A 57,547-nucleotide genomic window follows, 5' to 3' on the forward strand; every position below is an offset into this window, starting at 1 on the left:
CCCGCCACCTCCCGCTCCGACACCCCGGCCAGGCCCACCGTGGTGACGATGTCCACCACGTCGTCGCGCCCCTCCACCCGTCGCAACCGGATGACCTCGGTGAGGCGGGCCGCCCGGACGGCGGTGAGCGCGTCGATCACGGCCCGCGGGTCCGCCGACGGCCGGACCACCAGCCCCGTCCCGGGCCCCGGGTCGGCCTCGGCGTCGAGATAGACCTCGGCGAGCTCGGCGGCGTCGAGGACGCGGCACGGCACCCCGTGGTGGACCAGTGCGCGCCGCAACCGCTCCGTGGCCACCGCGACCACCTGCTCCAGCGAGCCGCCCGCCCCCGCGGCCGACGGGGCAGAACCCGCCCCCGTCGCCAGCCGGGACAGGTCGAACCGCACCAGGAGGTGCACGCGCCGGTGCGACATCAGAGCCAGCGGCCCGACCAGGGAGTCGTAGACCTCGCCGTCGTCGCCGTCCGCCGCACGGCGACCGTCGACCACCACGTCGATCCCCTCCAGGACCACCCCACCCTGGTCGAGTTGTCGCGCCACGACGGCCAGGGGCAGGCGGACGCCGCGGTGGTCGGCCGGGTCGTCGCGCCCCACCTCGGTGGCCACGAGCGCGCCAGCCGAGATCTCGACGGCCGTGGTGACGACCCGGTTACCCTCGACGCACCCAACGGTCGATCGGTCGGGGGCGACGAGGTCCACCACGTCCACGGACCGCCGCCGCGGGGCCCGCTCGCGCGCCACCAGTGGCCGCCCAGCGCGCCGCGCGGTGATCACGGCGGCCACCAGCGCGGCCACGAGGAACTGCACCCATGGTTGCCAGGACGGCGGACACACCACGGTGAGCACGAGTGTCGTGAGGAGGACGGCCGACAGTCCCGCGAAGGTCGGAACCGCCGTCATATCCCCGCCCCTCCGCGACGCCCGCGACACCCCGGCCGCGCCCGGTCGGCGGCCTCGGAAGACCGGCCACGGGGGCCGGATCGTGGCGTACCCTACCCCCGGTGCCCCCGGTCGCGGTGGTGTCACATCAGGGGAGGGAGCCGGGGCCGTGCCGCTCAAGCCGACGACAAGGGCGCAGGTGGACGGGCATCGTTTCCTCACCCGCCGGGCCCGACACGCCGTGGTCGCCCGCGATGTCCGGATGCTGCACGACCCCCTCAAACGCCAGACCACCGGGCTGACGGTGGGTGTGGTCGGCGCCGTGATCGGGGTCGCCGGGGCCGCCGTTCTGGCGCTGCTCGACCCCGCCCCGGACGTCGACGCCACGACGATCATGGTGGGGCGGGACTCCGGGCAGATGTACGTCCGCGCCGGCGAGACCGTCCACCCCGTCCACAACCTCGCGTCGGCGCGGCTCGTTCTGGGTGAGCCCGCGGAGCCCCGTACCGTGCGCGACGCCGACGTCGCCAGAACGCAGCGGGGCGGACTGCTCGGCATCCCCGGGGCACCGTCCGCGTTGCCCACCCACCGCGACGCCGGTGCGGCGGCCGCCGTGTCGTGGACGGTGTGTGACGAGGTGGCCGACGCCGAGCGCGGTCGCCCGCGCGTCACGGCCACGAGCATCGTCGCCCGCGAGGATGCCGGGCCGGGCCGGGACACGGGCGCCGACGAGGTCGTGTTGGCCGTGCAGGACGGGACGGGGTGGCTGTTGCGCGACGGCACCCGCGCGCGGATCGATCTGGAGGACGGGGACCTGCTGTCGATCCTCGGCCTGGCCGGGGTCGACCCGCGCCCGGTCACTGCGGCGCTGGTGGATCCGCTGCCCGAGGTCGACCCGGTGCGTCGCCCGGTGATCGACATGGCAGGTGAGCCGGTGGACTATGGCCTGGACGGACTCCGGATCGGGCAGGTGTTCACCGTCGACACGGCCACCGGCACGCGCACCCACGTGGCACTGGCGGACGGGGTACAGGAGGTGGGGCCCGTGCTGGCGGACGTCATCCGGTCGACGTCGACGGTCGGGTCGGTCGTCCGGGTGCCGCCGGACCGGATGGGTGTGCCGAGGTCGGTCGCGCTGGACACCGAGGCGTTCCCGGGCCGGCGCCCGACGGTGTTGGACACCGCCGGCTCACCGGTGCTGTGCGTCCGCGACGGGGGTAGCAGGGACTCCGCCACGCGTCGCGTCACGCTCGTGGCGGGGGCGACCGCCCCGGGCCCGGGCGACGTGCGGGAGGTGGCCGGGGCCGACGGGGGCGGGCCCGCGGTGGACGCGGTGGGAATCCCGGGTGGAGGGCTACTGGTGGCGGCGACGGGCCGCGGCACGACCACACGCAGTGCCGTGACGACCATCGTCTCCGACACCGGCGTGAGGTTCGACGTCCCCGACGCCCCGACCGCCGCCATGCTGGGACTGGGCGGGACGCCGGTGCCGGTGGACGGGGGTGTCCTCGACCGGCTCCCGGCCGGGCCGCGCCTGGACCGCGGGTCGGCGCTGGTCGCCCGCGACGGTGCCGACGCTGAGATCATGGGACAGGCCACCGCGACCGGGTGACCCGCGGTGGTCAGGCCCGGGTGTCCCGGTCGCCGCGGGGCCGGAGGAGCACGACGACGACGAGGGCGATCGTTCCCAGAGCGAGAGAGCCCGCCGCCACGGCCGCGCCGACGCCGGCACCCGGTGGGCCCGGCTCGGCCGGGGGTGCGGCGATCGCGGTGGTCGCGGGCGCGGGGCGTCCGATCCTGCGGACCCCCGTCACCGCCGCCACGGGGTCCACCACTCCGTGCCCCACCGCGAAGTCGTGCCCGCCGGCGGCGGGGATCGCGGTGTTCTCGATCCGCGCGATCACCTGGCGTGCCGTGAGCCCGGGGTGGGCCTGCCGGACCAACGCGGCGGTGCCGGCGACGAACGGCGCGGCGAAGCTGGTCCCGGTGACGGGCGTGCGCGACCCGTCCCCGGCCACCACGACGTCGGACACCCCGGCCCCGTCCGCACCGACGGACCGCAGGCCCACTGCCGGCGCGGCGACGTCCACCCACGGGCCGCGCAGGGAGAAGTCGGCGGGGGCGCCGTCGGCGTCGACGCCGGCGACGGTGAGGACGTGCTCGTCGTACCAGGCGGGGGAGGCGACGGTGAGCACGTCGTCCCAGCCGTCGTCGCCCGGAACCGAGGGGTCGGCGGCACCGGGGTTCTGGTCCCCGCACGCGTCACCGACGTTGCCGGCGGCGGCGACCAGCACCACGTCGTGGTCCACGGCGGCATAGCGGATCGCGCCGCCGAGGGTCGCGTCGGCGAGCACCGTGCCGGCCGGTACGCACGCCACCTCGGAGATGTTGATGACGTCCGCCCCCGCGTCGACGGCGGCCCGGATCGCGCGTGCCAGGGAGGACAACGTGCCGACCCCGGCACCGACGGTCGGGCCGTCCGGTCCGCGGCTCCGGTCACGGGCCTGGGGGCGCAGAACGCTGCTGGACTGGCGGATGGAGACGATCTCGACCCCGGGCGCGACCCCGGAGTGTCCGGTCTCGTCCTCGGTGGCGGCGAGCACTCCCGCCACCAGGGTGCCGTGTGCGTCGCAGTCCTCGGTGCCGTCGCGACCGGGGACCACGTCACCGGCGCCCCGTACCCGGGGCAGGCGTGGACCGGGGTTGACGCCGGTGTCGATCACGGCCACGACCTGCCCCTCGCCGCGGCCGTGGATCCAGGCCCCGCCCAGCTCGGCCGCCGTGGCGGACGGGGGCGACACCCCGGGATCGAGGACGGCCGCGGTGGTCCGGCAGGGGCCGTCCAGGCGCAGGGGGCCGGCGTCGAGCCCGGTGGCCGCCGGGACCGGCCCATCGATCGCCGGGCGCTCCAGTGCGGCCGCGACGGGCCCCCCGGCGAGCTGCCCGGAGAGGACGGCGGTCAGCATCACGGCGGCGGTCCCGGGCGCGGCGCGCGACCCGCGCCCGGGCCCGCTCGTGTCGGACGTGCGTCGGATCCTCATCGCTGCCGGACGAGCGAGTAGACCTCCATCGCGCCCACCGCGAGGGGGACGACCACGCAGATCCCGATCGCCTCGACCACGCCCACGGCCCGCAGAGCGGCGGGGGAGAGATCGACGTGGGGCACCACCGAGGCGGCCACCACGGCGGCCGCCGCCACCGCGACGGCCGCCGGCACCACCACGCCCACCGGGGACGCGACGGTGATCCCGGCGCCCACCAGCACCCCTGCGGTGAGGACGAGCGCGGAGGCCAGCAGCACGGCGGTGTGTACGCGGTCCGCGTAGCCGAGGCCGCGCAGCACCAGGACGACGATGAGGACCAACGCGAGCGGTGCCGCCCAACGGGTCGCGCCGGCGTCCCCGGTCAGGGACGTGAGCGACCCGATGGTGCAGACCGCCCCCGCCGCCGCCAGCAGACCGGTGAGCCACGAGCGCGAGGTGTGGAACCGGTGCCGCAGCACGTCCGGGGTCGGCAGGGGCCCACCGGCCCGGCCGCGGACGTCGTGGTCGATCTCCTCGAGGTCCCCGGCCTCCACGTCCTCGCCCGGGGCGGGCACGGGCGGGATGGGGATACGGGCGGCCCAGACCGCGACCCGCGGCGCGGCGGTGAGCAGGACGAGCGCGAGGAGGACGGCCCCGGCTCCGGCCGCCGAGGCCGGGACGCGGGTCGTGGCCACCACCGTCGAGCCGACCGCCCCGGCCGCCAGCGAGAGGGCCGCGGCCAGGTAGCCGGCGGCCGTGGCGTACGTGCGCGGACCCGGGCGGAACACGGTCCACCGGAGGACGCCCGCGAGGACCGCTCCGGCGGTCAGTCCGCCCACGAGGTGGCCGGCCCCGCCGGGCGGGCCCCCGACGGTGGCGCCGGCCAGCACGGTGAACCCGACCGCGCACGCGCCCGCGACGGCGTGGGCCGCGCCGGGCGCCGGGGTGCGGCGCAGAGCCACCACGGCCGCCAGGCCGAGCAGGGCGGCCAGGAGCGCGACCAGGGGGACCGCGGGCCCGCCTCCGGTCGTCCACTGGCGCACCAACGCCACCGTGGCCGCAGCCGCCGCCACCGCCGCCGTCGCGGTCGCGGTGGTGACCGCGTCGCGCCGGTCCCAGGTGGGGGAGCGAGCCACGTCCGGCTCGGTGAGACCCTGCAGGACGTCGTCGAAGAGCGGCGCCGGCGTGGGGACGGGGCGGTGGTCGAGGACGAGGATCTCCCCGTCGTGCACCCGCTGCTGCGCGAGCGTCTCCGAGACCGCGAGGGGCCCGCCGGCGAGTCGGGAGAGCTGCCAGGACCCGCCGGTGTCGCCGCCCATCCGGGCGTCGACATCGACGCCGGAGGCCGGACCGGCGATCGCGCGGATGTGCTCCCGGATCAGGTCCACGACCTCCGGGATCACCGCGACCAACTCGAGGTGGGCGGGCAGACTCAGGTCCACCCGGGTGGAACGGCACACGATCGACACCCGACGCTGGTCCAGGGGTTCGACGCCCGCCGCGACCTCCCGGATCCCACTGCGTTGCGACACTCCAGATCCTCCCGATCCCGCCCGGATGGTGCCCCCGTCAGGACGTGTACTGCCCTAACATCGCCATCCGATACGCCGATATTGTCGGGTCGGACGGGCGCTCGTGGGGACGCCATCTCCCGGCGGCGGGGTCACACCCGGCGGGAGCGAAGGGATCGATCACTGGTGACGTGCACGGGTGACGTTCATGGGTGATGTCGTGTTCGCCCGCGCGGAGAAGCTCGACGCTCCGCCGATGCCCGGCGGGGAGCTGTCGCTCCAGGCGCCGCCCGCGCTGCCCCGGCCCACGCCCCGGCCCCTCGTCCAGATCATCCTGCCGATCGTGCTGGTGGTGGCCGTGGGAGGCATGGTCGTGGTGATGATGCGCACCGGCATGATGCGCAATCCCATGTTCATGCTCTTCCCGGTGATGATGGCGGTCTCCGCCGTAGGCATGCTCGCGGGGACGCTGGGCGGCGGAAACAAGACCTCCGAGACCGACGAACTGCGCAAGGACTACCTTCGCTACCTCGGCCAGACCCGCGACACTGTGCGGGCGACCGCGTCCGCCCAGCGCGCCGCCGCCCTGTGGCGTCACCCGGATCCGGTGGAGCTACCCGCGTTGGTGGGCACGCCCCGGATGTGGGAACGCGACGAGTCGGATCCCGAGGACCTCACCATCCGGGTGGGCCCGGGCCGTCAGGCACTGGCGACCCGGCTGGACGCACCCGACACCGGACCGGTCGACGACCTGGAGCCGGTCTCGGTGGTGAGCATGCGCCGCTTCGTCCGCGTGCACTCGGTGGTCGACGACCTGCCCGTGGCGCTGGAGCTGCGCGCGTTCGCCGCGCTGTCGCTCGACGGTGAGGTGGAGGTGGTGCGTTCCGCGGTACGCGCGATGATCGCCGGACTCGTCGTGGCCCACGGGCCCGACAGGGTCCGGGTCGCGGTGGCCGCGAGCGAGGGCGACGCCCGTCAGGCCTGGGAGTGGCTCAAATGGCTCCCGCACCACGAACACCCCGACTACACCGACGGCGGTGGTCGGGTCCGGCTCACCGAGTTCTCGCTCGCCGGGGTGGAGTCGATGCTGGAAACGGACATCTCCGACCGTTCGGCGTTCTCGCCGAGTGCCCCGGTCGTGTCGGGACGGGCGCACCTCGTCGTCGTCGTCGACGGTGTGGGCGTCACCGGCGCCGAACGTCTCCTGGCGGAGCACGGCCTGGACGGGGTCACGGTGCTGGAGGTCTCCGGCAGCCGCGCGGGGCAACTGCGCGACCTCGCGCTGCGTCGCGGCCTGTGCATCCGGGTCGACGACGACCGCGTGGCCCGCGTGCGCACCGAGGCCGGGGACGAGGACATCGCCCGGGTCGACGCGATGAGCCCGCCGGAGGCCGAGCGGTTGGCCATGGCCCTGTCCCGGTACCGACCCGCCGACACGGTGACCCACGCCGACGGCTCCACCACGACCCGCCGCGCGCCCGGGCTTCCGGACCTGCTGGGCATCGGCGTGGCCACCCAGGTCGATCCCGCGGTGGCGTGGCGGCGGCGCGGCGAGCGCGACCGGCTGCGCGTGCCGGTGGGGGTCAGCCCGGACGGTGCCCCCGTCGAGTTGGACCTCAAGGAGGCCGCGCACGGCGGCATGGGACCGCACGGTCTGTGCATCGGCGCGACGGGTTCGGGGAAGTCCGAGTTCCTGCGCACCCTCGTGCTGGGCCTGGTCGCCACCCACGACCCGGACTCGCTCAACCTCGTCCTGGTGGACTTCAAGGGCGGTGCCACGTTCCTCGGGCTGGAGTCGCTGGCGCACGTCGCCGCCGTCATCACCAACCTCCAGGCCGAGATCACCATGGTCGACCGGATGCGCGACGCGCTCGAGGGCGAGCTCACCCGCCGCCAGGAGGTGCTGCGTGCCGCGGGCAACTACGGAGGCGTCGGCCAGTACGAGGCCGCCCGTGCCAAGGGCGCCCCGCTCGAACCGCTCCCGGCGCTGGTGATCGTGGTCGACGAGTTCTCGGAACTCCTGTCGTCCAAGCCCGAGTTCGCGGAGCTGTTCCTCACCATCGGTCGTCTGGGCCGCAGCCTGCACATCCACCTGCTTCTCGCGTCGCAGCGGCTCGAGGAGGGGCGGCTGCGCGGGCTGGACAGTCACCTGTCCTACCGGATCGCGCTCAAGACGTTCTCCGCCACCGAGTCGCGGACGGTTCTCGGGGTCACCGATGCCTACCACCTGCCCGCCACCCCGGGCGCCGGGTACCTCAAAGTGGACGCCGGCGACCCCGTGCGCTTCGACGCCGCCTACGTCTCCGGGCCGTACCGGAAGGACCGTCGACTCGACGGGTCGTCGGTGGCCGCACCGGTCGCCCGCGCGGCGGTCCGCCCGTTCACGTCCTGGTACATGCCCGTGCCGGCGCCTACTCCGGTGGCGTCCGGGGTCGACGACGACGCGCGCCCGTCCTCCGGCGCCGCGGACGAGGGGCCCGCCGACGGATCCGCGAGCCTGCTCGAGGTCCTGGTGGGGCGACTCGCCGGGCACGGCAGGCCCGCGCATGAGGTGTGGCTGGCGCCGCTCGGGGAGGGGGCGCCGCTCGACGCCGCGGTGGGTACCGAACCGACGGACGAGCGCGCCGGCGCCGGACCCGAGGGCTCCGCAGCGTCCCCGACGGCTGGTCGGCCGGCCCGCCTGAGGTTCCCGCTGGCCGAGGTGGACCTGCCGTTCGAACAGCGCCGCGCCATCTGGCACGCGGACCTCTCCGGGGCGGACGGCAACGTCGCCGTGGTGGGCGGGACGCGGTCCGGCAAGTCGACCACGCTGTGCACGCTCGTGCTGTCCGCGGCGGCCACGAACGACCCCGGCCGCCTGTCGGTGTACGTCGTGGACCTGGGTGGCGGGGCGCTGCACTCGGTCGCGGACCTGCCCCACGTCGGCGGGGTCGCCCGTCGTGGTGAGGACGAGAAGATTCGCCGCACGATCGCCGAGGTCGACGCCGAGCGCCGTCGCCGGGAGACCGCGTTCCGCGAGGACGGCGTGGCCTCCGTCGACCAGGCGCGGCGCCGGGTGGTCGACCGGGACGGCCGCCCGGTGGCGGAGTACCCCGACGTGCTCCTGGTGATCGACGGGTGGCAGGCGCTGCGCACCGAGTTCGAGGATCTCGAGCAGACCGTGCTGGGGCTGGCCGCGGACGGGCTGTCCTACGGGATCCACGTGGTGCTCTCCGCGTCGCGGTGGGCGGACCTCCGACCGGCACTGCGCGACGCCCTCGGCACGCGGATCGAACTGCGTCTGGGGGATCCCACCGACTCGATGATCGATCGGCGGGCCGCGATGACCGTGCCCGCCGCCCCGGGACGCGGGCTCACACCGGACCGTCACCACATGCTCGTCCACCAGCCCCGCCTCGACGGGCGGGTCGACGCGGACGGCATGGCCGACGCGACCGCCGAGGCGTCCCGCCATCTCGCGCGCAGGTGGCGGGCGCGGGTGGGCGACGTCGCCGCGGCGCCGATCCGGATGCTGCCGGAGGTGCTCCCGTACTCGCAGCTGGCGAGTCTGTCGCGCCCCGGCCCGGACGGACGCCGCACCCGGGTCCCGCTCGGGGTGGACGAGGCCGACCTCACGGCGGTCTACGCCGACCTCGAGGGCGACCCGCTGATGCTGGTACTCGGTGACTCAGAATGCGGCAAGACCTCGCTGCTGCGCTCGCTGGCTCGCGGACTGGTAGCCGGAAACGGCCCCGAGCACGCCAGACTCATCGTGGTCGACTACCGACGCACCATGCTCGGCGAGATCAAGGGAGACCACCTCGCGGGGTACGCGCCCACCGAGACCGCCCTGGCCCCGATGGTCGAGCATCTCGTCCGCGTCCTCGACGAGCGCATGCCGGGCGCCGACGTCACCCCGGAGGAACTGCGGGCGCGGTCGTGGTGGAGCGGCCCGCGGATCCACCTGCTCGTCGACGACCTCGATCTGGTCATCACCGGCGGGGGCAACCCGCTGCAACCGCTCACCCGGTTCCTGCCCCACGCCCGCGACATCGGTCTGACGGTGGTCCTGGCACGGCGCAGCGCCGGGGCGTCGCGGGCGATGTTCGACCCGTTCGTCGCCCGCATCCGGGATCTCGGCGGGGCCGGGTTCCTCATGTCCGGCAGTCGGGAGGAGGGCCCACTGCTCGGCGGTATCCGGCCGGGGCCGCTGCCGGCGGGCCGGGGCCGACTCATCACGCGCGACGGCGGCGTCCGGCTGGTGCAGACCGCCCTGTCCGAGCCGGGACAGGGCGGCGAGGTGTGACCGACACGCGGGCGGCGACCCTGGCCGTCGACCTGTCCTGCTCGGGGCTGACGGTGGCGGCGGCGTCCGCCTCCGCGGTGCTGTCCCCGGTGGTCGCTCCGGCATCGGTGCTCGCCGGGTTGGACGGCTCGGCGCTCCCGCCGGGGGGCGATCGCCTCGAGTGCTCCGCCCGCGTGGAGGTCGCCGCCGGCCGCTTCCCGGACCGCTGCCTGGCCGATCCGGTCGCGCACGCCCACCGTGACCGCGTCGAGGTCGCGGGCCTGTCGGTCCCGGTCTCAGAACTCCTCGGTGCCCCCGTGACCCGGGCACTGCGGTGGGGAGGGGCCCGCGAGGGCGACGCCGTGGTGCTGGTCGTACCCACCGACTGGGGGACCAGCCGCACCACGCGGCTCGTCGGCGCCGCCCACGGCGCGGGGGTCACCGCCCACGTGGTCAGGTCCGCGCTGGTCACCGCCGAGGCCCTGCCGTCGTCCTCCGCACGGTGGGCGCTCTGTGTGGAGTCCTGCCACACGCGGACCACCGTGGGACTCGTCGAGCGGACCCGTGGCGGACTCGTACTCGTCGACCGGGCCGTGGTGCACCGGCGGGACCCCTGTCGCGACACCGCGGTCGACGATGAGGTGCCGCGGGTCCTCGACGCCGTCGCCGAGGTGCGCCGTCGCCGGCGTGAGGCGGGCACCGGGTCGACCGAGGTGCTGGTGCGCGGTCGCCTCGCCGAGCGCGTCGTGGACGCCTGCGACCGGGCCCGACTGCTGTCCTTCGTGGTCCCCGCGATCTCACCGGTCGAGGCGGCGTGGCGCCTGTACGCGACCGCGTGACCGGGTCGCGTGACCGGACCGCGCGGGCGGCTCGGACACGAGCGGGACGGACGCGATTTTCCCGATCCTGCGGAACCGAACCGCCCCGCGGGCGCGTCGAACACTGTGACGGACCCAGAAGGGGATTCCGCACCGACCACAGTGGAGGACGAGATGACCGGGTTCAACACCCACATCGGGACCATGGACACCGCGGCCAGGAGGGTCGACGACGTGAACCTGGAGATCGACCGCCTGCTCGGCACCGTGCGGGACTCGGTGTCCCAACTCGGCGGCTCGGTGTGGAGGGGCGCCGCGCAGGCCCGCTTCACCCAGATCATGACCGAATGGCAGCAGCAGAGCACCAAACTCAACACCGCGCTGGCGGGGATCTCGGAGACGATGCGCACCAACAGCACATCGTTCGACGCAGCGGACCAGGATTCGGCCGCGCTCATCAACCGCGCCGGCGCCGCCGGGCCTCTCAACCTCTGACCGCCAGCACCGCCAGCACCGCCAGCACCGGAAGGGTACCCCCATGACCTCAGGACAGATCACCTACAACCACGGCCCGATCGAGGCACTCGTCGGCCAGGTCACGCAGGCCTCGGTCAACCTGCGCACCACTCTCGACGATCTCAAGGCCTACCTCGCACCGCTGGTCGCCGAGTGGGAGGGCGACGCCGCCGTCGCCTACCAGGCGCACCAGAACGACTGGGATCAGGCCGCGGCCGCGCTCCAGTCGATGCTCGCCGAGATCTCGCGCGCCGCGAGCCAGGGCAACCAGGGCATGGCCGACGCCGATCGTCGCGCTGCCCAGGGCTGGGGCTGAACCGGCTCGACGGGCACCCCGACCCCGCCGACGTCCCGCGACGACGGCGGGGTCGTGGCGTGTCGACCGGATGCGTCCGGCCCGCGGGCGTCCTACCGTCGCGGCACGACCCGGGAACGATCCCGGTGAACGCCACGTGGAGAACGCCACACGAAGGGGGACCGCATGTACGTCACGCACGATCCGTCGACCGGCCGGACCGACCGCGAGTACGAGCAGACCGAGGACGTCGACGCCATCCTGAGCACCGTCACCGAGGGGTTCACCGCCTGGCGCGCGACGGAGGTGTCCGAGCGGGCACGGATCCTCCTGGCGATCGCCGACGCCTTCGAGGAGCACCAAGAGGAGCTCGGCAAGGCGATCACCACCGAGATGGGCAAGCTCCCCGCGCAGGCGCAGGGCGAGGTGGCCCTCGCGGCGTCGATCTACCGCTGGTACGGCGAGCACGGTCCCGCGCTGCTCGAGTCCGACACCCTCGATGTGCCGGACGCCCGCCTCAACCGGGTGACCTACGAGCCGGTCGGCCCGCTGGTCGGCATCATGCCGTGGAACTACCCCTACTACCAGGTGGCCCGGTTCGCGGCGCCCAATCTGCTGCTGGGCAACACCATCGTGCTCAAGCACGCGAGCATCTGCGCCCGCTCGTCGGCGGCGATCGAGAAGGTCCAGCGCGGAGCCGGCCTCCCCGAGGACGCCTACGTCAACGTGTACGCCTCCAGTGACACGGTGGCCGAGATGATCGCCGACCCCAGGATCAAGGGCGTCTCCCTGACCGGCAGCGAGGGCGCCGGCGCCGCGGTGGCCACCGTCGCCGCGAAGAACCTCAAGCCCAGCGTCCTGGAGCTCGGCGGCTCGGACCCGCTCGTCGTCCTGGACGCCGACGACCTCGACGAACTGGTCGAGACCGTGGGCCGGGCGCGGCTGTCGAACTGCGGGCAGGCGTGCAACTCGCCCAAGCGGATCTTCGTCCCCGCGCAGATGAAGGACGACTTCGTCGGGCGACTGAAGAACCTCTACGAGGAACTGGCCGTCGGGCCCGCCGCCGACGAGGGCACCGAGCTGGGCCCGCTGTCCTCCGAGGACGCGCGCGACGGCGTGGTCGAGCAGGTCCAGCGCGCCGCTGAGCAGGGCGCGACGCTCGTCACGGGCGGCGCGGCGATCGACCGGCCCGGCGCCTTCATGCAGCCCGCCGTCCTCACCGACATCACCCCAGAGATGGACGCCTACCGGGAGGAGATCTTCGGTCCCGTCGCCATGGTCTACGGCTACGACTCCGTCGACGAGGCCGTGCGGATCGCCAACGACACCCCGTTCGGCCTGTCCGGCTCCGTGTGGGGGACTGACGTCGACCGCGCCTCCGAGGTGGCCGAGCGGCTCGAGGTGGGGATGGCCTACGTCAACGAACACGGCACGACCATGCCCGGACTGCCGTTCGGCGGCGTCAAGCGTTCGGGCTACGGCCGCGAGCTCGGCCGCTGGGGACTGACCGAGTTCGCCAACGTCCGGCTCCAGCGCGTCCACTGAACAGATCTGTCTATCCTGGGAGGGGTACCCATCGAAAGGACGAGACATGACGACCCCCCTCACCGTGAGCCCCGAGTGGCTGCGCGAGCACCTGGGTGACGCCGACCTCGTCGTCGTCGACGCCACCACCCACCTGACCACCGACGCGGACGGCGCCCCACGCCCCGTCTCGGGCCTCGCGACATACCAGCCCGAGCACATCCCCGGCGCCCTGTTCGCCGACCTGCTCGGCGACTTCGCCGACCCGGGCAGCCCCCTGCCCGCCACCGCGCCGGACCACGAGCGTTTCGCGGCCGCCGCGGGCGCGCTAGGCATCGGGGACGGCACGACCGTGGTGGTCTACGACCAGCACGAAGGGTTCTGGGCCACCCGGCTCTGGTGGCACCTGCGCTTCGAGGGCTTCGACGACGTCACCGTCCTCGACGGCGGCCTGCCGGCGTGGAAGGCCGCCGGCTACGAGGTCACCGATGAGATCACCGTGCCGACGCCCCGCACCTTCAGCGGTGTCCGCCGCCCGGAGTTGATCCGGTCCACGGAGGATGTGGCCGCGACCCTCGACGACGAGAACACGATCCTCGTCAACGTCCTCGACGAGGCCACCTACCGCGGGGACGTCGACTCGTACGGTCGGCCCGGCCACATTCCCGGCAGCATCAACCTGCCGGTGTACACGCTGCGCGATCCCGAGACCGGAACCCTCCGGCCGATCGGGGAACTGCGCGCCGAGTTCGAGGCGGCCGGGCTGTTGGACGAGGACCGGAAGGTCGTCACCTACTGCGGCGGCGGGATCGCCGCCACCGGGGTCGCCCACGCGCTGGCGCTGGCCGGTCGCGCGGACGTGGCGGTCTACGACGGGTCCATGACCGCATGGGCCGGCGATCCCGACCTTTCGCTGGTCACCGGCGACTCACCCCGCTGACGGACCCGCGAACGACGACAGGGCCCCGGCTGCACAACGCAGCCGGGGCCCAGTTCGCGCGTGAGGTCGCGTCAGCGAGCCCCGGCGTACGCCTGCGCGAGGCGCGCGATCTTCTGGGCCCGGGCCAGGCGCGGCAGGTCGGCGCCGTCGCGGGCGCGCTCACCGCCGGGACCGAGCTCATCGATCACGGACTCGGCCCACGAGACGTCGGCCGCGGAGGGGGAGAGGACCTCGTTGATGTAGGGCGCCTGGTCCACGCGAAGGCACAGCTTGCCGGTCATGCCCATCTCGACGGCGTGCTCGGCGGCGTCCTTGAGGACCTGCGTGTCATTGGAGATGGTCGGCCCGTCGATGGGCGGGGCCACGCGCGCGATCCGGCTGGCCACCACGAACTGCGAGCGCGTGTACGCCAGGGCGATCTGCGACGACCCGATTCCCGTGTCGCGACGGAAGTCACCGACGCCGAACGCCAGCCGCACCACCTGCTCGGACTTGGCGATCTCGGCGGCCTGGGCGAGGCCGTCGGCCGACTCCACCAGCGCGACGATCGGGGTGTTCTCGGCCAGACGCGCGGCAGTGAGGGAGACGTGCTCGGCGTTCTCGGTCTTGGCCAGCATCACGCCGTCCAACCCGGGGCAGTGCCCGAGCGCCATGAGGTCCTTCTCCCACTCGGGGGACCGGACGTCGTTGATGCGGATCCACGCGTGGTTCCCGGCCTCGAGCCACTGACGGACCTCGCGACGGGCCCGTTCCTTCTCGGACTGCCGACACCCGTCCTCCACGTCGAGGACCACCACGTCCATCTCCGAGTTGACGGCGGCGTCGAAGCGCTCGGACTTGTCCGCGGGCAGCAGCAGCCACGAACGGGCGATGGTCGGTGGGATGGTCGACATGGGGCTCATGGGTACCGGTCATCCTTTGGTCGTGAGGCGGCGACGATCGCGCTGGCAACCTCCCCACGATACGCCGGGCGCCCCCGGCGGGACCATACGGGAACGACTCTCACATCTCGGGGGCGGTGACCAGCTGGATCAGGTTGCCGCAGGTGTCGTCGAGGACCAGTGCCCACACCGGGCCCATCTCGGTGGGGGGCTGCACGATCCGGGCGCCCCGCTCGCGGAGTTCGTCGTGCACCCGGTGGATGTCGTCCACCTCGAACTGCGCGGCCGGGATGCCGTCGGCGTGCAGGGCGGTGGCGTACGCGCGTGCCGCGGGGTGCTGGTCGGGCTCGAGCAGCAGCTGCGTGCCACCCGGGTCGCCCGGGTCCACCACCGTCAGCCAGCGGAAGTCCCCGGCCGGGAGATCGTGCTTGATCACGAAGCCCAGGACCTCGGTGTAGAAAGCCAGTGCGCGGGTCTGGTCATCGACGTGGACGGAGGTCACTGTGATGCGCGGCATACTCCCCACGGTAGGTCGGTGGGCGTCCGTCGGCATCCGCTCCGCGGCCGCCGGAGCCCATTGCTGACAGGAACTGTCCGCAAAGCGAGCGGTGAGTGTTGACTGGGACGCGGGCGGGGGACACCCTTTCTAGGTGAGCACCCGATCCTCTTCCGCGCCGGCGATAGAAGCAGAACACCTCGTGAAGCGCTTCGGTGATTTCACCGCCGTGGACGACATCTCGTTCGCGGTCCCCACCGGAACCGTCCTCGGGCTGCTCGGTCCCAACGGCTCCGGCAAGACGACCACCATCCGGATGATGACCACGCTGAGCCCGCCGACCTCGGGAACCGCCCGGGTCGCGGGGCACGATGTGCTGCGTGAGCCGGCACAGGTCCGCAAGGCCATGGGGCTGACGGCGCAGTCGGCGACGGTGGACGAGTTGCTCACCGGGCGCGAGAACCTCCGCCTCATCGGCGACCTCTACGGCCTGCCCAAGAGGGCGGTCAAGGCGCGCGCGGACGAACTGCTCGAGAAGTTCTCCCTGACCGATGCCGCCACCAGGGTCGCGAAGAGCTACTCCGGCGGAATGCGGCGTCGGCTCGATCTCGCGGCGAGCCTCGTCGCCGCGCCGCCCGTGTTGTTTTTGGACGAGCCGACCACGGGGCTCGACCCGCGGTCGCGCAACGAACTGTGGGACGTCCTGCGGGGTCTGGTGCGGGACGGCACGACGTTGCTGCTGACCACCCAGTACCTCGACGAAGCAGACCAACTGGCCGACCGGGTCATCGTCATCGACCACGGCAGCGTCATCGCCGACGGGACACCGCTGCAACTCAAGGACCGTTCCGGCGCGGCGAGCCTGGTGGTCACGGTGTCCCGACCGGACGACGTGGACGAGGCCGCCCGCGTCCTCGCGGGGCGCATCGAGGATCTGCACGTCGACCGGGACGCGCGCCGTCTCACCGCGCCGTCGGAGGGGGTCTCGGCCCTGGCCGCGATCGCGGCGGACTTCACCGAGGCGGGTATCGAACTCGACGACATCGGCCTGCAACGGCCGAGTCTCGACGACGTATTCCTCTCCCTCACGGGCCGCAAGGCGGAGGACCCGCAGACCGACACGACCGATCAGGAGTCTCGGGTATGAGCACTGTCGCCGACCCCGCCACCACCTCCCCGGAGCGGGAACGCTTCTCAGTGCCGGTCCGCCCCGACGGGCCCTCGTTCGGCCGGCAGATCTCCGCGTTGGTGCGCCGCAACCTCTTCCACATCCGGCGCCAGCCGGAGAACCTCGCCGACGTCACCATCCAGCCGGTGATGTTCGTCCTGCTGTTCGCGTTCGTCTTCGGCGGTGCGATCGCCGTGGCGGGGAGCGGGAACTACCGCGAGTGGCTGCTGCCGGGGATCATGGCGCAGACCATGGCGTTCTCGTCGTTCGTCGTGGCCTCCGGACTGTGCAACGACCTCAACAAGGGGATCATCGACCGCTTCCGGACGCTGCCCATCAGGCGGTCGTCGATCCTCATCGCGCGCAGCGCGTCCAGTCTCATCCACTCCTCGATCGGCGTGGTGGTCATGTCGTTGACCGGCCTGATCGTGGGGTGGCGGATCCGCAGCGGGATCATCGACGCGCTGCTCGGATACCTCATCCTGCTGGGCTTCGGCTTCGTCATGATCTGGATCGGCATCGTGGTGGGTTCGAGGCTCAAGACGATCGAGGCGGTGAACGGCGTCATGTTCACCACGACGTTCCCCATCACGTTCGTCGCCAACACCTTCGCCCCGCCGGAGTCGATGCCCGTGTGGTTGCGGGCGATCGCGGAGTGGAACCCGCTCTCCTCGGTGGTGCAGGCGATGCGGGAACTCTGGGGCAACGCGCCGGCCGTCGGTCCGGACGCCGCCCTCCCGCTGCAGCACCCGGTGCTGGCGTCACTGCTGTGGATCGTCGGGCTGACGGTGGTGATCGCCCCGATCGCGATCAAGGCCTTCGACGCCCGCACCCGCGATTAGCGCGCCGGTCAGCCCGCCGACGAGCCCGCCGACGGGGGAGCCGGTACCGTCTCAGCGCTTCTTCCCGGGCGAGACGCGGATGGTGATCGAGCCGGTGATGGGCTCGACCCCGGCGTCGTCGACGAACGTCAGCGGGACCTCGACGTCCTGTCCGCTGGTGAAGGTCGAGAAGTCCGGCAGGTCCGTCCACTCGGCGGTGACGGTCATGCCGCCGGTCGACATGGCCGGGTACCGCAGGTTCATCCCCACGGGGATCCACCGGTGGGTGGTGGGAACCGTGGCCTCGGCGAGCATGCCCATGGCCATCTCGGCGAGGTTGCACGCCGCGATCACGTGGAAGGTGCCGATGTGGTTGCGGTTGCCCCACCAGCCGGGTCCACGGACGACGCAGCGGCCCGGTCGGAGTTCGACGACGTGCGGGTACGCGGTGCGGAAGTACGGGGCCTTGAGGCTCACCGCCGCGCTGAACAGGCGGGAGCCGAACGGCAGCCGGGTGGCGGTCTTCCACAGCCGGTAGGTGGAGGTGTCGGCGTGGTGGGTGGGGGAGGTGTCGGAGTGGGTCACGACGACGAGGTTACCCGCCGGTAAGTTCGCTGCGGTCGCCCACCGGGCTCGAACGCGTCCGCTCAGGCGAGGATCTGCGTCCCGTGACGCAGGAGCTCGTGGAGGCGATCCTGGTCGGCTCCGGGCTCGGCCACCCACAGTCGGTAGGCGGACAGTGCGATCCCCAGCGCCGCGTGCGCGGTCGCGGCGGGCACGAGATCGTCCACCGTCTGGCCGAGCCTGGCGGCGACGAACCCGGCCACGGCCCGGCGCCAGTCGGCGTACACGAGGGTCGAGTGCGCCTGCAGTTCCTCCACGCCGAGCAGGAGGCGCATCCGTAGTCGGTGCGCTTCCGTCTGCTCGCGCGGGAACGTGTTGAACGCGATCAGTGCGTCGGCGAGGGCGTCGCGCAGTGGCGTCTGCTCGGGCACGTCGGCGAGGTACTCCAGCATGAGGTCGATCTGCTCGTCGAACTCGCCCCAGGCGATGGCGGCCTTGCCGGGGAAGTAGCGGAACAGGGTGCGGCGGGAGATGTGCGCGGCCTCGGCGATCTGGTCGACGCTGGTCGCGTCGTAGCCCTGCCGGGCGAACAGGTCGAGGGCCACGTCGACGATGGAGGCGCGCGTGGTCGACGGCCGACGTCCCGGGGGCCGTGTCCCGGTTCCGGGCATTTCCGGCATTCCCATGACACGAGAGCCTAGATGAGTGACCCTTGCCACTGGCACTAAGTGCCAATATGATGCAGATCTCACCGGAAACCGGTGGGATGTCGCTGGAGTGCCAGACGAAAGGACACGTCATGGAGAACACGCAGAACACCGAGGTCGTGCTGGAGGAGGCCCTCATCGAGGAGGTCTCCATCGACGGCATGTGTGGGGTCTACTGAGATGACCTCCGCAGCAGCGCCGGCCGACGCCGAGCAGTCAGCCGCCCCGGCGGAATTCGACCTCGACGCCGGCTGGCGCCTGCACCCCGGCGTGGCGCTCCGGCCCGAGCCGTTCGGGGCACTGCTCTACCACTTCCACACCCGCAAGCTCAGCTTCCTCAAGTCGCCGACCATCGTCGAGGTGGTCAGCACCCTCGCCGACCACCCCACCGCGCGCGCCGCCTGTGCCGCCGCCGGGGTGTCGATCGATGATCCGGCGACAGCGCGGCTGTACCTGCACGCGCTCGGCCAGCTCGCCGCCTCGCGCATGATCGAGGAGACCTCATGACCAGCATGCTCGACCGTCCCGCAACGGCGTCCACCGCGACCACCACCACTGCCCCGGCACCCGTCGGCCGCCTCGTCGACCAGTTCGAACGCGGGCTCGACGCGCCGATCTGCCTGACCTGGGAACTCACCTACGCCTGCAACCTCGCCTGCGTGCACTGCCTGAGCTCCTCCGGTCGCCGTGACCCGCGCGAGCTCAGCACCGAGCAGTGCAAGGCGATCATCGACGAGCTGCAGAAGATGCAGGTCTTCTACGTCAACATCGGCGGTGGCGAGCCGACGGTCCGCTCCGATTTCTGGGAGCTGGTCGACTACGCCACCAGCCACCAGGTGGGCGTGAAGTTCTCCACCAACGGTGTCCGTATCGACGAGAAGGTCGCCAGGCGCCTGGCCGCGAGCGACTACGTGGACGTCCAGATCTCCATCGACGGTGCGACAGCGGAGGTCAACGACGCGGTCCGCGGCCCGGGGTCCTTCGACATGGCCTGCCGGGCGCTACAGAACCTCAAGGACGCCGGCTTCACCGACGCCAAGATCTCGGTGGTGGTGACGCGCGAGAACGTCACCCAGCTGGACGAGTTCAAGGCGCTGGCCGACAAGTACGACGCGACCCTGCGCATCACGCGCCTGCGTCCGTCGGGCCGCGGCGCCGACGTGTGGGACGACCTGCATCCACTGCCCGAGCAGCAGAAGGACCTGTACGACTGGCTGGTCGCGAACGGCTCCGATGTGCTTACCGGCGACAGCTTCTTCCACCTGACCCCCTTCGGTGAAGGACAGGCGCAGGGCTCGCTACCCGGGCTCAACCTGTGCGGCGCCGGCCGTGTGGTGTGCCTGATCGACCCGATCGGCGACGTCTACGCCTGTCCGTTCGCCATCCACGAGGAGTTCCTCGCCGGCAACGTCGTCGCCGACGGCGGCTTCGAGACGGTGTGGCAGACCTCGGAGTTGTTCCGTGAGCTGCGTGAGCCGCAGTCGGCCGGGGCGTGTGCGTCCTGCGACTTCTACGACAGTTGCCGGGGTGGCTGCATGGCGGCCAAGTTCTTCACCGGGCTGCCGATGGACGGCCCGGACCCCGAGTGCGTCCAGGGTTACGGAGAGGGATTGCTCGCGGCTGAGCGCAGCATCCCCGACCCCTCGCAGGACCACACGCGGCCCATGGGGCTCGCGGCGCGTAAGCAGCCCACCGGCCCGGTGCCGCTGACCCTCGTCACGACACCGCCGCGCAGGCCCACCAGCCTGTGCGACGAGTCCCCGATCTGAGCCGGCACGCCCGGACGAACCCCGCTGGCCCGGACCAACCCCGCTAGCCCGGACGAACCCCCTAGAAGGAGCAGCCACCACCGTGTCCCGCCTGTCGAAGATCGCCGAGGCCAACCCCTGGCGCCAGAACCCGTGGTTCGAGTCTGTCGCGGAGGCCCAGCGCCGCGCGAAGAAGAAGCTGCCGAAGAGCGTGTACATGGCGCTCGTCGGCGGCAGCGAGGCGGGGGTGACCATCCGCGACAACATGGACGCCTTCACCGAGCTCGAGCCCAAGCCCCACGTGATCGGCGCCAAGCAGGACCGCGACATGGCCACCACGGTGATGGGCCAGCCCATCAGCCTGCCGGTGATGATCTCGCCGACCGGTGTCCAGGCCGTCACGCCGGACGGCGAGGTGGATGTGGCCCGTGCCGCGGCCGCCCGCGGCACCGCGATGGGACTGAGCTCGTTCGCGTCCAAGCCGATCGAGGAGGTCATCGCGGCCAACCCGCAGACCTTCTTCCAGGTGTACTGGCTCGGCGGCAAGGAGAAGGTGCTGGAGCGGCTGGAGCGCGCCAAGGCCGCCGGGGCGGCGGGGGTCATCCTCACCACCGACTGGTCGTTCTCGATGGGCCGTGACTGGGGCAGCCCGGCCATCCCGGAGAAGCTCGACGCCAGGGCCATGATCACCCTCGCCCCGCAGATCGCCGTGCGTCCCCGCTGGGCCGCCGAGTGGGCCCGCGACGTGGTGGTCAACAAGCGGTTCCCCGATCTGACGACCCCCAACCTGGTGGGCAAGGGCGAGATGGGCCCGACGTTCTTCGGTGCCTACGGCGAGTGGATGGGCACCCCGCCGGCCACGTGGGAGGACATCGCCTGGGTCGTGGAGAACTACGACGGACCGGTCATGCTCAAGGGCATCACCCGGGTCGACGACGCCAAGCGGGCCGTCGACGCCGGGGTCACCGCGATCTCCGTCTCCAACCACGGCGGCAACAACCTCGACGCCACCCCGGCGTCCATCCGGTGCCTCGCGCCGATCGCCGACGAGGTGGGCGATCAGGTGGAGGTCCTGCTCGACGGCGGCATCCGTCGCGGTTCGGACGTGGCCAAGGCACTCGCGCTCGGTGCCCGGGCCGTGATGATCGGTCGCGCGTACCTGTGGGGGCTCGGGGCCAACGGCCAGGCGGGAGTGGAGAACGTCCTCGACATCATGCGTTCCGGACTCGACTCGAGCCTCATCGGGCTGAGCAAGTCCTCGATCTCCGAGCTGAACCGCGACGACTACGTCATCCCCGACGACTTCATGCGACGTCTCGGCGTCTGACCCACCACCACGGAAGAGAAGGACACCCCCTGTAATGGGAGATTTCGACGGCAAGGTCGTCTACATCACCGGTGTGGCCCGCGGCCAGGGCCGCAAGCACGCGATCCGCTTCGCGCGCGAGGGCGCCAGGATCATCGGCCTGGACCTGTGTGACTCGCCGTCCGAGTACGTGAAGTACCGGGCCGCCACCGAGGACGACCTGGCCACCACCATCGAGCGCGTGGAGGCCGAGGGAGGGGAGATCCTCGCCGAGGTCGGTGACGTCCGCGACCTGGCGTTCCAGCAGGCCCTCGTGGCCCGCGGCGTGGAGCGCTTCGGTGGCCGCCTGGACGTGGTGATCGCCAACGCGGGCATCTGCAACTGGGGCAAGGTCTGGGAGCTCGACGAGCAGCAGTGGCAGGACACCCTCGACATCAACCTCACGGGGTACTGGAAGACGCTGCGTGCGGCGATCCCGCACATGCTCTCCGCCGGCAACGGCGGATCGATCATCCTGGTGAGCTCGGTGGCCGGTCTCAAGGCCATGCCGGTGCAGTCGCCCTACTCGGCGTCCAAGTACGGCGTGGTGGGCCTGGCCCAGACCGCGGCGAAGGAGCTCGGCGAGCACGGCATCCGGGTCAACACGATCCACCCCTACGGTGTCCAGACGCCGATGGGCGCGGAGGACCCCGACGCGCTCGAGGTGTTCAACACCATGCCGCAGTTCCTGCCGCACTTCACGCCGATCCTGGGGATGGGCATGGCCACCACCGACGACATCTCGGACTCGGTGATGTTCCTCGCCTCGGACGCCTCGCGGACCATCACCGCCTCGACCTTCACCGTCGACATGGGCGCGATCAAGGTCTGACCCGACGTGACGGGCGCGATCGGCGCGACCGGCCGGGCCGGTGCGGGAGTGCTCGCGGTGCTGCCTCTCGGGGCGACCGAGCAGCACGGCCCGCACCTGCCGCCGGAGACGGACACCCTCCTGGCCACCGCGACCGCCCGCGCCCTCGCCCCCGGTGACGTCCGTGTGCTCCCCGCCCTCGCCTACGGTGCGAGCGGGGAGCACCAGGCGTTTGACTGGACCGTGTCGATCGGCACCGAGGCCCTCGCCGGGACGATCATCGAGCTCGGCCGGTCGGTGAGCGCCTGGGCGGACCGGCTCGTCGTGGTCAACGGGCACGGAGGCAACATCGACGCACTGCGCCGCGCGGTACCCCGACTCCGCTACGAGGGCCGCGACGCCGCCTGGCTGCCCTGCCGCACCAGCGAGGACCCCACGGACACCCACGCCGGTCACGCCGAGACCTCGCTCCTGCTGCATCTGCACCCCGACCTCGTGCGGGTCGACCTCGCCGCGCCCGGTTGTGTCGAACCGTTGCCGCGGATCCTGCCCGCCCTCCGCGAGGGTGGCGTCGCGGCGGTGAGCCCGAACGGGGTGCTGGGCGACCCCACCACCGCCTCCGTCGACGAGGGCCGGCGCCTGTGGGAGGCGCTGCTCGCCGACGCCCGTGGCCGGCTCGGACGCTGGCGGCCGGGGGAGGACGGGATGCTGCGATGACCGAGGTCCCCCACGTTCTGCTCGACCGTCGTACCCGGGTGCTGCGCCGTGGCGACGTCGTGCGGGTGCTGGGTGGCGACCCGGTCACCCTGATCACGCCGTCGCCGGCCGTGTCGGCTCTCCTGGACGGCGGCGAGACGGTCGCCACCGACACCCCCGCGGGTGCGGCCCTCGCGCGTGCCCTCACCGACCGGGGGATGGCCCACCCCGCCGGCACCGCGACGGGCACCCGTCCGCTGGCGGCCGTCGCGGTGGTGGTCCCCGTCCGTGACGACGCCGCCGGGGTCGCCGCGCTCTCGACGGCGCTCGAGCCGGAACTCGCCCGCGGACTGCACCTCGTCGTCGTCGACGACGGCTCCACGCCGCCCCTGACCACCTCCGCCACCCCGGCTCCCACCACAATCCTCCGCCACGACGAGTCGCGGGGACCCGCCGCCGCCCGCAACGCGGGCACCGCCGCGGCCGTCGGGGCCGGGGCGCAGGTGGTGGTCTACCTCGACGCCGATGTGATCCCGCTGCCCGGGTGGCTCGACGTCCTGCTCGCCCGCCTCGACGACCCCCGGGTCGCCGCGGTCGCGCCCCGCATCGTGGCCGCCGAACCGGGGCGGTTCTGGGTACGCGGGTACGAGACGGCCCGCTCCGCGTTGGACATGGGGCCCGAGCCTGCGAGGGTCCGACCCCGCACACGGGTGGCGTACGTCCCCAGCGCGGCGCTCGCGGTGCGACCCGACCGGTTGCCGCCCCCTCCCGAGGGCGGGGGAATCGGCCCGTTCGACGAACGCATGCGCGTCGCCGAGGACGTGGACCTGTGCTGGCGCACCGATGCCGCGGGGAGCCATCTGCGCTACGAGCCGGCCGCCCGGGTGGCGCACCGGCATCGCACCTCGCTCGGCGCGGTGGTGGCCCGGCGCGCCTTCTACGGGCGTGGGGCGGCGCCGCTCGCCGACCGCCACGGGGCCGCCGTGGCGCCCGCGGTGGCCGCACCGTGGTCCCTCGCCGTGGCGATCGGGGTGTGGAGCGCCACGCCGGTGGGGTCGCTGGTCGCGGCCGGTGCGATCGGGAGGTCGTGGTGGCGGACCCGCGGCCTCACCGGGGACGGTCGCGCGGCCGCCGGGTTGGTCGCCCGGGGAGCCGGGGCGTCGGTCCGTCAGCTCCCGCAGGCACTACTACGCCCGTATTGGCCGGTCACGGCGGTGGTGCTCGCGGCCACCGCCGGGTCCCGTTCCCGCGCGGCCCGCGGCCTGCGCCACCGTCTCCTCGCCGCGGCGGTGGCCGAGGGCCTGTGGCACTGGTGGACCGCCCGGGAACCCGGACGGCTGCCGATCGACGAGCCCCTCGGGCACGTCCTGCTCCATCGTCTCGACGACCTGGCCTACGGCCTCGGCGTGTGGCGCTCGGCGTGGGCCGCGCGCTCGCTCGACGCACTGCGACCGGACGTCACGCGGTGAACGGCGTCACGCGGTGAGCGGCGGCGCACGGGCCGACGTGGTGGTGGTCGGCGCGGGCCCGGCCGGCTGCGTGATGGCCCGCCGCCTCGCCGAGGCCGGTGCCGACGTCCTCCTGGTGGAGTCCGGCACCGCGAGCGCCTCGCCGCGCGCGGGCCTGCTCGACGTGGGACCGGGGTCGCAGGTCGTCGCCCGCCATTGCGCCACACTCGGCGAGGCGAGACTCGACCTGCCCCGCGGCCGCACCCTCGGCGGGTCCGGAGCGGTCAACGGCGGGTACTGCACCCCGGCGCGACCGGCGGACCTCGCGGAGTGGGGTCCGGACTGGCCGCGGCGGTACGCGGTGGGACTGGCCCGCGCCGCCGAGCGCCTCCGACCCGGCCTGGCGCCGATGGGGTCGGTCGCCGCGCGGGTGGCCGCCGCGTTCCCCGGCCGCGTGTCCGCGATCGGCCAGGCGCGCCGGGGCCCGCGGCGCGTGACCGCGTTCGACGCCTGGGACCCGTCCGGCGCGGGGGCCCGGGTGCGCACCGGGGCGCAGGTCCGGTCGCTCCGGTGGGAGGGCGGGCGCGTCGCCGGACGGTGTGACGGCGTGGTGCTCGACGACGACGAGGAGATCGGTGCCCGACAGGTGGTGCTGTGTGCGGGGGCGATCGGGACGGCCGCCCTGCTGACGGGGTCCGGGATCGGACCGTCCACCGGACACCCGGTCGGCCACGGGGTGCAGGAGCATCCGGAGCTGCTGCTGGACCTGCCCGCGGACGTCCTGTCGGGTCGGGACCGGTACCCGAGCCCCGGCCCGGCCACACCCGGGGGGCTGCCACCCCTGCTCTCCCACGTCGTCCGGCTGGAGCTGGCCGCGGCGGCCGAGGTCGAGATCCGCCCCTACGCCGTCCCCCTGCACCACGTCATCCCCGGCCTGGGGCCGGCGCCGCACCGGATCGGGGTCGCACTGATGAACCCGGTCGGTCGTGGCCGGATCGGCGACGACGGGACCGTGCACCTGCCCGACGATCCGCACGACTCGGCCGTCCTCGCCGGGGCCGCCGCGATGGTGGCGGAGCGGATGGGCCTGGACGGGGACGTCACGGTCTCGACCTCGCAGCACCTGTCCGGCACCGCGCGGATCGGGGAGGTGCTCGACGACTCCGGACGTGTCCTGGGGGTGCAGGGGCTGCGGGTGGCCGATGCGTCGGCGCTGCCCTCGCTGCCGCGGTGCGGCCCCTACTACACGGTCCTGGCGATGGCCGAGGACCTCGCTACGCGGGTGATCGCCGAGCGGGCGTGGTAGAACGGCACGAGAACACGTTCCACCGATGGGGTGGGCGCCATCCCGGGAGGCCCGTACATGTCGAGTACCGAGACGATCTGCGAACCGCGGCAGTTCACGGTGGAACGCGACGGCGGTGTCACGCTGGTCGGCGAGGTGTGGGATCCGGTGGATCCGACGGGCGACTCGCTCGACCCGGTCGAGGAGATCCTCATGCTGCACGGGGGTGCCCAGACCCGCCACGCGTGGAGCCGCGCCGCCCGCCGGCTGTCGGGGGAGGGGTACAGGGTCACCGCGATGGACGCCCGCGGTCACGGGGACAGCGACTGGGATCCGGAGGGTGACTACGACATCCACCGGCTGGCCGCGGACCTCGAGGCGATCGTCGCCGAGCGGTTCCCCTCCCGGCGCCCGGTGATCGTCGGCGCGTCCCTCGGCGGGATGACCGCGATGCTCTCGCTGGGCACCGGCAAGGACGTCGCCCGTGCGCTCGTCCTGGTGGACGTCACCCCGAAGCTCGAGGCCAAGGGGGTCGAGCGGGTCGGGGAGTTCATGCGCTCCGGGTTCGACGGGTTCGCCAGTCTCGAGGAGGCCGCCGACGCGATCGCCGCCTACCAGCCGCAGCGCAAGCGGCCGCCGAATCCCGAGGGCCTGCGCAAGAACCTCCGGCTGCGAGAGGACGGACGGTGGCACTGGCACTGGGACCCCCGCTTCGCCGGTGGCGCCTCGGCCGACAACGCGGAACTCGGCAACGCCTTCTTCGAGGAGCTCGTCCCGCACATCACGCAACCGACCCTGCTCATCCGGGGCTCGGCGTCTGACATCGTCAGCGACGAGTCCGTGCGACACCTGCGGGAGCTGCTCCCGCACGCGTACACGATGGAGGTGCCCGACGCCGGGCACATGGTCGCGGGCGACGACAACGCGGTCTTCCTCGACCAGCTCGAGAAGTTCCTCGCCGAGGTCCTCGACTCGCCGCCGCGCCGGGAGGCGTCCCGGGAGGCGTGAGGTCCGGGGGGAGCGGGGAATAACTCGAGTCAGGCGACGTTGTCATTGACTACGCGCGGCATCCATACCCCCAGAGGTATGGATTGTCGCGGAAGGTCGTCGCCGGCGCGGGCTGTCCGTAGTCTGGCGGCGTAACGAGACGGGACGAGAGTCGCCCCGTCCGCGCTAGGAGGGCATTCGTATGAGCACCGTCGACATCACGACCGCCGAGTTCGAGAAGACCGTCACCGAGAACGACATCGTCCTGGTGGACTTCTGGGCCGAGTGGTGTGGCCCGTGCAAGGCGTTCGGTCCGGTCTACGAGAAGGTCTCGGGCAAGAACCCCGAGCTGACCTTCGCCAAGGTGGACACCGACGCAGAGCAGCAGCTCGGAGCGATGCTGCAGATCCAGTCCATCCCGACGCTCATGGCGTTCCGCGAGGGAATCGCGGTGTTCCGCCACTCGGGCGCCATCCCGGAGCAGGCGCTGGACGACCTGGTCGAGCAGATCAAGGGGCTCGACATGGACGAGGTCCGCAAGGCCGTCGAGGACGCGGAGGCGCAGCAGGGCGACGCGCAGCCCTGATCGGCGGGCCGGCCCACTGAACTGACGGGACGACGGCGGCGGCGAGGTCCCACCGGAACACGTTCCAGTAACCACCCCACAGGTTTCACCCATGGGGCTAACGTTGCTAGAACACGTTCCAGTGGCGGGCTTCACCCCGTCGCGCCCGGAGGGAGTTCAATGAAGACCAAGGCCGCCATCGCCCGAGAGCTCGGCAAGCCGTTCGAGATCGTCGAGGCCGAGCTCGACGGACCCAACTTCGGCGAGGTGCTCGTCAAGTGGAAGGTCGCCGGCCTCTGCCACTCGGACCTGCACATCACCAGCGGTGACCTGCCGGGTCGCCTGCCGATCGTCGGTGGCCACGAGGGTGCGGGCGTCGTCGAGGCGGTCGGTGACGGCGTCACCCACGTCCAGCCCGGCGACCACGTGGTGGGGTCGTTCATCCCCGCCTGTGGCAAGTGTTCGGCCTGCGCGCGCGGGATGACCAACCTCTGCGACGGCGGCCTCAACGGCACCATCGGTGAGATGGCCGACGGCCGCTACCCGTTCAAGCTGGACAACGGCGAGACCGCCGGTGCCATGTGCACCCTGGGTACGTTCTCGCAGTACACCGTGGCCAACATGAACTCGGTGGTCAAGGTCCAGGACTGGATCCCCTTCGAGGTCGCGGCCCTGGTGGGCTGCGGAGTCACCACCGGCTGGGGTTCCGCCGTCTACTCCGCCGACGTCCGGGCCGGCGACACCGTCGTCGTCTTCGGCATCGGTGGCATCGGCATCAACGCCATCCAGGGCGCCAAGCACGCGGGCGCCCGGTTCATCCTCGCCATCGACACCGACGAGTCGAAGCTGGCCAAGGCCAAGGAGTTCGGCGCCACCCACGTCTACACGGACGTCGACGAGGCCAAGGCCGAGCTGCCGGGCCTGACCTGGGGCACGATGGCGGAGAAGGCCATCATCACCATCGGCGTGGCCGACGCGAAGGTCACCGCCGACGCGACCGACATGGTCGGCAAGCGCGGCGTCGTCGTGCTCACCTCGATGGGCGGCCTCGACAACCAGTCGATCTCCCTGCCCGGCCTGTTCGTCTCGCAGTACGAGAAGGTCATCAAGGGCTCGCTCTTCGGCTCCGCCAACGCCTTCCACGACATCCCCAACATCCTGCGCCTGTGGGACGAGAAGCAGCTCAAGCTGGACGAGCTCATCACCCACCGGTTCACCCTCGACCAGGTGAACGAGGGCTACGAGATCATGGAGCGCGGCGGCGAGGGCATGGTCCGCGGCATTATCGTCCACGACGACTGACCGTCAGCTGGGCCGGCAGAAACCGGCACTCGCGAAAATATACCCCCGCGGGTACACTGGAGACATCCGGTGGACCCACGGGGGTCTCGCGTCAGTCCGCCTTCACCATCCGAGACCATCAGTGACCCACGAGAGGGACGACGATGTCAGCAACCGAGCGGGCTGTGTCCGACAAAGCAGTGTCCGACAAAGCTGTGTCCGTAAAAACCGTGTCCCCAAAAGCCGTGTCCGAGCCCAGGCAGCAGGTCCTCAACAGGCTGCGCCGCGCGCGCGGCCAGCTCAACGCGGTGATCGACATGGTCGAGCAGGAACGCTCGTGCAAGGAGATCGTCACCCAACTCGCGGCGGTGTCCAAGGCACTGGACCGTGCGGGGTTCAAGATCATCAGTGAGAACATCCAGGAGTGCATCACCCGCGACGGCGAAGCCGGCGCGGACGGGGTCGACCTGCCCGAGCTCGAGAAGCTGTTCCTCTCGCTCGCCTGACCATCGGCCGGCGCCGTGGCAGGCTGGGTGACGACACCGGAGACCAGAACCGACAAGACCAGCACCGACTAGACCAGAACCGACAACACCGGAGGTAGTCGACATGGACATCGGAATCGGCACGTTCACGGAGATGGAGTTCGACGAGGCGGTGGAGGCGACCCGCGCGGCGCTCGCCGACCGTGGGTTCGGGATCCTCCACGAGATCGACCTCACGGCCACCCTGAAGGACAAGATCGACAAGGACATCGAGCGTGTCCTCATCCTCGGCGCCTGCAATCCCGGGTTCGCGGGGAAGGCGTTCGACGTGAGCAAGGACGTCGCCCTGATGATCCCGTGCAATGTGGTGATCCGCGAGTCCGGCGGCGGCTGCGTGATCGAGGCCCAGAACCCGGATCTCCTCTCGCAGGTCATCTCCGGTGGCCTGCAGGACCTCGCCGACGAACTGACCACCGACATGCGCTCGATGATGAAGGACCTCACGCGCTGAGTAACCTGGGGGCATGCACCCGGAGCAGGACAACGACCCACGGACCCTGGCCCAGCGGCGCCTCGAGGCGATGGTGGGGCGAGGTGAGTTGTCGCTCGCCGAGTTCTCGGACCGAGCGGCCAAGATCTGGGCCGCGACCTGCCCCGCGGAACTCGAGGTGGCGCTGAGCGGTCTCCCCGCCGACCGGCCCGGCCCGGCCCACCAGGCCCGACCGGCGCCGGTCGGCCCGGTGCATTCCGCGCCGCCGGCCACCCGTCCCGGCAGCGCGATCACCGTCGACGAGAGCCAGAAGAGGACCTCCGTCTTCGACACCCTCAAGCGCGAGGGCCGCTGGATGCTGCCGGACGACTACCGACTGACGTCCTGGCTGGGTGAGATCTACCTCGACGCCCGAGAGGCCGTCGTCGACCGCCCGCGTACCCACCTCCAACTGGACCTGTGGGGCGCCAACGCCAAGATTCTCCTCCCGCCCGGGGTCTCGGTGTCGATCACCGGCAACCGGACCATGAGCGAGCTGAAGATCGACGAGGGGCGCTACGACGTCCACGGCGGTCCCCACCTGGACATCGAGATCAACGGGTTCATGGCGGGCGCGAAGATCAAGATCCTCGCCGCGGGGGAGAAGATCCCCAAGACCTGGAAGTGGTTCTAGGAGATTCTCCGGCGACGCCACACCGTGTGCCGGTGCCGTACCTCGTCGTCGTACCCTTCCACCCGACTCCGTGGATCGGTGATCCACTCACCGACCTCGGCCAGCTCCCAGGGGTCGTCCAGTTCGGGCGCCAGCACGGTGCCCGGCGCGTCGGCGTCGATCTCGGTGACCAGACACTCCTCCGCGGCGGACAGCGCCGCGGCGTAGATCTGGCCGCCGCCCATCACCGCGGCCTCCGGGCCCGCGAGCTCCAGGGCGTGCTCCACGGAGCCCGCGCGCTCGGCGCCGTCGGCCGACCAGTCGGCGTCCCGGGTGCACACGACGTTGCGACGGCCGGGCAGGGGGCGGAACCGCTCCGGGATCGACTCCCACGTCGCGCGGCCCATCACCACGGGACGCCCGACGGTGGCCTGCTTGAAGAACGCGAGGTCCTCGGGGATGTGCCACGGCATGTCGCGGCCGTCACCGATCACCCCGCCGCGGGCCTGCGCCCACACCATCCGCACGGTCACCGCAGCCGTCCGCCGGATCAGACCGCGACCGGGGCCTTGATGCCCGGGTGGTGCTCGTAGCCGATGACCTCGAAGTCCTCGAAGGTGTAGTCGAAGACCGACTTGGCGCGGTTCAGCCGCAGCTCGGGGTACGGGTACGGCTCCCGCGAGAGCTGTGTGCGGACCTGCTCGACGTGGTTGTCGTAGATGTGGCAGTCGCCGCCGGTCCAGACGAACTCGCCCACCTCGAGCCCCACCTGCTGCGCCACCATGTGGGTGAGCAGGGAATAGGAGGCGATGTTGAACGGCACGCCCAGGAAGAGGTCGGCGCTGCGCTGGTACAGCTGACAGCTGAGCTTGCCGTCGGCCACGTAGAACTGGAACAGCAGGTGGCAGGGCGGCAGGGCCATGTCCGACAACTCGCTGACGTTCCACGCGGAGACGATGTTGCGCCGCGAGTCCGGGTCGGTCCTCAGCAACTCGACGGCCGCGGCGATCTGGTCGATGTGGGCGCCGTCGGGGGTCGGCCACGAGCGCCACTGCACCCCGTAGACGGGCCCCAGCTCACCGTCGGCGTCCGCCCACTCGTCCCAGATCGTCACACCGTTCTCGCGCAACCACCCGACGTTGGAGTCGCCACGCAGGAACCACAGCAGCTCGTACGCCACGGACTTGAAGTGCACGCGCTTGGTGGTGATCAGCGGAAACCCCTGCGCCAGGTCGTAGCGCAGCTGGTGGCCGAACAGGCTCCGCGTGCCCGTGCCGGTGCGATCCGCCTTGGGGGTGCCCTGCTCCAGGACCAACCGCAGCAGGTCCTCGTACGGGGTGGGGACGGTCATGGCGCTCAAGTCTACTCAGGCGGTCCGGTCACGCGGTCCAGACCGGGTGCCCCGCCGTCACGGCGAGCACCTTCTCGGTGAGATCGGGGCGGCACACCAGGATGTCGGGGGAGTAGGTGTCGGACTTGTTGAACTCGAGAGGCGACCCGTCGATCCGGGAGGCGTGTAGCCCGGCGGCGAGCGCCACGCCGACGGGCGCCGCCTGGTCCCACTCGTTCTGGCCGCCGGCATGGAGATAGAGGTCGGCGTCGCCGAGCAGGACGGAGAGCATCTTGGCGCCGGCCGACCCCATCGGCCGCACGTGTAGCCCGAGCTCGTCGGCGACCTCGTGGATCCCGGCGGGCGGGTTGTTGCGACTGATGACCATGGTCCCCGAGCTCGGGCCGTCGACGTGGTCGACCTGGTCCGAGCGGAACACCCGGCCGGCGTCGGGGAGTCCGACGGCGGCGACGGTGGGCCGGCCGTCGACGACGAGCGCGACGTGGACCGACCAGTCCGACCGGCCGGTGGAGAACTCCTTGGTGCCGTCGATCACGTCGATGATCCACACCCGTGACTTGGCGAGGCGGCTGCGATCGTCGGCGACCCCCTCCGAGAGGATCCCGTCGTCCGGTCGGTGCACGGCGAGTACCTCGCCGGTCCAGTCCTCGGCGACGTCGTTCGCCACACGCGCGAGCGAACGTCCGTGCAGCAGGCCGCCCGCGCGGGTGCCCCGGACGATGTCCCCGATGCCGGTGGCGAGGTGGGATGCCAGGTCGTGGTCGTCGAGATCGCGCATGAGCACACTCTACGGAGCCCCGTGCGTGTCACGGCGTGTGTCGTAGCCGTACGACATCATGTGTTCATGTCCGTCGCCCTGGACCGGTTCCACCCGGCCACCGCCTCCTGGTTCCGTGGTGCGTTCGGCGCGCCCACCGCCGCGCAGTCCGGTGCGTGGGCGGCCCTCGCGGGCGGTGCCCACACCCTGGTCGTCGCACCGACGGGCTCGGGCAAGACGCTGTCGGCGTTCCTCGCCGCGCTCGACGGGCTTCTCCTGGGCCCGGCCGAACCCGACCCGGGCAGTGCCGCCGGGAGTGCCCGCGCGTCCGGGCCCGGCACCCGTGTCCTCTACATCTCCCCGCTCAAGGCGCTGGCCGTGGACGTCGAGCGCAACCTCCGGGCGCCTCTCGCGGGGATCGCCCGGGAGGCCGCGGCGCTGGGCACGGAGACGCCGGAGGTGACCGTGGGGATCCGGACCGGTGACACCCCGCCGGACGAGCGACGCCGCCAGCGGGCCAGGCCACCGCACATCCTGGTCACCACGCCCGAGTCGTTGTTCCTGCTCCTGACCTCGGCGGCCCGCGAGACCCTGACGGACGTGGACACGGTCATCATCGACGAGATCCACGCGGTTGCCGGCAGTAAGCGCGGCGCGCACCTCGCGCTGAGCCTCGAGCGTCTGGACGAGCTGCTCGACGCGCCCGCGCAGCGGGTGGGGTTGTCGGCGACGGTCCGGCCGCACTCCGAGGTGGCCCGCTTCCTGGCGGGTGAGCGCCCGGTCACCGTGGTGGCGCCGCGGTCGGACAAGAGCTTCGAGCTGTCCGTCCGGGTTCCGGTGGAGGACATGACCGACCTGTCCTCGGCCGCCCCGGATGTGTCCGCACCAGCGGGCACGCCGGGGCAGGGGTCGATCTGGCCGCACGTCGAGCGGCAGGTGGTGGACCTGGTCACCGCGCACCGCTCGACGATCGTCTTCGTCAACTCCCGTCGCCTGGCCGAACGGCTCACCGCCCGCCTCAACGAGATCTACGCCGAGGACACGGACCCCGGGTCCCTGCCCGAGCCCCCGGCCCGGCCGCCAGCGCAGGTGATGGTGCCCTCGGAGGTCACGCGGGGCGCACCGCCGGAGTTGGCGATGGCCCACCACGGGTCGGTGTCCAAGGAGCGCCGGGCGCTCATCGAGGACGCGTTGAAGTCGGGCCGGCTCCGGGCGGTGGTGGCCACGTCGTCCCTCGAGTTGGGGATCGACATGGGGTCGGTGGACCTGGTGGTGCAGGTCGAGTCACCGCCGTCGGTGGCGTCGGGGCTGCAGCGCGTCGGCCGTGCCGGTCACCAGGTCGGTGAGGTCTCCCGGGCGGTGGTGTTCCCCAAGCACCGTGCGGACCTGGTCCACAGCGCGGTGACCGTGGAGCGGATGCTCGCCGGTGCGATCGAGGAGTTGTCGGTCGTCGCCAACCCCCTCGACGTCCTGGCCCAGCAGACGGTGGCGGCGTGTGCGCTGGAGCCGATCGACGTGGAGGAGTGGTTCTCGGCCGTCCGGCGCACGGCCCCGTACCAGGGGCTGCCGCGGTCGGCGTTCGAGGCCACGCTCGACATGCTCGCCGGCAAGTACCCGTCGGCGGACTTCGCGGAATTGCGGCCGCGCCTGGTCTGGGACCGCGACGCGGGGACGCTCACCGGCCGCCCCGGCGCCCAGCGGCTGGCCGTCACCTCGGGCGGCACGATCCCGGACCGCGGACTGTTCGGCGTGTTCATGGTGGGGGAGAAGGCCACCCGTGTCGGGGAGCTGGACGAGGAGATGGTCTACGAGTCCCGCGTCGGTGACGTGTTCGCGCTCGGGGCCTCGAGCTGGCGCGTCGAGGAGATCACCCATGACCGGGTGCTGGTCACCCCCGCGCCCGGCGGCACCGGTCGGCTGCCGTTCTGGCTCGGTGACGACCAGGGTCGGCCCGCCGAGCTCGGCCGCGCGCTGGGCGGCTTCCTGCGGGAGGTCGCGCGCGGCACGGACGCGGAGGCCACCGCCCGGCTGGACGCCGCCGGCCTCGATGCCAACGCCGCGACCAATCTCCGGCGCTTCCTGTCCGAACAGCGCGAGGCCACCGGTCATGTACCCAGCGACACCACGCTCGTCGTGGAGCGTTTCCGCGACGAGGTCGGCGACTGGCGGGTGGTTCTCCACTCGCCGTTCGGGGCGCGGGTGCACTGGCCGTGGGCGGAGGCCGTGCGCGCCCGGCTCGCCGCCGCGCACGGATTCGACGCGGTGCCGGTGGTGTCCGACGACGGCATCATCCTCCGGGTACCGGACATGGGCGACGACGGCGAGGTGGGCGCACGCCCGGGAGCCGAGACGTTCGCCATCGGGGCCGAGGAGGCGGTGGACCTGGTCACCCGGCACGTGGGCGGGTCCGCACTGTTCGCCTCCCGCTTCCGTGAGTGTTCGGCGCGCGCCCTGCTGTTCCCCCGGCTCGACCCCGGCCGGCGGGCGCCATTGTGGCAGCAGCGGCAGAAGTCGGCGCAGTTGCTCGACGTCGCGCGCCGCTACCCGGACTTCCCGATGATCCTCGAGGCGGTGCGCGAGTGTCTGCAGGACGTCTACGACGTCCCGGCGCTCGAGCGGATCCTGACCGAGATCGAGTCGCGCACTGTGCGGATCGTCGAGGTGGACACACCCAGTGCCTCGCCGTTCGCGCAGTCGCTGCTGTTCGACTACGTCGGGGCGTTCCTCTACGAGGGCGACTCGCCGTTGGCGGAGAAGCGGGCGGCGGCGCTCGCGATCGACCCGTCGCTGCTCGGGCAGCTCCTCGGTCGCGTCGAGTTGCGCGAGCTGCTCGACATCGAGGTCCTGGACTCGATCGAACGGCGGCTGCAGCACCTCGAGCCCGATCGCGCCGCCCGCGACGCCGAGGCCGTGGTCGATCTCCTGCGCCTGCTGGGCCCGCTCACGGCCGAGGAGGTCGCGGCCCGGTCCACCGACCCCGACGCCGCTCCCGCCTGGCTCGCCTCCCTGGCCGAGGCGTGGCGCGTGGTCACCGTCGAGCATTCCGGCCGGACGTGGTGGGCCGGCGTCGAAGACGTGTCCAGGCTCCGCGATGGACTGGGTGTCCCGCCGCCGCCCGGGGTGCCGTCGGCGTTCCTCGGCGATGTCACCGACCCGCTCGGTGAGCTCATCCGGCGCTATGCGCGCACCCACGGCCCGTTCACCGTCGACGCGGTCGCCGAGCGTTTCGGGCTCGGGGTGGCCGTCGCCCGCGGCGTTCTCGATCGGCTCACCTCCTCCGGGGTGCTGCTGGCCGGCGAGTTCCGTCCGGGCGCGACGGGCCCCGAGTGGTGCGACGCCGAGGTCCTACGGCACATCCGTCGCCGCTCGCTGGCCGCACTGCGCTCGCAGATCGAGCCGGTCTCGCACTCCGCGCTGGGTCGCTTCCTGCCCGGCTGGCAGAGCCTCGGCAGCGGAGCAGGTGCGGGCACAGCGGCCGGCGCCGAGTCAGGCGCCGAGTCAGGCGTGGACGGGGTTCTCGCCGTGATCGAGCAACTCGACGGCCTCGCGCTGCCCGCCTCCGCTCTCGAACCGCTGATCCTGGCGCCCCGGGTGCGGGACTACTCGCCGACGATGCTCGACGAACTCCTGGCCGGGGGAGAGGTCATCTGGAGCGGGCGCGGTCGGGCGGGCTCACGCGACGGCTGGGTCTCCCTGCACCCAGCCGATTCGGCCGGTGCGACCCTGCCCCTCGATCGACCGAAGCCGGAGGGGCCGGTCCACCTCGCCGTCGTCGATTCCCTGCGCGGCGGCGCCCTGTTCTTCCGCGACATCGTCGCCAAGGTGAAAGACGCGGCTGCGCCCGCGCCTACAGACCCTGCACCTACAGACCCTGCGTACACAGACCCTGCGACTACAGACCCCGTGCTCACCCTCACCGAGGCCGCGGTCCGCGACGCACTGTGGGATCTGGTGTGGGACGGAGCGGTCACCAACGACACCCTCGCTCCGCTGCGCGCGGTGCTGGCCGGCGGCGGATTCTCGGGGTCGGGGACCGCGCATCGTTCGCCCAGGTCCTCCGCCCGACCGCGCCGTGCCCGGCTGGGCAGGACGACCATGGCCCAACTGAACGGCGCCGCCGCCGCGGGGACGAGGACGCCGCCCCTGCTCGCCGGCCGCTGGTCGCTGGTGCCGGAGCCGGTCACCGACGCGACGCTGCGTGCTCACGCCTGGGCCGAGACATTGCTACTGCGTCATGGTGTGGTCACCCGGGGCGCGGTGGAGGCCGAGGAGATCCCCGGCGGGTTCGCGGCCGTGTACAAGGTACTGGCGCAGATGGAGGACTCGGGCCGCTGTCGGCGTGGGTACTTCGTCGACGGCCTCGGAGCCGCCCAGTTCGCCGCCGGCAACACCATCGACCGGCTGCGGACGTTCGACGACACCGCGGACGACGCCCACTGGCCATCCGGAGCGGACGACCCCACCGTTCGGGTCCTCGCCGCGACCGACCCCGCCAACCCCTACGGGGCGGCTCTGCCCTGGCCCTCCGCACGCACGACCGGTGACGGGGCCGCGGGTGGCGAGGGCACGGGGAACGGGTCCGGACACCGCCCCGGTCGCAAGGCGGGAGCTCTGGTGGTGCTGGTCGACGGCGTGTGTGTGCTGTTCGTCGAACGCGGCGGGCGAACCGTGCTGGTCCTCGACGACCGCGCCGGTGCCGTCCCGGCCGCTGCGACGGCGCTCGCCGGAACCGTGAAGTCCGGCGCGGTCGGCGCGCTCACCGTCACCACCCTCGGTGGCGAGCCCGTCCACACCTCGTCCCATGCCGCGGCGTTCGAGGCCGCCGGCTTCGGCATCACTCCCAAGGGGCTGCGGATCCGCCGCTGAACACATCTTGAGTCGGCCGCGGCGAATAGTTAGAGTATGCGCATTAGTGCATGTATTGGAAGGGGTGTTGTCGAATGGGTGCGGGCCATTCCCATGGTCGTCCCTCCGGCCACGCCGGTGGGCGATACCGGGCGCGCCTCGGGGGTGCGTTCGCCCTGACGGCGGCGTTCTTCGGGGTCGAACTGGTCGCCGGCCTGGTCTCCGGCTCCCTCGCCCTCCTCTCCGACGCCGGCCACATGGGCGCGGACGTGGTGGCACTCGGCGCGGCCCTCCTGGCCACGGTGGTCGCCACCCGGCCCGACGCATCAGGCCGCCGGACGTTCGGCCACTACCGCGTGGAGATCTTCGCCTCCGGCCTGGCGGTGCTCATCATGCTCGGCATGGGCGTGTACGTCCTGATCGAGGCCGTCGGTCGTCTCGGCTCCGACGCCTCCGTCGCCACCGGGACGATGCTCGTCGTCGGCGCGCTGGGACTCGTCATCAACGTCATCTCGCTGCTGTTGCTGCGCAGCGGGTCCGACGAGAGTCTGGCAGTGCGTGGCGCGTACCTCGAGGTGCTCGCCGATGCGGCAGGGTCCGTCGGGGTGATCGTGGCGGCGCTGCTCATGCGGGCGACCGGGTCGACGGTGTGGGACCTGGTGGTCGCGGTGGCGATCGCCGTGTTCATCGTGGTCCGCGCGGTGGTGCTCGGACGCCAGGTGGTCGCGGTCCTCGCCCAGCACGCACCCGTCGGCGTCGATCCGGTGGAGGTGGAGGCCCAGCTGGGAGCCCTGCGTGACGTCGAGGAGGTCCATGACCTGCACCTGTGGACACTGACCTCGGGAATGGACGTGGGTACCGTGCACCTGGTGGTCGACTCGGTCGCGGATCACTCAGAGGTGCTCGGCGAGGCTCGGCGCGTCCTCCTGGAGGAGCACGGGATCGAGCACGTGACGGTGCAGATCGAGACCGCCGGGGTCGTCGGTTGCCGCGAACTGGGGTGGTGAACCGTGCCCGAGGGTGATTCGGTGCACCGGGCTGCGGCGCGGGTCCGCGAGGCCCTCGCCGGCCGCACCCTGGACAGGAGCGAGCTCCGTGTACCGAGATTCGCCGCCGTCGATCTCACGGGCAGGTCGGTGGTGACGGCCCGGTCCCGGGGGAAGCACCTCTTCGTCGTCGTCGGCCCCGACGATGAGGGCCGTGACCCCGTCACCCTCCACATCCACCTTAAGATGGAGGGCCGCATCCACGTCCTGCGTGCGGGGGACCGGTGGCGGTTCCCCGCGCACACCGTCCGGCTGCTCCTGCGTGCCGGTGACGTCGAGGTGGTGGGCACGGAACTCGGACTGCTCCGCGCACTGACCCCCGCCGAGGCCGACCGCGCCGTCAGCCACCTCGGGCCCGATCTCCTCAGCGCGGATTGGGACCCGGTGACGAGCACAGACGAGGTCGTGCGGAGGATCAGCGAGCGACCCACTCGTACGATCGGCGAGGCGTTGCTCGACCAGCGCAATCTGGCCGGGATCGGGACCGTCTACCGGGCGGAGCTGTGTTTCCTGCGCGGGGTGGACCCGCGGGATCCCGTCGAGGTCGTGCCGGACCTCCGTGCGATGGTCACTCTGGCGCGGCGGATGCTGGTGGCCAACGCCGACCGCACAGTCCGGGTGACGACCGGCGACACCCGGCGCGGGCGCGAGCTGTGGGTGTACGGCCGCGACGGCAAGCCGTGCCGCCGGTGCGGGACCGAGGTGGAGACGTTCCGTCTCGGAGGACTCGCGGACCCGTACGAACCGAGCGACTCCCTGGATCGCATCGCCTACCGTTGCCCGTCCTGCCAGCCGCGTCGTGCCACACTGGGCGCATCGCCAACGGAGGAGAACTCGTGACCGACCGCAAGACGATTCTGATCACCGGTGCCAGCTCTGGCCTCGGGGAGGGAATGGCCCGCCGCTGGGCCGCGCAGGGGAAGAACCTCGCGCTGTGCGCGCGGCGCCTGGACCGCTTGGAGGAGCTCCGTGCCGAACTGCTGGCGGCGAATCCCTCGATCACGGTGGCGGTCCGCGAGCTCGATGTGGCTGACGGTGACGCGGTGGAGCGGGTGTTCGGCGAGCTGGACGCCGAGCTCGGCGGCATCGACCGGTTCGTACTCAACGCCGGGCTGGGCAAGGGCGCCTCGATCGGCACGGGGAAGGCACACGCCAACCGGGAGACCGCCATGGTGAACGTGGTGGGGACGCTGAACCAGGCCGAGGCGGCGATGGAGCGGCTCTTCACCCGGGGTGAGGGGCACCTGGTGTTCATCTCGTCGGTGAGTTCGTTGCGCGGCATGCCGAAGGCGCAGAACACCTACGGCGCGACCAAGGCGTTCGTCTCGGCCCTGGCGCAGGGTCTCTACGCCGAGCTCGACAGCGCGGGCAGCCGGATCAAGGTGACGGACATTCTCCCGGGGTATATCCGCACGGACATCAACCGGTCGGTGAAGACCGCGTTGATGACCGAGTTCGACGAAGGCGTCGATGCCCTGGTCAAAACGATCGACGCCGAGCCCACCCGCGCGCTGGTTCCCGCCAAGCCGTGGAAGGCGATCGGGCCGCTGCTCACGCTCCTGCCCGAGAAGATCAGCCGCCGCTTCGTCTGACCCACTGGTGGCCCCACCCGGGCCCCGACGAGGGCCGCGCCGGTCATGCCCGGCGCGGCCCTCGTGGTGTCAGAAGGGTGGTGGGTCGATGAGTTCGTCGAGGCGTTCGTGGAGTAGGGCGCGGATGCCTTGCCTTCTCGGGCGCGGCTTTCTCGGGCGTGGTGTCGGTGGCCGCGGCGGTGGTGGAGCTGGCCGCGCCGGTGCTGGAGCTGGAGGCGCCCGTGCCGGGCGCGGGTGGGGTGGGGTCAAAGGTGCGGGCGCGTTCGGCGTTGCGGCGTTCGGTGCGGTGGCGTTCGGCGCGGCGCGACCAGAACGTCGGCTCGGCGTCGGCCTGCTCGTCACCGGTGGGCCCGGGGCTGCGGCGTTGCTGCCGGGTCCACGCCTCGGTCTCGGCGCGCGCCTGTTCACGCCGGTACTCGGCCAGCGGGCCGGAGGGTCGGGTGAGCATGGTGGTGCCGTCCGGGGTGCGCACAATCAGGGTGCCGTCGGGCTGTAGGTCGTAGATCCAGTCGGAGAAGGTCTTGAACCGGTGGTGCCGGCGGCACATTGCGGCCAGGTTTGCCTCGATGGTGTGTCCGCCCCGCTGGGGGTCGGCGTGATCAAACGGCACCACATGGTCCAGATCACAGGCCTCGGCCGGGATCGCGCAGCCGGGGTGGCGGCAGGTGCCGTCCCGCAGCCGGATCCGGCGGGCCAACTGGGCACTGGGCCGGTATTTCAGGGCGGCGCGGGCGTCATCGGCGGCGCCGATGTGGGGATCGATGGGCTCGAAGGTGGCGCCGTCGCTGGTGGCGAGCATGTCGAGCAGGGCCTGCAGGGCGGCCTGGCCGGTGCGGGTGAACTCCACCCGGGCGCCGCCAGCGTCGCGGGCGTGGTTGCCGGTGGCGATGACGGTGACCTTCGGCCGCAACGCCACCCCACCGGTCCCGCCGGGGCGGGCCGCGGTGCCGGCCGTGGCGGCGTCGCCGCACACCAGAGACATCAGGGCGTCGGCGCGACGCTCGGCGATCGAGTAATCCTCGACCTCGCCAGAGCCGCCGGTGCCGGTGTTGGTGTCGGTGTCGGTGTCGGGGTTGGCGGTGTCGGCTTGGGTGTCGGCGTACTTGTGGTCTTTCACGCGCTGGTCGAGGGCCTCGGCCAGGACGGCGGCTTCCTCGGTGGCCAGGATCGCCGAGACACTGGACATGCCGTCGACGCCCTTGTGGAACCGCACCCCGCGGGTGCGGGCCGCTTCCTGACGGCGCAAGCGGATGCCGTTCGCGTCGTAGCGGGCGATGATCGCATCGACGTTGCCGCGGATGGCTTTCTCACCCAACCGCACCCCGCCCTCGATCGCGGCGAGATACTCCTCGACGACCTGCCGCTGCACCGCCTCGAGCACATCGACGTGGACGGTGGCCATCTGCGAGGCCAGGATATTCGCGGCCTGCAGATCCAGCCGCCCCTGCGCCATCGCGGACAGGATCGCCGGATACCGCAGGTGCAGATCGAGGGCGAAGGTGATCATCCGTTCGGCCCGGCCCGTCGAGATCGCCATCGCCGACACCACGTACCCGGCCGCGACATCGATCGGATCGAGCACCGCATGCCCGGGCCGACACTCGCCGCCGCCCGCACCGGACTCCTCCCGGCGCTGGCATTCGACAAACAACTCGTAACAGGCCACGAACCGGCGCGCCGCCGCACGATTCTCGCCCATCCACCCCTCCCGCGCCGCCGCCCGCAACCCCGACAGCGACACGGGCGCCGCGGAACCGGAGCCGCCACCAAACGAGGGCGAGCCACCGGACGGGGATGGGGACGGGCCACCGGCCGCGGTGTCTGCGTTTCCGCCCATGTGCTCCACCCCCTGACCGTCTGGCTACCTGGTGTCGAATCTGTGTTCTATGATACGCACATACATTCGAACAAGCAAGGGTTTTCCTCCAGCGCACCGGGGGAGCACCGGAGGAGCACAGGAGACGCGCTGGGGGTCGAGCAGCTAGGCCGAATCGCGCGGTTCCGGGCCGACGACGTCGAAGAGCATGGCGGTGAACTGCCCGTCGGTGTCGAGTTGACGACGGTGGAGGCGGAGCCGACGGGGGAGCAGGGGGCGGCCGTAGCCGAGGACCACCGCGCACTGGTGGATCCACACCCGGTCGAGCAGGCCGAGATCGGCGAACTGGCCGGCGAGGTCGCCTCCACCGACCACCCAGACGTCCCGCCCTGCCGCGGCCTCGACGAGGCGGGGGTGCAGGTCGGCGATATCGCCGGCGAAGTATTCCACGCCGTCGACGGGGTCGAGGTCCCGGTGGGTGACGACCCAGGTGGGCTGGGAGTACGGCCAGACGAACGGCTGGCCGTCCTTGGTGAGATCCCGGCGGACCCACTCGAAGGTGTTCGCACCGCAGACGATCGAGCCGACGCCGGCGAAGAACCGGTCGAAGTGGAGCTCGGGCACCGACTCGTCATCGGCCCCGGCAGTCGACCCCGGCGCGGCGCCTCCGGGAGTGGCGAACAGCCAGGAGAGGCTTTCGTCGTCGTCGGCGATGTACCCGTCGAGGCTCGTCGCGGTGCAGTAGATCGTGGCCATGCTCAAGAATCGCACGGTGGCGCGCCCCGCGCGAGGGGGACGGCGCACCCCGCTGAGCGGGCCGGGCGCACGAGCCGGCGCGGGAGACGGCGCCGGTGCGGGCGTCAGCGCCGGCCGCGTGCCTCGCGGTAGATCTCGACCAGGGAGTCCGTGGAGGAATCGAAGGTGGGGCCCGGGTGGGTGTCGGCGGTGAGGGCGCCCAGCAACTCGCCGGCCTGGGCCTTGCCCAGCTCGACGCCCCACTGGTCGAACGCGTTGATGCCGAGGATCGCGGCCTGGGTGAACACGATGTGTTCGTACAGGGCGATGAGCTGGCCGAGGACGCCCGGCGAGAGCGACGGCGCGAGGATCGTGGTGGACGGCCGGTTCCCGGGCATGACCTTGTGCGGCGCGAGGGTCGGGTCGACGCCGTCGGCGAGGACCTCCTCTTCGGTCTTGCCGAACGCCAGGACCCGCGACTGCGCGAACAGGTTGGCCATGAGCAGGTCGTGCATGGACACCGCGTCCGACCCGTCGGTGGGGTGGGCGTCCAGGTCCGTGCCCGGGCGGGCGATCCCGATGAAATCGACGGGAACCAGCTGGGTGCCCTGGTGGAGGAGCTGGAAGAACGCGTGCTGGCCGTTGGTGCCGGGCTCGCCCCAGTAGACCTCGCCGGTGGGGTAGGTGACATCGGAGCCGTCGAGCCGGACCGACTTGCCGAGCGACTCCATGGTCAGCTGCTGCAGGTAGGCCGGGAACCGTCGGAGGTCCTGGGCGTAGGGGATCACGGCCTTGGACTGCGACCCGAGGAAGCACGTGTACCAGATCCCCAGCAGCGCCATGAGGACCGGTGCGTTGTGCTCGGGCGCCTCGGTGGCGAAGTGCTCGTCCATCGTGTGGAAGCCCTCGAGCAGTTCGATGAACGCCGGTGGCCCCACCGTGATCATCACCGACAGCCCGATGGCGGAGGAGACGGAATATCGTCCACCGACCCAGTCCCAGAACTCGAACATCTTGTCCGCCGCGATGCCGAAGTCGGCGACCTTCTCGGCGGCGGTGGAGACGGCGACGAAGTGCGAGGCGATCGCGTCGTCGGAGCCCAGGGCCTCCACGAAGTGGCGGCGCGCCGCGTGCGCGTTGGCCATGGTCTCCTGGGTGGTGAACGTCTTGGACGCCACCACCACCAGGGTCGTTGCCGGGTTGATCTCCGCGAGCGTGGCCGAGAGGTCGGCGGGGTCGACGTTGGAGACGTACCTGGCGCTGATGCCGGCCGTCCGGAACTGCCGCAGGGCGCTGTCGACCATCACCGGGCCAAGGTCGGAGCCCCCGATGCCGATGTTGAGCACCGTGTCGATCCGCTCGCCCGTGTGTCCGGTCCACTCGCCGGAGCGGACGCGGTCGGAGAAGTCGGCCATGCGTGTGAGTACCGCGTGGACGTCGGCCACCACGTTCCGGTCGTCGACGACGAGTTCGGCATCGGGCGGAAGACGCAGCGCAGTGTGGAGAACCGCGCGATCCTCGGTCGTGTTGATGCGGTCGCCCCGGAACATCGCGGCCCGCTGCGCCGGCAGCCGGGCGGCGTGGGCGAGTTCGAGCAGGGCGGACAGGATCTCGTCGGTGACCAGATGTTTGGACAGGTCCACGTGCAGATCGCCCGCGGTGACCGACATCCGGCGGCCGCGGTCCGGGTCGGCGTCGAACAGCTCCCGCAGAGACACCTCGCCGATCGACGGAACCAGGTTCTCCACCGCTGTCCACTGCTTCGTCGTGCTGATGTCGGTCATGGCTTCGAGGCTAACCGGGAATAACGGCGGGCCGCGGGCCGTTCCGGCGATGTGACCCCCGTAGTTCCTCCCGACGCCCCCATCGCCCGCCAGGCCGAGCGACTCATCGAGCTCGGCGTGCCCGAGCTCGCCGGAATCACGGCCGACCAACTGCGGGCCCACGCCCGCGCCCTGCCTGCCGGACCCGGTGACAGCGAAGGCGGTGGCGGGTCCGTGCTGGCCGTCCACCCGTCCCTGGTGCCCACCGCGCGACTGGCCACCCTCATGCGCCGCGACGGTAAGGCGGGCTTCGTCGTCGTCGACATGACCGACCTGGCCGAGTTCGTGCCCACCGACGGCGTCCACGTCCCGGACGCCCCGTTGTACCTGGTGGGGGACGTGACACGCGACGACGACATGCTGGACTGGACGCCCACCGACGCCCACACCGAGATGGACGCCCGGGGTCGTACCCCGCTCACCGTCTCCGAGGGGATCAGCTGGCTGCTTCAGCGCCCCGACCTACTGGAGCCCGGGAAGTGCTTCATGTGCATCGGCTCACGCAAACCCAAGAAGGGCGGCGGGCTGGACTCGCGGACGCCCGCACTGTGGATCAGTGGCGGGACCGGCCGCGATGGCAAAGCGAACAAGGGCGCACCCAAGGTGGGGTGGTGCTGGGCGAACAATCACCACACCTGGCTGGGCTTCGCGTCCACGGCGGGCAGGGTCGGGCCGGAGGAGTAGCCGGGGCCCTGGTTGTCAGTACAGCTAGTAGCCCAGGCGGCCCCGGCCGAGACGCAGGAGCATGCCGGCGAGGGTCTGCCCTTCCTCGCCGAGTGAGGAGAACCGCTCGTAGACCTTGAGCTCCCGGGTGTGGACGAGTTTCGTGCCGCCGGACTTCATCCGTGTGCGGCCGATGCGCTTGGAGATCTCGCTGCGGCGGACGATCGCGTCGAGGATCTCGGCGTCCAGGCGGTCGATCTCCAATCGCAGTTCCTGGATTTCGGACTCTGACAGCGGGTCGTCGGTGCCGGCGGGATCGATGCTCATGACCGAATTATCCCACTGCGCCCCGAACCGGACGAATGACCGTCTAATGTTTCCGCCCGTGGAAGATATCAACACGTTTCTCGCCGACATCGGATCGGTGATCTGGGGGCCGTTCGTCCTCATCCCGTTGCTGCTGGGCACCGGCCTGTTCCTGACGATCCGGCTGCGGATGCTGCAGTTCCGCAAGCTGGTCCCCGCCCTGCGGCTGGGGCTGCTCAAACGGAAGGACGACGGCGGCGAGGGTGACATCTCGCAGTACCAGGCGTTGACCACCGCCCTGGCCGCGACCGTCGGTGTGGGCAACATCGTCGGTGTCGCCACGGCCATCGCGCTGGGCGGACCGGGTGCCCTCTTCTGGATGTGGATCACCGCGCTCGTCGGCATGGCGTCCAAGTACTCCGAGGCGTTCCTCGGTGTGCGCTTCCGCGTCACCGACGCCCGCGGCGAGCAGTCCGGCGGCCCGCAGTACTACCTGCACCGGGGGTTCGCGGAACTCTTCGGGCGCACCGGCGGCAGGATCGGCCTCGTCCTGTCCATCGTGTTCGCAGTGTTCGCCGTCCTGGCCAGCTTCGGCATCGGCAACATGACGCAGGGCAACGCGGTGGCCACCCAGTTGGACAACTCGTTCGGCGTCCCGCACGTCACCACCGGCATCGTGATGTTCGTCCTCACCGGCGCGGTCCTCCTCGGCGGAATCAAGGCGATCGGCCGCGTCACCGCCGGGTTCGTGCCGCTGATGATCGTGCTCTACCTCGTCGGCGGGACCGTCGTGCTCGCGGTCAACGCCGGCCAGATCCCGTCGGCATTCGGTCAGATCTTCTCGGATGCCTTCACCGGCACCTCGGCGGTCGGCGGCTTCGTCGGCTCGGCGATCCTCTACGCCATCCAGATGGGTGTCGCCCGCGGCATCTTCTCCAACGAGTCCGGTATGGGATCCGCAGCCATCGCGGCGGCGGCCGCCAAGACCACGCACCCCACCCGGCAGGGCCTGGTGTCGATGACCCAGACGTTCATCGACACCATCATCGTCGTGACGTTCACCGGTCTGGTGCTGGTGACCACGGGTGTGTGGCAGGAGGGCAGCGACAGCGCCGGGACGATGACCGCAGACGCCTTCGGCTCCGCGATCCCCGAGGGCGACAAGCTGGTCGCGGTGTCCATCGCGTTCTTCGCCTTCTCCACCATCCTCGGTTGGTCGTACTACGGCGAGCGCTGTATGGAGCGGCTCGTGGGCGCGCGCGGCGTCATCCCGTACCGCATGGTGTTCACCTGTGTGGTGTTCGTGGGGGCGGTCACCGAGCTCGAGGTGGTGTGGAACTTCGCCGACGTCATGAACGGCCTCATGGCCATCCCCAACCTCATCGGCCTCCTGGTCCTCTCCGGCCTCATCGTCCGTGAGACGCGCCACTACCTGGACAACGACCCCGGTCTGACCGCCACGGCGTCCCAGGTGAAGGAGTTCACGGGGGCCGGTCAACGCTGAGCCCGGGGTGTCGGACCGAGTGGGTAGATTGGACCCACGATGACCGACACCGCACACGCTTCCGCCCGACCGACCACGCCCCACTCGCCCCTCCTGGACGGGCTCAACCCACAGCAGGCCGCCGCGGTCACACACCGCGGCGGCCCGTTGTTGATCGTGGCCGGCGCGGGCTCGGGCAAGACCAGCGTGCTCACGCGGCGGATCGCGTACCTGCTGGCCGAGGGTGGCGCGCACCCGGGGCAGATCCTGGCCATCACGTTCACCAACAAGGCCGCCGCCGAGATGCGCGAGAGGGTCGCCACACTGGTCGGCCCGCACGCCGAGCGGATGTGGGTGGCGACGTTCCACTCGATCTGTGTGCGGATCCTGCGCGCGCAGTCCGCGCTCCTGGGGACGCGGAACTCCAATTTCACGATCTACGACTCGGACGACTCCCGGCGGCTGCTCGGGATGATCGCCAAGGAGCAACAGCTCGAGGTCAAGAAGTTCACCCCCCGGATGCTGGCCACCGCGATCTCCAACCACAAGAACGAGCTGCGCGAGCCGTCGGAGGCGATGGACCGGGCGCTCGAGGATTCGGACCGGACCGGGCAGACCGTGGCGGCCGTCTTCACCGAGTACCAGTCGCGTCTGCAGGCGGCCAACGCCTTCGACTTCGACGACCTGATCGGGGAGACCGTCGGGCTGCTCCGGGCGCACCCGCAGGTCGCGGCGTACTACCGGCGCCGGTTCCGGCACGTGATGGTGGACGAGTACCAGGACACCAACCACGCGCAGTATGTCCTGGTCCGGACGTTGGTCGGCGGGGTGGCGGGGGACGACGACGAGGTGGGCGTCCCCCCGGCGGAACTCTGCGTGGTCGGTGACGCCGACCAGTCGATCTACGCGTTCCGCGGGGCCACGATCAGGAACATCGAGGACTTCGAACACGACTACCCGGACGCGCGGTCCATCCTGCTCGAGCAGAACTACCGCTCCACGCAGACCATCCTGTCGGCCGCCAACGCCGTCATCTCCCGGAACCCGGGACGGCGCGAGAAGAGCCTGTGGACGGACGAGGGCGCCGGCGAGCTGCTGGTGGGCTACGTGGCGGACAACGAGCACGACGAGGCGCGGTTCATCGCCGGGGAGATCGACCGGTTGATCGACTCCGGTGACGCGTCCTACTCGGACGTGGCCGTGTTCTACCGCACCAACAACTCCTCGCGCGTCATCGAGGACGTGTTCGTCCGCCTGGGCCTGCCCTACAAGGTGGTCGGCGGCACCCGGTTCTACGAGCGCAAGGAGGTGCGCGACGTGGTCGCCTACCTCAAGGTGCTCAGCAATCCGGACGACACCGTGGCGCTGCGGCGCATCCTCAACACCCCGAAGCGGGGGATCGGGGACCGCGCCGAGGCGTGCGTGGTGGTCCACGCCGAGCAGCGGGCCATCGGCTTCGGCGAGGCGCTGCGTGACGCGGCCGCCGGGAAGGTCGCGCTGCTGCCCACCCGGTCTGTCAAGGCGATCGCCGGATTCGTCACCCTGCTCGACGAGCTGCGCGGACGGCTGGACGGCGGCGACCACGCCGGAGGCGAAGGGTCGGCCCCCGACGTCGGCGCGCACGTCGAGGCGGTGCTCGAGCGGACCGGCTACCGGGCCGAGCTCGAGGCCTCGAACGACCCGCAGGACGCCGCCCGTCTGGACAACCTCAACGAGCTCGTGGGCGTGGGTCGCGAGTTCTCCTCCGAGGCGGCTCTGCAACGTTCCGCGCGCGAACAGGGCTTCGGGGAGGAATCGGCGGGGGACGCCGCGGGGGCGGTCGCCGACCAGGCGGATGTGGTGGACGCGCAACTCGACGAGGGGATCGCCGAGCCCGGGTCGCTGGCCGCGTTCCTCGAACGGGTGTCGCTCGTCGCGGACGCCGACCAGATCCCGGCGGAGGACCAGGGGCAGGTCACACTCATGACCCTGCACACGGCCAAGGGGCTCGAGTTCCCCGTCGTGTTCCTGGTGGGCATGGAGGACGGGCTCTTCCCGCACATGCGGGCGCTCGGTGACCCGGCGGAACTGTCCGAGGAGCGGCGGCTCGCCTACGTGGGCATCACCCGCGCCCGGAAGCGGCTGTACCTGACCCGCGCCATGATGCGCTCGTCGTGGGGTCAGCCCATGACCAACCCGGGGTCCCGCTTCCTCGAGGAGATCCCGTCGGAGGCGATCGAGTGGCAGCGCGAGGAGCCTGCGGGAGGCGGCGGATTCGGCGACGACTCCGGGTTCGCGCCCCGGCGCCGGTTCGGCGGGGGCGGGGCACATGGGCGCCGGCGGGGGCGGCGGGTTCGGTTCCGGCGGCGGCAGGTCCTCCGGGATCCCGAGGTCCACGTCATCGGCGCCCGTCCTCGAGCTGGTTCCGGGCGATCGCGTCACCCATGACAAGTACGGGCTCGGGAAGGTCCTGTCATGCGACGGGGCCGGGATGCGGGCCACCGCGACGATCGACTTCGGGGCGTCCGGCAAGGTCCGGCTCATGCTCATCGGGGGAGTCCCCATGCAGAAGCTCTAGGAGTCCGGGCTCGATTCTGTGCGCGGAGATCGCGTGCGTATCGAGGGAAGACAGGTGGGGCCCGCCCCCGGGTCAGCTCCCCAGCGAGGCTGAGCCCGTGCTTCCGGGGCCGGCGAGGGCGATCCCGTTCTGGGCCAGCCAGGCCACGGGATCGACCCGCTGCGTGCCGTCGACCAGCACTTCGAAGTGCAGGTGGGTCCCGGTAGAGAATCCCCGATTGCCCATGCCGGCGACCTTCTGACCGGCGACCACGCGTGCGCCCTTGGTCACGTCGACCGTCTCCATGTGGCCGTAGACGGTAATGGTGCCGTCGTCAGCCATGATCCGCACCCAGTTTCCGAAGCCCTGAGCGGGACCCGCGTCGATCACCAAGCCGTCAGTGGCCGCGAGAATGGGGGTGCCCATTGAATTGGCGACGTCGATGCCTCCGTGCAACGCTCCCCAGCGCGAGCCGAAATCCGAGGTGAGCGTACCCACTGTGGGTGCTGCGAATCTCGGACGCCGGGCCTGCTCCTCGGCGATCTCACGCTGAGTGTTGATCTCGGTGCCCGCGTACAGCATCGTCGAGCTGATGTCATCGGTGGACGAGCCGTCGGCAGCGGCCGGCACGACGACCGGCGCCGGGGCCGAGGGCGTCGCCGGCGCCGAGGTCGACGGTGCACTGGGCGCGGAGGTGGCGGGGGCGGGCTCCCCGTTGGCGAGCAGGGCGATGTCCCCGGCCTCGGCCGAGTGGGTGCTCGTGTCGCTCATGGCGGAGCCGGCCGAAGCCGCGGTCACCGCGGCGCCGGCCGCGACGGCCAGGACGGCTGCGCGACCGCGCAGTGCGTGCGGCGGCGCGGGCATCCGGTGACGGCCGACCCGGTGCGCACCGGCAGGGGGGATGACGACGGGAGTCGCGGCTTCCTCGAATTGCGACTTCTGCACCGTGTCGTTTCCCCTCTGCGTTCGCGCCGTGATCTTTTCGTGATGAACGTCGTCCAACGTAACGGATCGGCAACGGTGCCGCAAGGTTGTCGGCGGCGCGTGAGGGAGGGGTGCGTCACACCGGTGTGACTCGTGGTGCCCGAGGGGCTCCGGGGTGCCCATGTGTGGGGTGTGACGGTTCGGACTGCCGTCCGGTGTGATCCACTACACACAGCTACCCCCAGTGTGCGACGGGGGACACACCACGCGCCTAGGATGAGGCAGGACTCGGCTTTCAACAGGGCCGGGCGAATCTACCCACGTCAAGATGGTGAGCTGATGGATCTCTTTGAATACCAGGCAAAGGCTCTTTTCGCGAAGCATGACGTGCCCACCACCCCGGGGCGCGTCGCGGACACCGCGGAAGAGGCCGAGAAGGTTGCGGCCGAGATCGGCAAGCCTGTCGTCGTCAAGGCGCAGGTCAAGGTCGGTGGCCGTGGCAAGGCCGGCGGCGTGAAGCTGGCGGAGGATGCCAAGGAGGCCCGCGCCCGGGCCGAGGACATCCTGGGCCTGGACATCAAGGGCCACATCGTCAAGAACCTGCTGGTCGCCGAGGCCAGCGACATCGCGGAGGAGTACTACATCTCCTTCCTGGTCGATCGGTCGAACCGCAACTACCTGGCCATGTGCTCGGTCGAGGGCGGCGTCGAGATCGAGCAGGTCGCCGAGGAGTCCCCGGACCGCCTCGCCCGGATCAACATCGACCCCACGGTCGGTGTCGACGAGGCCAAGGCCCGCGAGATCGCGAAAGCCGGCCACCTGCCGGAGGAGGTGCTGGACGCCGCTGCGGTGACCATCGCCAAGCTGTACGACGTCTTCATCAAGGAGGACGCCACGCTGGTCGAGGTGAACCCGCTCGTCCGTACGCCGAATGACGAGATCCTCGCCCTCGACGGCAAGGTCACCCTGGACGAGAACGCCGAGTTCCGTCACAAGGAGACCTTCGCCGACTTCGCCGACGCGGGCACCACGGATCCGCTCGAGCAGAAGGCCGCGGAGAACGACCTCAACTACGTCAAGCTGGACGGACAGGTCGGCATCATCGGCAACGGCGCCGGTCTGGTCATGTCGACCCTCGACGTCGTCGCCTACGCGGGCGAGAACCACGGCGGCGTCAAGCCCGCCAACTTCCTCGACATCGGCGGCGGTGCCTCTGCCGAGGTCATGGCCAACGGTCTCGACGTCATCCTCAATGACGAGCAGGTCAAGAGCGTGTTCGTCAACGTCTTCGGCGGCATCACCGCGTGTGACGCGGTCGCGAACGGCATCGTCAAGGCCCTGGAGATCCTGGGCGACGAGGCCAACAAGCCCCTCGTGGTCCGGCTCGACGGCAACAACGTCGAGGAGGGTCGCAAGATCCTCGCCGAGGCGAACCACCCGCTCGTGACCCTGGCCGACAACATGGACTCCGGCGCCGACAAGGCCGCCGAGCTGGCCGCCAAGTAAGAAGCTAAAGGACCTTACACACATGTCGATTTTCCTCAACAAGGACAACAAGGTCATCGTCCAGGGCATCACCGGCGGCGAGGGCAGCAAGCACACCGCCCGCATGCTCGCGGCCGGTACCCAGATCGTCGGCGGCGTCAACGCCCGCAAGGCCGGCACGACGGTGTCCCACAAGGACGCCGACGGTAACGACGTCGAGCTGCCCGTGTTCGGTTCCGTGAAGGAGGCCATGGAGGCCACCGGCGCCGACACGACGATTCTGTTCGTCCCGCCGCCGTTCACCAAGGACGCGATCATCGAGGCCGTGGACGCGGAGATCGGGCTCGCCGTGGTCATCACCGAGGGCGCCCCGGTGCTGGACACCGCCACCGCGTGGAACTACAACGTCGCCAAGGGCGGCAAGACCCGCATCATCGGCCCCAACTGCCCGGGCATCATCACGCCGGGCGAGTCGCTGGTCGGTATCACCCCGGCCAACATCGCGGGCAAGGGGCCGGTCGGTCTGGTGTCCAAGTCGGGCACCCTGACCTACCAGATGATGTACGAGCTGGCCGACTACGGTTTCTCGACCGCCATCGGCATCGGTGGCGACCCGATCGTCGGCACCACGCACATCGACTGCATCGAGGCCTTCGAGAACGACCCGGAGACCAAGGTCATCGTCATGATCGGCGAGATCGGCGGCGACGCCGAGGAGCGTGCGGCCGATTACATCAAGGCCAACGTCACCAAGCCGGTCGTCGGCTACGTGGCCGGCTTCACCGCACCCGAGGGCAAGACGATGGGCCACGCCGGCGCCATCGTCTCCGGCTCCGCGGGTACCGCGCAGGCCAAGAAGGAGGCCCTGGAGGCCGCGGGCGTCAAGGTCGGCAAGACGCCGTCCGAGACCGCGCAGCTGGCCAAGGATCTTCTCGACGCCATGTGATACGCCCGCGGTGGCCCTCCCGGCCACCGCGAGTGAGCAGGCCCCAGCGACCCCCGTCATCCCCGGATGGCGGGGGTCGCGGCGTGCCGGGGGTGCCCCGCGCCGGCGGGTATCTACGGTTGTCAGAGTGAGTCCCCCACGCGTCATCCGGCCCGCTGCGAGACGGTCGCCCGCGGGTGCCCGCTCGTTGTTGTGGACGGCGGCCGCCGCGGCGCTGCCCGTCATCGTCTCCGTACTGGTGCTGGCGGCGCTCACCCTGGCGGTTCTGCTGTTCACCGCCGACGGATTCGACTCGCTGTTCGCGGTGGTCGCGGTGGAGTGGCTGGTGGTCAACCGGGTGCCGCTGACCGTGGACCGGGTCGAGCTGGGGTTCCTGCCGTTGTTGCCCGCGCTGATCTATGTGGCGGTCCTGGCCCGGCAGACCCGTGCGGTGCTGGCGGACGTCGAGCAGCCGGGCCCGCGCGAGGCGGGTGCGGCGATGGCCGGTGTGACGCTGGCGGGTCTGCTGTTGACCGGTCTGGCGACGCTCCTGGTGGGGTCCGCGGCCTCGGATTTCGCTGTGCGCGAGTCGGCCCTGTCGACGGCGTTGCTGTGGACCGCAGGTGTGGGGATCGTGGGTTCGGGGCTGGGGGTGTGGCTGTACTTCCGCCGCGACCTGCGCGAGATCCTTCCGCTGTGGGTGCGCGGGGGGATCCACCTGGGCGCCGCGTTCGTCGCCGCGACGTGGGCCGTCGCGACACTGCTGGTGCTGGTCGGACTGGTGATGGCGTGGGAGCCGGTGGGGTCGGTCCTGGAGATCGGCAAGGGCGTCGTGGGCGCGGCCGCGCTCGCGGGCATCTCGGTGGCGTACCTGCCCAATGTGGTGATGACGGGGGCCGCGCTCATGGTCGGCGGGGAGGCGCACCTGGGCGAGGCCTCGTACAGCGTGTTCGCGGTGTCCCGGGGGCCGATGCCTGAGGTGCCGTTGGCGGCCGTCCTGCCCACCACCAACCCGCACTGGGTCGTGCAGGGCCTGTTGCTCGTGACGGTGTTCGTGGCGGCCGGGCTCGCGAGGTCGGTCGCGCACTGGTTCCGCACGACGGGCGACGCCGTCAAGGCGACGTGGCTGGCCGCGGGGATCGTGGCCCTGGTGATCGCGGTGAGCCCGGTCATCGCGGGCGGTCGGCTGGGGATGCTGGGCATGGTCGGGACGGGCTCGCTCATCGCGGCGTCGATGGCCCTGGTGCTGTTCGGCATCATCGGGTCGGCGACGATCGTCTTGTCGTTGGCGGGCCTGACTCGGCGCCGCGAGCGGGCCGAGAGCGAACTCGAGCGGCGTCGTCGCCGCGCCGGGACCGCCCCGGTGGTCGAGGACCCGGTCGAGGACCCGGCGGAGTATCCGGTCGAGGACCCGATCGGGAGCGGGGTGGGCGAGGTCGGCGAGGCCAGCACGTCCGGTGTCGAGGACGCTGGTGTCGAGGACGCCGGGGTCGACAGCGCCGGGGTCGACGACGAGGTCGCCGCTTCCGACACCGCCGCGGAAGCCGAGGTGGACGCGCAGCCAGACCTCGACCCGGCTGCCGACGAGGACGCCACGGTTGCCGGGGGTCCGCCATCACCGGCGGTGGTCGAGGACCCACGGCCGGCGGAGGAGCAGCCCGCGGAGGGTCAGCCCGCCGAGGATCAGTTCGAGGAGGTCCGGCTCGACGAGGGCGAGCCCGAGGACACCCGGCGTGGGGACAGGGTCGCCGACGATGCCGAACCCGGCGATGCACAGTCCGACTCCGACGATCCGACCGGTCTGCCTGCCGAGGGCAGAGGGGCGGCCGACTAGACTCCCAGCCGTGGCCCGCGCTCCCGGTGGGTCTGAGGATCGACGGGTAGGAGAGCCGGACGTGGTCGGTAGCGAGACCCCCAGCGCCTCTTCGCCCAGCGCCGGTTCCGCCAGCGCCGGTGCCCCCGATGCCGACCCCGCCGGTGCCCGCCGCGTCGTCCTGATGGCGTCCGGTTCCGGGACCCTCGCGCAGAGCGTGCTCGACGCCGCCGACGCCCCCGGCTGCCCGTACCGCATCGTCGCGCTGGTCTCCGACCGCGACTGCGAGGCCGTCGCCAGGGCCGACCGCGCCGACCTCCCGACGGCCGTCGTCCGGCCCGGCGACCACGCCGACCGCGCCGACTGGGACCGCGCCCTCACCGACGTGGTGAGCGGGTTCGATCCCGACTGGGTGGTCTCGGCGGGCTTCATGCGCATCCTCGGCGCCGCGTTCCTCGAACGGTTCGACGGTCGCGTGCTCAACACCCACCCGGCGTTGCTGCCGTCGTTCCCCGGCGCCCATGCGGTGCGCGACGCGCTCGCCTACGGGGTGACCGTCACCGGCAGTACCGTCCACCTGGTCGACGCCGGCGTGGACACCGGACCCGTGATCGCCCAGCGTGTCGTCGACGTCCACCCGGACGACACCGAGGCCACCCTCCATGAACGCATCAAAGTCGTCGAGCGCGAGATGCTCGTCGACGTCCTCGCGGCCGCCGCCCGTGGCCGACTCCACATCGAAGGTCGAAAGGTGCACCTAACGTGACCGATTCCCGCAGGCCCGTCCGCCGCGCACTCATCAGCGTCTACGACAAGACCGGGCTCACCGAGCTCGCCCGGGGGCTCGCCGACGCCGGGGTCGAGATCGTCTCCACCGGCTCGACCGCGCAGCGTATCGCCGACGCCGGGGTCGCCGTGACGCCCGTCGACGCGCTGACCGGGTTCCCGGAATGCCTCGAAGGCCGCGTCAAGACCCTGCACCCGCGGGTTCACGCCGGCATCCTCGCCGACACCCGCAAGCCCGAGCACCTCGAGCAGATCGCCGACCTCGGTGTGCACCCGTTCGAGCTCGTCGTCGTCAACCTCTATCCCTTCACCGACACCGTCGCCTCCGGCGCCGATTACGACGCCTGCGTCGAGCAGATCGACATCGGCGGACCGTCGATGGTCCGCGCGGCCGCGAAGAACCACCCGTCGGTGGCTGTGCTCGTCGACCCCGCCGGATACGGCGAGGCGCTCGAGGCCGTCGCGGCCGGTGGCTTCACCCTCGAGAAGCGCCGCAGCCTGGCCGCCGCCGCGTTCCGCCACACCGGGGCCTACGACGTCGCCGTGGCCACGTGGATGACCGCACAGACCGCGGAGCCGACCGATGAGGGCGCGGAGGCGTTCCCGGTGTGGCAGGGGCAGAGCCTCGACCTCGCCGCCACCCTGCGCTACGGCGAGAACCCGCACCAGAGCGCCGCCCTCTACACCGACGCTGCCGCCGCGCCCGGCCTCGCCCAGGCCACCCAGGTGCACGGCAAGGAGATGAGCTACAACAACTACGTCGACGGCGACGCCGCGTGGCGCTCCGCCTTCGACCACGCCGAGCCGTGCGTCGCGATCATCAAGCACGCCAACCCGTGCGGCATCGCGATCGACGCCGACATCGCGGCCGCCCACCGCGCCGCGCACGAGTGCGACCCCGTCAGCGCGTTCGGTGGCGTGATCGCCGCCAACCGCGAGGTCACGGTGGAGATGGCCGAGCAGGTCGCCGAGATCTTCACCGAGGTGATCATCGCCCCGTCCTACGCGGACGGTGCCGTGGAGATCCTGCAGCGCAAGAAGAACATCCGCATCCTCTCCGCGCAGACGCCCGCCGAGGGCGAGTTCGAGCGCAAGCAGATCTCCGGCGGCGTGCTGGTCCAGCAGCGTGACTCGCTCGACGCCGACGGTGACGTGGTCGCCGGCTGGACCAAGGCGTGCGGCGACGACGCCGACGAGCAGACCCTGCGCGACCTGCTGTTCGCGTGGCGCGCGTGCCGTGCGGTCAAGTCCAACGCCATCCTGCTCGCGCAGTCCGGCGCCACCGTGGGCGTGGGCATGGGCCAGGTCAACCGCGTCGACTCCGCCCGGCTCGCCGTGCAGCGCGCGGGGGAGCGGGTCACCGGGTCGGTCGCCGCGTCGGACGCGTTCTTCCCCTTCGCGGACGGGCTCGAGGTGCTCGCCGAGGCGGGCGTGCGCGCGGTGGTCCAGCCCGGCGGCTCCGTCCGCGACGCCGAGGTGATCGAGGCCGCGGAGAAGGCGGGGATCACCATGTACTTCACCGGCGCCCGGCACTTCTTCCACTGAGACGGCACGTCCGAGATGGCACTGACATGACCGGGACCGGGGCCGCGGGCAGCGGGGTGGGCGAGCAGCAGGACGCCGCGGCCCCGCTGACCCCGCGCGCCCGGGCCAAGGCACGGCGCCGCGACGAGATCCTCGTGGCCGCCGCCCGCCTCATGGCCCGGCGCGGGTTCCACGCCGTGCGGCTGGACGACATCGGCGCCGAGGTCGGGATCTCCGGGCCCGGCATGTACCGGTACTTCACCTCCAAGGAGGACGTACTGGCCGAGATGCTGCTCGACATCTCCCGTCGCCTGCGGGACGGTGGGCGGGCGGCGGTCGAGCGGGCCGGCGAGCCGGCGGACGTGCTCGATGCCCTGCTCGGGGTGCACGTGGACTTCGTCGCCACGGAGCCCGATCTCATCAGCGTGCAGTTCCGTGACCTCGGTTCCCTGCCGGCCGCTCCCCGGCACGAGGTGCGCACCCTGCAGCGGGAATACGCGCAGTTGTGGGTGGACGCCCTGGTGCGGGTGCGTCCCGAGCTCTCGTCGATCGAGGCGCGGGCCCACGTCCACGCTGTGTTCGGGCTCCTCAACTCCAGCCCCCGGCTGCCGGCCATGGGCGAGGCCGACCTTCGGCGCGTGCTCACGGCGATGGCCTCGGCCGCGCTGCGGTCCTGAGCGCCTGCCCGGGTGCCGATCTGCCCCTCGGTTCGCTCGTGATCGGCATGCGCCGGTCAGTCTGAGGGTTCCTCTCGTCGTCTCGGGGGTTCGCCGATCAGGTGAGGGTGGACCGGAGGCGGGCCATCTCCTCCCGGTAGCGCTCGACGTTCGCGAGCTTGACGTGCTCGTAACCGCGGACCATGTCCGGCAGCTCCGCAAGCGCCACCGCGGTCGCCCACCAGGTGGCGTCCTTGCCCACCGGGCCCGCGCGCCGCAACT

51 protein-coding genes and 1 pseudogene (1 of these 52 running past the window's edge) are annotated in these 57,547 nt (G+C 71.7%); 36 read left to right on the plus strand and 16 right to left on the minus strand.

The features are described from left to right. On the minus strand, window positions 1–899 hold an 899-nt coding region (locus J1M64_RS16865), incomplete at its 3' end, for a type VII secretion protein EccE (protein WP_241261664.1). Between the two features lie 148 nt (window positions 900–1,047). Here J1M64_RS16865 and eccB point away from each other — a divergent pair. Then, complete coding sequence (gene eccB, locus J1M64_RS16870) at window positions 1,048–2,490, plus strand: type VII secretion protein EccB (RefSeq protein WP_206474894.1); 1,443 nt, start codon at window positions 1,048–1,050, stop codon at window positions 2,488–2,490. A gap of 10 nt (window positions 2,491–2,500) precedes the next feature. Here eccB and mycP read toward each other — a convergent pair whose 3' ends face one another. Beyond that, on the minus strand, window positions 2,501–3,919 hold the full coding sequence (gene mycP, locus J1M64_RS16875) for a type VII secretion-associated serine protease mycosin (protein ID WP_206474895.1): 1,419 nt from the start codon (window positions 3,917–3,919) through the stop codon (window positions 2,501–2,503). Next, window positions 3,916–5,433, minus strand: a complete 1,518-nt coding sequence (gene eccD, locus J1M64_RS16880) for a type VII secretion integral membrane protein EccD (RefSeq protein ID WP_206474896.1) — start codon at window positions 5,431–5,433, stop codon at window positions 3,916–3,918. The genes mycP and eccD overlap by 4 nt, the downstream gene beginning before the upstream one ends. A gap of 187 nt (window positions 5,434–5,620) precedes the next feature. Between eccD and eccCa the strand changes: the two genes are divergently transcribed. From eccCa to J1M64_RS16910, 6 genes are all read left to right on the plus strand, one after another. Next, complete coding sequence (gene eccCa / locus J1M64_RS16885) at window positions 5,621–9,697, plus strand: type VII secretion protein EccCa (RefSeq protein WP_206474897.1); 4,077 nt, start codon at window positions 5,621–5,623, stop codon at window positions 9,695–9,697. Then, window positions 9,694–10,515: a hypothetical protein gene (locus J1M64_RS16890; RefSeq protein WP_067716604.1), complete on the plus strand. Its 822-nt coding sequence runs from the start codon at window positions 9,694–9,696 to the stop codon at window positions 10,513–10,515. Before eccCa ends, J1M64_RS16890 begins: the two co-directional genes overlap by 4 nt. Window positions 10,516–10,668: 153 nt before the next feature. Next, entirely contained in the window at window positions 10,669–10,989 is a 321-nt protein-coding gene (locus tag J1M64_RS16895) for a WXG100 family type VII secretion target (protein WP_067716986.1), read from the plus strand. A 43-nt stretch (window positions 10,990–11,032) separates the two neighbouring features. Then, window positions 11,033–11,326 (plus strand): WXG100 family type VII secretion target, encoded by a 294-nt coding sequence (locus J1M64_RS16900; protein WP_120284030.1) that lies wholly within the window; start codon window positions 11,033–11,035, stop codon window positions 11,324–11,326. 165 nt (window positions 11,327–11,491) lie between these two features. Beyond that, a complete protein-coding gene (locus tag J1M64_RS16905) occupies window positions 11,492–12,850 on the plus strand; it encodes an NAD-dependent succinate-semialdehyde dehydrogenase (protein ID WP_206474898.1) in 1,359 nt (452 codons plus the stop codon). 46 nt (window positions 12,851–12,896) lie between these two features. Then, window positions 12,897–13,769, plus strand: a complete 873-nt coding sequence (locus tag J1M64_RS16910) for a sulfurtransferase (protein WP_206474899.1) — start codon at window positions 12,897–12,899, stop codon at window positions 13,767–13,769. A 71-nt stretch (window positions 13,770–13,840) separates the two neighbouring features. Here the strand turns inward: J1M64_RS16910 and J1M64_RS16915 are convergent, their stop codons facing one another. Beyond that, window positions 13,841–14,662, minus strand: a complete 822-nt coding sequence (locus tag J1M64_RS16915; protein ID WP_082923926.1) for a CoA ester lyase — start codon at window positions 14,660–14,662, stop codon at window positions 13,841–13,843. A 109-nt stretch (window positions 14,663–14,771) separates the two neighbouring features. After that, window positions 14,772–15,167: a VOC family protein gene (locus tag J1M64_RS16920; protein ID WP_154828431.1), complete on the minus strand. Its 396-nt coding sequence runs from the start codon at window positions 15,165–15,167 to the stop codon at window positions 14,772–14,774. Between the two features lie 133 nt (window positions 15,168–15,300). Between J1M64_RS16920 and J1M64_RS16925 the strand changes: the two genes are divergently transcribed. Next, window positions 15,301–16,293 carry an ATP-binding cassette domain-containing protein gene (locus tag J1M64_RS16925; RefSeq protein ID WP_154828429.1) on the plus strand — a complete coding sequence of 331 codons (993 nt, stop codon included), beginning with the start codon at window positions 15,301–15,303 and terminating at the stop codon, window positions 16,291–16,293. Beyond that, entirely contained in the window at window positions 16,290–17,156 is an 867-nt protein-coding gene (locus J1M64_RS16930; protein WP_206474900.1) for an ABC transporter permease, read from the plus strand. The genes J1M64_RS16925 and J1M64_RS16930 overlap by 4 nt, the downstream gene beginning before the upstream one ends. A gap of 51 nt (window positions 17,157–17,207) precedes the next feature. On the opposite strand, the gene J1M64_RS16935 is transcribed toward J1M64_RS16930, so the two are convergent. Together J1M64_RS16935 and mftR are read right to left on the minus strand one after the other, a co-directional pair. Next, window positions 17,208–17,720, minus strand: coding sequence for a hotdog fold domain-containing protein (locus J1M64_RS16935; RefSeq protein WP_206474901.1), 513 nt, complete (start codon window positions 17,718–17,720; stop codon window positions 17,208–17,210). Between the two features lie 62 nt (window positions 17,721–17,782). Beyond that, a complete protein-coding gene (gene mftR, locus J1M64_RS16940) occupies window positions 17,783–18,385 on the minus strand; it encodes a mycofactocin system transcriptional regulator (RefSeq protein ID WP_241261665.1) in 603 nt (200 codons plus the stop codon). Window positions 18,386–18,498: 113 nt separating this feature from the next. On the opposite strand from mftR, the gene mftA reads away from it, so the two are divergent. The 14 genes from mftA (at window position 18,499) to J1M64_RS17010 (ending at window position 30,220) form a co-directional block, all read left to right on the plus strand. Continuing rightward, entirely contained in the window at window positions 18,499–18,585 is an 87-nt protein-coding gene (gene mftA, locus J1M64_RS16945; RefSeq protein WP_067716580.1) for a mycofactocin precursor MftA, read from the plus strand. 1 nt (window position 18,586) lies between these two features. After that, window positions 18,587–18,913 carry a mycofactocin biosynthesis chaperone MftB gene (mftB, locus tag J1M64_RS16950; RefSeq protein ID WP_061228320.1) on the plus strand — a complete coding sequence of 109 codons (327 nt, stop codon included), beginning with the start codon at window positions 18,587–18,589 and terminating at the stop codon, window positions 18,911–18,913. Beyond that, window positions 18,910–20,175, plus strand: coding sequence for a mycofactocin radical SAM maturase (gene mftC, locus J1M64_RS16955; RefSeq protein ID WP_206474902.1), 1,266 nt, complete (start codon window positions 18,910–18,912; stop codon window positions 20,173–20,175). Before mftB ends, mftC begins: the two co-directional genes overlap by 4 nt. Window positions 20,176–20,257: 82 nt before the next feature. Further along, window positions 20,258–21,481 carry a pre-mycofactocin synthase MftD gene (mftD, locus tag J1M64_RS16960; RefSeq protein ID WP_095717558.1) on the plus strand — a complete coding sequence of 408 codons (1,224 nt, stop codon included), beginning with the start codon at window positions 20,258–20,260 and terminating at the stop codon, window positions 21,479–21,481. A gap of 34 nt (window positions 21,482–21,515) precedes the next feature. Continuing rightward, window positions 21,516–22,331, plus strand: a complete 816-nt coding sequence (locus J1M64_RS16965) for a mycofactocin-coupled SDR family oxidoreductase (protein ID WP_067716570.1) — start codon at window positions 21,516–21,518, stop codon at window positions 22,329–22,331. Window positions 22,332–22,337: 6 nt separating this feature from the next. Then, window positions 22,338–23,027 carry a mycofactocin biosynthesis peptidyl-dipeptidase MftE gene (gene mftE, locus J1M64_RS16970; protein WP_206474903.1) on the plus strand — a complete coding sequence of 230 codons (690 nt, stop codon included), beginning with the start codon at window positions 22,338–22,340 and terminating at the stop codon, window positions 23,025–23,027. After that, window positions 23,024–24,475, plus strand: coding sequence for a mycofactocin biosynthesis glycosyltransferase MftF (gene mftF, locus J1M64_RS16975; RefSeq protein WP_206474904.1), 1,452 nt, complete (start codon window positions 23,024–23,026; stop codon window positions 24,473–24,475). The genes mftE and mftF overlap by 4 nt, the downstream gene beginning before the upstream one ends. Before the next feature lie 13 nt (window positions 24,476–24,488). Then, a complete protein-coding gene (mftG, locus tag J1M64_RS16980) occupies window positions 24,489–25,760 on the plus strand; it encodes a mycofactocin system GMC family oxidoreductase MftG (RefSeq protein WP_307872473.1) in 1,272 nt (423 codons plus the stop codon). Window positions 25,761–25,817: 57 nt separating this feature from the next. Further along, window positions 25,818–26,747 carry an alpha/beta fold hydrolase gene (locus tag J1M64_RS16985; protein ID WP_206474905.1) on the plus strand — a complete coding sequence of 310 codons (930 nt, stop codon included), beginning with the start codon at window positions 25,818–25,820 and terminating at the stop codon, window positions 26,745–26,747. Between the two features lie 181 nt (window positions 26,748–26,928). Further along, on the plus strand, window positions 26,929–27,312 hold the full coding sequence (trxA, locus tag J1M64_RS16990; RefSeq protein WP_119193303.1) for a thioredoxin: 384 nt from the start codon (window positions 26,929–26,931) through the stop codon (window positions 27,310–27,312). Between the two features lie 159 nt (window positions 27,313–27,471). Further along, window positions 27,472–28,593: an NDMA-dependent alcohol dehydrogenase gene (locus J1M64_RS16995; protein ID WP_119193304.1), complete on the plus strand. Its 1,122-nt coding sequence runs from the start codon at window positions 27,472–27,474 to the stop codon at window positions 28,591–28,593. Between the two features lie 224 nt (window positions 28,594–28,817). Continuing rightward, window positions 28,818–29,078 (plus strand): metal-sensitive transcriptional regulator, encoded by a 261-nt coding sequence (locus J1M64_RS17000; RefSeq protein ID WP_069388607.1) that lies wholly within the window; start codon window positions 28,818–28,820, stop codon window positions 29,076–29,078. 103 nt (window positions 29,079–29,181) lie between these two features. After that, window positions 29,182–29,568 (plus strand): DUF302 domain-containing protein, encoded by a 387-nt coding sequence (locus tag J1M64_RS17005; protein ID WP_206474906.1) that lies wholly within the window; start codon window positions 29,182–29,184, stop codon window positions 29,566–29,568. Between the two features lie 13 nt (window positions 29,569–29,581). Further along, window positions 29,582–30,220 carry a DUF1707 domain-containing protein gene (locus J1M64_RS17010; RefSeq protein ID WP_206474907.1) on the plus strand — a complete coding sequence of 213 codons (639 nt, stop codon included), beginning with the start codon at window positions 29,582–29,584 and terminating at the stop codon, window positions 30,218–30,220. Here the strand turns inward: J1M64_RS17010 and J1M64_RS17015 are convergent. The 3 genes from J1M64_RS17015 to J1M64_RS17025 are packed head-to-tail and all read right to left on the minus strand — an operon-like array spanning window position 30,217 to window position 32,328. Further along, window positions 30,217–30,732 carry a dihydrofolate reductase gene (locus J1M64_RS17015; RefSeq protein WP_206474908.1) on the minus strand — a complete coding sequence of 172 codons (516 nt, stop codon included), beginning with the start codon at window positions 30,730–30,732 and terminating at the stop codon, window positions 30,217–30,219. The two genes, J1M64_RS17010 and J1M64_RS17015, sit on opposite strands and share 4 nt — an antisense overlap. Window positions 30,733–30,749: 17 nt before the next feature. After that, window positions 30,750–31,550, minus strand: a complete 801-nt coding sequence (locus J1M64_RS17020; RefSeq protein WP_069388604.1) for a thymidylate synthase — start codon at window positions 31,548–31,550, stop codon at window positions 30,750–30,752. A gap of 28 nt (window positions 31,551–31,578) precedes the next feature. Further along, entirely contained in the window at window positions 31,579–32,328 is a 750-nt protein-coding gene (locus J1M64_RS17025; RefSeq protein ID WP_206474909.1) for a 3'(2'),5'-bisphosphate nucleotidase CysQ, read from the minus strand. Between the two features lie 66 nt (window positions 32,329–32,394). On the opposite strand from J1M64_RS17025, the gene J1M64_RS17030 reads away from it, so the two are divergent. The 4 genes from J1M64_RS17030 (at window position 32,395) to J1M64_RS17045 (ending at window position 39,790) form a co-directional block, all read left to right on the plus strand. Beyond that, window positions 32,395–37,173 carry an ATP-dependent helicase gene (locus J1M64_RS17030; protein ID WP_206474910.1) on the plus strand — a complete coding sequence of 1,593 codons (4,779 nt, stop codon included), beginning with the start codon at window positions 32,395–32,397 and terminating at the stop codon, window positions 37,171–37,173. A 74-nt stretch (window positions 37,174–37,247) separates the two neighbouring features. Beyond that, window positions 37,248–38,159, plus strand: coding sequence for a cation diffusion facilitator family transporter (locus J1M64_RS17035; protein ID WP_206474911.1), 912 nt, complete (start codon window positions 37,248–37,250; stop codon window positions 38,157–38,159). A gap of 3 nt (window positions 38,160–38,162) precedes the next feature. Then, entirely contained in the window at window positions 38,163–39,038 is an 876-nt protein-coding gene (locus J1M64_RS17040) for an Fpg/Nei family DNA glycosylase (RefSeq protein WP_206474912.1), read from the plus strand. Next, complete coding sequence (locus tag J1M64_RS17045) at window positions 39,035–39,790, plus strand: SDR family oxidoreductase (protein WP_120283998.1); 756 nt, start codon at window positions 39,035–39,037, stop codon at window positions 39,788–39,790. Before J1M64_RS17040 ends, J1M64_RS17045 begins: the two co-directional genes overlap by 4 nt. Window positions 39,791–39,833: 43 nt before the next feature. Here the strand turns inward: J1M64_RS17045 and J1M64_RS17050 are convergent, their stop codons facing one another. From J1M64_RS17050 to pgi, 3 genes are all read right to left on the minus strand, one after another. Further along, the gene (locus J1M64_RS17050) at window positions 39,834–41,489 is read right to left on the minus strand and encodes an HNH endonuclease signature motif containing protein (protein WP_241261666.1); all 1,656 of its coding nucleotides are present in this window, start codon (window positions 41,487–41,489) and stop codon (window positions 39,834–39,836) included. A gap of 282 nt (window positions 41,490–41,771) precedes the next feature. Continuing rightward, window positions 41,772–42,362 (minus strand): dihydrofolate reductase family protein, encoded by a 591-nt coding sequence (locus tag J1M64_RS17055; protein ID WP_206475035.1) that lies wholly within the window; start codon window positions 42,360–42,362, stop codon window positions 41,772–41,774. 104 nt (window positions 42,363–42,466) lie between these two features. Continuing rightward, on the minus strand, window positions 42,467–44,125 hold the full coding sequence (gene pgi / locus J1M64_RS17060) for a glucose-6-phosphate isomerase (protein WP_206474914.1): 1,659 nt from the start codon (window positions 44,123–44,125) through the stop codon (window positions 42,467–42,469). A 51-nt stretch (window positions 44,126–44,176) separates the two neighbouring features. On the opposite strand from pgi, the gene J1M64_RS17065 reads away from it, so the two are divergent. Then, window positions 44,177–44,848, plus strand: a complete 672-nt coding sequence (locus tag J1M64_RS17065) for a DUF5701 family protein (protein WP_206474915.1) — start codon at window positions 44,177–44,179, stop codon at window positions 44,846–44,848. A gap of 24 nt (window positions 44,849–44,872) precedes the next feature. On the opposite strand, the gene J1M64_RS17070 is transcribed toward J1M64_RS17065, so the two are convergent. Then, window positions 44,873–45,154 (minus strand): chorismate mutase, encoded by a 282-nt coding sequence (locus J1M64_RS17070; protein ID WP_069388780.1) that lies wholly within the window; start codon window positions 45,152–45,154, stop codon window positions 44,873–44,875. A 46-nt stretch (window positions 45,155–45,200) separates the two neighbouring features. Between J1M64_RS17070 and J1M64_RS17075 the strand changes: the two genes are divergently transcribed. Further along, window positions 45,201–46,637: a sodium:alanine symporter family protein gene (locus J1M64_RS17075; protein ID WP_206474916.1), complete on the plus strand. Its 1,437-nt coding sequence runs from the start codon at window positions 45,201–45,203 to the stop codon at window positions 46,635–46,637. A gap of 39 nt (window positions 46,638–46,676) precedes the next feature. Further along, a pseudogene (locus J1M64_RS17080) lies at window positions 46,677–49,173 on the plus strand (UvrD-helicase domain-containing protein). Window positions 49,174–49,245: 72 nt separating this feature from the next. Here the strand turns inward: J1M64_RS17080 and J1M64_RS17085 are convergent. After that, window positions 49,246–50,097 (minus strand): M23 family metallopeptidase, encoded by an 852-nt coding sequence (locus J1M64_RS17085; RefSeq protein WP_307872474.1) that lies wholly within the window; start codon window positions 50,095–50,097, stop codon window positions 49,246–49,248. A 318-nt stretch (window positions 50,098–50,415) separates the two neighbouring features. On the opposite strand from J1M64_RS17085, the gene sucC reads away from it, so the two are divergent. The 6 genes from sucC (at window position 50,416) to J1M64_RS17115 (ending at window position 57,286) form a co-directional block, all read left to right on the plus strand. Then, the gene (gene sucC, locus J1M64_RS17090; protein WP_067717323.1) at window positions 50,416–51,582 is read left to right on the plus strand and encodes an ADP-forming succinate--CoA ligase subunit beta; all 1,167 of its coding nucleotides are present in this window, start codon (window positions 50,416–50,418) and stop codon (window positions 51,580–51,582) included. 22 nt (window positions 51,583–51,604) lie between these two features. Then, window positions 51,605–52,507 carry a succinate--CoA ligase subunit alpha gene (gene sucD, locus J1M64_RS17095; RefSeq protein ID WP_067717326.1) on the plus strand — a complete coding sequence of 301 codons (903 nt, stop codon included), beginning with the start codon at window positions 51,605–51,607 and terminating at the stop codon, window positions 52,505–52,507. Window positions 52,508–52,634: 127 nt separating this feature from the next. Next, entirely contained in the window at window positions 52,635–54,320 is a 1,686-nt protein-coding gene (locus tag J1M64_RS17100; RefSeq protein WP_206474917.1) for a DUF6350 family protein, read from the plus strand. Between the two features lie 163 nt (window positions 54,321–54,483). Then, window positions 54,484–55,065: a phosphoribosylglycinamide formyltransferase gene (purN, locus tag J1M64_RS17105; protein ID WP_206475037.1), complete on the plus strand. Its 582-nt coding sequence runs from the start codon at window positions 54,484–54,486 to the stop codon at window positions 55,063–55,065. Then, the gene (gene purH / locus J1M64_RS17110; protein ID WP_206474918.1) at window positions 55,062–56,630 is read left to right on the plus strand and encodes a bifunctional phosphoribosylaminoimidazolecarboxamide formyltransferase/IMP cyclohydrolase; all 1,569 of its coding nucleotides are present in this window, start codon (window positions 55,062–55,064) and stop codon (window positions 56,628–56,630) included. The genes purN and purH overlap by 4 nt, the downstream gene beginning before the upstream one ends. A 26-nt stretch (window positions 56,631–56,656) precedes the next feature. Next, window positions 56,657–57,286 carry a TetR/AcrR family transcriptional regulator gene (locus J1M64_RS17115; RefSeq protein ID WP_206474919.1) on the plus strand — a complete coding sequence of 210 codons (630 nt, stop codon included), beginning with the start codon at window positions 56,657–56,659 and terminating at the stop codon, window positions 57,284–57,286. Between the two features lie 97 nt (window positions 57,287–57,383). Here the strand turns inward: J1M64_RS17115 and J1M64_RS17120 are convergent, their stop codons facing one another. Then, window positions 57,384–57,547, minus strand: partial view of an indolepyruvate ferredoxin oxidoreductase family protein gene (locus J1M64_RS17120; RefSeq protein ID WP_206474920.1) — the end only. It continues 3,430 nt past the right edge of the window; the window shows 164 of its 3,594 coding nt (coding positions 3,431–3,594); the start codon falls outside the window, past its right edge — the gene reads right to left on this strand; its stop codon occupies window positions 57,384–57,386.

Source organism: Dietzia sp. KRD202, assembly GCF_017168155.1.
Taxonomy (GTDB): domain Bacteria; phylum Actinomycetota; class Actinomycetes; order Mycobacteriales; family Mycobacteriaceae; genus Dietzia; species Dietzia kunjamensis.

Bases quoted from the DNA above. Each gene is read 5' to 3' on its own strand.
- purN (WP_206475037.1), top strand. From the start codon at position 54,484: ATGGCGTCCGGTTCCGGGACCCTCGCGCAGAGCGTGCTCGACGCCGCC.
- pgi (WP_206474914.1), bottom strand. From the start codon at position 44,125: ATGACCGACATCAGCACGACGAAGCAGTGGACAGCGGTGGAGAACCTG.
- J1M64_RS17035 (WP_206474911.1), top strand. From the start codon at position 37,248: ATGGGTGCGGGCCATTCCCATGGTCGTCCCTCCGGCCACGCCGGTGGG.
- eccCa (WP_206474897.1), top strand. From the start codon at position 5,621: ATGGGTGATGTCGTGTTCGCCCGCGCGGAGAAGCTCGACGCTCCGCCG.
- J1M64_RS16930 (WP_206474900.1), top strand. From the start codon at position 16,290: ATGAGCACTGTCGCCGACCCCGCCACCACCTCCCCGGAGCGGGAACGC.
- J1M64_RS16900 (WP_120284030.1), top strand. From the start codon at position 11,033: ATGACCTCAGGACAGATCACCTACAACCACGGCCCGATCGAGGCACTC.
- J1M64_RS17050 (WP_241261666.1), bottom strand. From the start codon at position 41,489: ATGGGCGAGAATCGTGCGGCGGCGCGCCGGTTCGTGGCCTGTTACGAG.
- mftF (WP_206474904.1), top strand. From the start codon at position 23,024: ATGACCGAGGTCCCCCACGTTCTGCTCGACCGTCGTACCCGGGTGCTG.
- J1M64_RS16915 (WP_082923926.1), bottom strand. From the start codon at position 14,662: ATGTCGACCATCCCACCGACCATCGCCCGTTCGTGGCTGCTGCTGCCC.
- sucD (WP_067717326.1), top strand. From the start codon at position 51,605: ATGTCGATTTTCCTCAACAAGGACAACAAGGTCATCGTCCAGGGCATC.
- mycP (WP_206474895.1), bottom strand. From the start codon at position 3,919: ATGAGGATCCGACGCACGTCCGACACGAGCGGGCCCGGGCGCGGGTCG.
- J1M64_RS17055 (WP_206475035.1), bottom strand. From the start codon at position 42,362: ATGGCCACGATCTACTGCACCGCGACGAGCCTCGACGGGTACATCGCC.
- mftC (WP_206474902.1), top strand. From the start codon at position 18,910: ATGACCAGCATGCTCGACCGTCCCGCAACGGCGTCCACCGCGACCACC.
- J1M64_RS17075 (WP_206474916.1), top strand. From the start codon at position 45,201: ATGTTTCCGCCCGTGGAAGATATCAACACGTTTCTCGCCGACATCGGA.
- J1M64_RS17030 (WP_206474910.1), top strand. From the start codon at position 32,395: ATGTCCGTCGCCCTGGACCGGTTCCACCCGGCCACCGCCTCCTGGTTC.
- J1M64_RS17115 (WP_206474919.1), top strand. From the start codon at position 56,657: ATGACCGGGACCGGGGCCGCGGGCAGCGGGGTGGGCGAGCAGCAGGAC.
- J1M64_RS17010 (WP_206474907.1), top strand. From the start codon at position 29,582: ATGCACCCGGAGCAGGACAACGACCCACGGACCCTGGCCCAGCGGCGC.
- J1M64_RS17020 (WP_069388604.1), bottom strand. From the start codon at position 31,550: ATGACCGTCCCCACCCCGTACGAGGACCTGCTGCGGTTGGTCCTGGAG.
- J1M64_RS17025 (WP_206474909.1), bottom strand. From the start codon at position 32,328: ATGCGCGATCTCGACGACCACGACCTGGCATCCCACCTCGCCACCGGC.
- J1M64_RS16905 (WP_206474898.1), top strand. From the start codon at position 11,492: ATGTACGTCACGCACGATCCGTCGACCGGCCGGACCGACCGCGAGTAC.
- J1M64_RS16965 (WP_067716570.1), top strand. From the start codon at position 21,516: ATGGGAGATTTCGACGGCAAGGTCGTCTACATCACCGGTGTGGCCCGC.
- J1M64_RS16895 (WP_067716986.1), top strand. From the start codon at position 10,669: ATGACCGGGTTCAACACCCACATCGGGACCATGGACACCGCGGCCAGG.
- J1M64_RS16920 (WP_154828431.1), bottom strand. From the start codon at position 15,167: ATGCCGCGCATCACAGTGACCTCCGTCCACGTCGATGACCAGACCCGC.
- J1M64_RS16995 (WP_119193304.1), top strand. From the start codon at position 27,472: ATGAAGACCAAGGCCGCCATCGCCCGAGAGCTCGGCAAGCCGTTCGAG.
- mftB (WP_061228320.1), top strand. From the start codon at position 18,587: ATGACCTCCGCAGCAGCGCCGGCCGACGCCGAGCAGTCAGCCGCCCCG.
- mftR (WP_241261665.1), bottom strand. From the start codon at position 18,385: ATGGGAATGCCGGAAATGCCCGGAACCGGGACACGGCCCCCGGGACGT.
- J1M64_RS17005 (WP_206474906.1), top strand. From the start codon at position 29,182: ATGGACATCGGAATCGGCACGTTCACGGAGATGGAGTTCGACGAGGCG.
- sucC (WP_067717323.1), top strand. From the start codon at position 50,416: ATGGATCTCTTTGAATACCAGGCAAAGGCTCTTTTCGCGAAGCATGAC.
- J1M64_RS16985 (WP_206474905.1), top strand. From the start codon at position 25,818: ATGTCGAGTACCGAGACGATCTGCGAACCGCGGCAGTTCACGGTGGAA.
- J1M64_RS17070 (WP_069388780.1), bottom strand. From the start codon at position 45,154: ATGAGCATCGATCCCGCCGGCACCGACGACCCGCTGTCAGAGTCCGAA.
- trxA (WP_119193303.1), top strand. From the start codon at position 26,929: ATGAGCACCGTCGACATCACGACCGCCGAGTTCGAGAAGACCGTCACC.
- J1M64_RS16910 (WP_206474899.1), top strand. From the start codon at position 12,897: ATGACGACCCCCCTCACCGTGAGCCCCGAGTGGCTGCGCGAGCACCTG.
- mftA (WP_067716580.1), top strand. From the start codon at position 18,499: ATGGAGAACACGCAGAACACCGAGGTCGTGCTGGAGGAGGCCCTCATC.